This window comes from Parvimonas oralis (assembly GCF_047608425.1).
In the GTDB taxonomy this organism is placed as follows: domain Bacteria; phylum Bacillota; class Clostridia; order Tissierellales; family Peptoniphilaceae; genus Parvimonas.
Window position 1 is genome coordinate 1 of sequence record NZ_JBLKRS010000007.1, and the last position, 52,255, is coordinate 52,255.

Annotated in this window: 39 protein-coding genes, 1 rRNA gene and 1 riboswitch; of the genes, 28 read left to right on the forward strand and 12 right to left on the reverse strand. The window is 29.2% G+C overall.

Annotation, left to right across the window (positions count from 1 at the left end):
* Positions 1-630 precede the first annotated feature (630 nt).
* From rsmG to ACMX2D_RS06675, 3 genes are all read right to left on the reverse strand, one after another.
* Positions 631-1,344: a 16S rRNA (guanine(527)-N(7))-methyltransferase RsmG gene (gene rsmG / locus ACMX2D_RS06665; RefSeq protein WP_414973251.1), complete on the reverse strand. Its 714-nt coding sequence runs from the start codon at positions 1,342-1,344 to the stop codon at positions 631-633.
* The gene (mnmG, locus tag ACMX2D_RS06670) at positions 1,337-3,223 is read right to left on the reverse strand and encodes a tRNA uridine-5-carboxymethylaminomethyl(34) synthesis enzyme MnmG (protein ID WP_414973252.1); all 1,887 of its coding nucleotides are present in this window, start codon (positions 3,221-3,223) and stop codon (positions 1,337-1,339) included. Before mnmG ends, rsmG begins: the two co-directional genes overlap by 8 nt.
* 693 nt (positions 3,224-3,916) lie before the next feature.
* On the reverse strand, positions 3,917-4,471 hold the full coding sequence (locus ACMX2D_RS06675) for a sigma-70 family RNA polymerase sigma factor (protein WP_414973253.1): 555 nt from the start codon (positions 4,469-4,471) through the stop codon (positions 3,917-3,919).
* 224 nt (positions 4,472-4,695) lie between these two features.
* Between ACMX2D_RS06675 and rpiB the strand changes: the two genes are divergently transcribed.
* From rpiB to ACMX2D_RS06695, 4 genes are all read left to right on the forward strand, one after another.
* Positions 4,696-5,127 carry a ribose 5-phosphate isomerase B gene (gene rpiB / locus ACMX2D_RS06680; protein WP_414973254.1) on the forward strand — a complete coding sequence of 144 codons (432 nt, stop codon included), beginning with the start codon at positions 4,696-4,698 and terminating at the stop codon, positions 5,125-5,127.
* 8 nt (positions 5,128-5,135) lie between these two features.
* Positions 5,136-6,095 carry an NAD(P)H-dependent glycerol-3-phosphate dehydrogenase gene (locus ACMX2D_RS06685; protein ID WP_414973255.1) on the forward strand — a complete coding sequence of 320 codons (960 nt, stop codon included), beginning with the start codon at positions 5,136-5,138 and terminating at the stop codon, positions 6,093-6,095.
* A 9-nt stretch (positions 6,096-6,104) separates the two neighbouring features.
* On the forward strand, positions 6,105-6,530 hold the full coding sequence (locus ACMX2D_RS06690) for a hypothetical protein (RefSeq protein WP_414971618.1): 426 nt from the start codon (positions 6,105-6,107) through the stop codon (positions 6,528-6,530).
* A gap of 220 nt (positions 6,531-6,750) precedes the next feature.
* Positions 6,751-8,823 (forward strand): serum opacification factor, encoded by a 2,073-nt coding sequence (locus ACMX2D_RS06695; protein WP_414973256.1) that lies wholly within the window; start codon positions 6,751-6,753, stop codon positions 8,821-8,823.
* 49 nt (positions 8,824-8,872) lie between these two features.
* On the opposite strand, the gene ACMX2D_RS06700 is transcribed toward ACMX2D_RS06695, so the two are convergent.
* From ACMX2D_RS06700 to ACMX2D_RS06710, 3 genes are all read right to left on the reverse strand, one after another.
* A complete protein-coding gene (locus ACMX2D_RS06700; protein WP_414973257.1) occupies positions 8,873-11,197 on the reverse strand; it encodes a KAP family P-loop NTPase fold protein in 2,325 nt (774 codons plus the stop codon).
* 216 nt (positions 11,198-11,413) lie between these two features.
* Positions 11,414-12,574, reverse strand: coding sequence for a CD0519/CD1768 family membrane protein (locus ACMX2D_RS06705; RefSeq protein WP_414973259.1), 1,161 nt, complete (start codon positions 12,572-12,574; stop codon positions 11,414-11,416).
* Positions 12,575-13,674: 1,100 nt separating this feature from the next.
* The gene (locus ACMX2D_RS06710; RefSeq protein WP_414971613.1) at positions 13,675-14,358 is read right to left on the reverse strand and encodes a lysoplasmalogenase family protein; all 684 of its coding nucleotides are present in this window, start codon (positions 14,356-14,358) and stop codon (positions 13,675-13,677) included.
* Positions 14,359-14,513: 155 nt separating this feature from the next.
* Between ACMX2D_RS06710 and ACMX2D_RS06715 the strand changes: the two genes are divergently transcribed.
* The 8 genes from ACMX2D_RS06715 (at position 14,514) to ACMX2D_RS06750 (ending at position 23,917) form a co-directional block, all read left to right on the forward strand.
* The gene (locus ACMX2D_RS06715) at positions 14,514-14,699 is read left to right on the forward strand and encodes a hypothetical protein (protein WP_009447691.1); all 186 of its coding nucleotides are present in this window, start codon (positions 14,514-14,516) and stop codon (positions 14,697-14,699) included.
* A 10-nt stretch (positions 14,700-14,709) separates the two neighbouring features.
* Positions 14,710-14,925 carry a hypothetical protein gene (locus tag ACMX2D_RS06720; RefSeq protein WP_009447605.1) on the forward strand — a complete coding sequence of 72 codons (216 nt, stop codon included), beginning with the start codon at positions 14,710-14,712 and terminating at the stop codon, positions 14,923-14,925.
* Between the two features lie 48 nt (positions 14,926-14,973).
* Entirely contained in the window at positions 14,974-15,117 is a 144-nt protein-coding gene (locus ACMX2D_RS06725; protein WP_009447643.1) for a YvrJ family protein, read from the forward strand.
* 8 nt (positions 15,118-15,125) lie between these two features.
* Positions 15,126-15,914, forward strand: coding sequence for a peptidoglycan amidohydrolase family protein (locus ACMX2D_RS06730; RefSeq protein ID WP_414973260.1), 789 nt, complete (start codon positions 15,126-15,128; stop codon positions 15,912-15,914).
* Positions 15,915-16,927: 1,013 nt separating this feature from the next.
* On the forward strand, positions 16,928-18,469 hold the full coding sequence (locus ACMX2D_RS06735; RefSeq protein WP_414973261.1) for a C69 family dipeptidase: 1,542 nt from the start codon (positions 16,928-16,930) through the stop codon (positions 18,467-18,469).
* A gap of 144 nt (positions 18,470-18,613) precedes the next feature.
* On the forward strand, positions 18,614-20,161 hold the full coding sequence (locus ACMX2D_RS06740) for an ABC-F family ATP-binding cassette domain-containing protein (RefSeq protein ID WP_414973263.1): 1,548 nt from the start codon (positions 18,614-18,616) through the stop codon (positions 20,159-20,161).
* Positions 20,162-20,641: 480 nt separating this feature from the next.
* Positions 20,642-22,564: an SHIRT domain-containing protein gene (locus tag ACMX2D_RS06745; protein ID WP_414973265.1), complete on the forward strand. Its 1,923-nt coding sequence runs from the start codon at positions 20,642-20,644 to the stop codon at positions 22,562-22,564.
* A gap of 195 nt (positions 22,565-22,759) precedes the next feature.
* The gene (locus tag ACMX2D_RS06750; RefSeq protein ID WP_414973266.1) at positions 22,760-23,917 is read left to right on the forward strand and encodes an SHIRT domain-containing protein; all 1,158 of its coding nucleotides are present in this window, start codon (positions 22,760-22,762) and stop codon (positions 23,915-23,917) included.
* A gap of 76 nt (positions 23,918-23,993) precedes the next feature.
* On the opposite strand, the gene ACMX2D_RS06755 is transcribed toward ACMX2D_RS06750, so the two are convergent.
* Positions 23,994-24,641 carry an energy-coupled thiamine transporter ThiT gene (locus ACMX2D_RS06755; RefSeq protein WP_414973267.1) on the reverse strand — a complete coding sequence of 216 codons (648 nt, stop codon included), beginning with the start codon at positions 24,639-24,641 and terminating at the stop codon, positions 23,994-23,996.
* A gap of 38 nt (positions 24,642-24,679) precedes the next feature.
* Positions 24,680-24,768, reverse strand: a riboswitch (TPP riboswitch).
* A gap of 125 nt (positions 24,769-24,893) precedes the next feature.
* Here ACMX2D_RS06755 and ACMX2D_RS06760 point away from each other — a divergent pair.
* From ACMX2D_RS06760 to ACMX2D_RS06785, 6 genes are all read left to right on the forward strand, one after another.
* Entirely contained in the window at positions 24,894-25,637 is a 744-nt protein-coding gene (locus tag ACMX2D_RS06760) for a glycerophosphodiester phosphodiesterase (RefSeq protein ID WP_414973268.1), read from the forward strand.
* Between the two features lie 211 nt (positions 25,638-25,848).
* Positions 25,849-26,283: a 50S ribosomal protein L13 gene (gene rplM, locus ACMX2D_RS06765; protein WP_009447639.1), complete on the forward strand. Its 435-nt coding sequence runs from the start codon at positions 25,849-25,851 to the stop codon at positions 26,281-26,283.
* 23 nt (positions 26,284-26,306) lie between these two features.
* Positions 26,307-26,696: a 30S ribosomal protein S9 gene (gene rpsI, locus ACMX2D_RS06770; protein ID WP_009447569.1), complete on the forward strand. Its 390-nt coding sequence runs from the start codon at positions 26,307-26,309 to the stop codon at positions 26,694-26,696.
* Positions 26,697-27,751: 1,055 nt separating this feature from the next.
* A complete protein-coding gene (fumC, locus tag ACMX2D_RS06775) occupies positions 27,752-29,116 on the forward strand; it encodes a class II fumarate hydratase (protein ID WP_414973269.1) in 1,365 nt (454 codons plus the stop codon).
* A gap of 33 nt (positions 29,117-29,149) precedes the next feature.
* On the forward strand, positions 29,150-30,562 hold the full coding sequence (locus ACMX2D_RS06780) for an aspartate ammonia-lyase (RefSeq protein ID WP_009447669.1): 1,413 nt from the start codon (positions 29,150-29,152) through the stop codon (positions 30,560-30,562).
* A gap of 800 nt (positions 30,563-31,362) precedes the next feature.
* Complete coding sequence (locus ACMX2D_RS06785) at positions 31,363-31,899, forward strand: isoprenylcysteine carboxyl methyltransferase family protein (RefSeq protein ID WP_009447666.1); 537 nt, start codon at positions 31,363-31,365, stop codon at positions 31,897-31,899.
* Between the two features lie 376 nt (positions 31,900-32,275).
* On the opposite strand, the gene ACMX2D_RS06790 is transcribed toward ACMX2D_RS06785, so the two are convergent.
* The 5 genes from ACMX2D_RS06790 to ACMX2D_RS06810 all read right to left on the reverse strand — a co-directional run bounded on the left by ACMX2D_RS06790 (position 32,276) and on the right by ACMX2D_RS06810 (position 38,038).
* On the reverse strand, positions 32,276-33,541 hold the full coding sequence (locus tag ACMX2D_RS06790) for a hypothetical protein (protein WP_414973270.1): 1,266 nt from the start codon (positions 33,539-33,541) through the stop codon (positions 32,276-32,278).
* Between the two features lie 223 nt (positions 33,542-33,764).
* Positions 33,765-35,015 carry a hypothetical protein gene (locus tag ACMX2D_RS06795; RefSeq protein WP_414973272.1) on the reverse strand — a complete coding sequence of 417 codons (1,251 nt, stop codon included), beginning with the start codon at positions 35,013-35,015 and terminating at the stop codon, positions 33,765-33,767.
* Between the two features lie 8 nt (positions 35,016-35,023).
* On the reverse strand, positions 35,024-35,743 hold the full coding sequence (locus ACMX2D_RS06800; RefSeq protein ID WP_414973273.1) for a C39 family peptidase: 720 nt from the start codon (positions 35,741-35,743) through the stop codon (positions 35,024-35,026).
* 182 nt (positions 35,744-35,925) lie between these two features.
* On the reverse strand, positions 35,926-37,662 hold the full coding sequence (locus tag ACMX2D_RS06805; protein WP_414973275.1) for a M3 family oligoendopeptidase: 1,737 nt from the start codon (positions 37,660-37,662) through the stop codon (positions 35,926-35,928).
* Between the two features lie 19 nt (positions 37,663-37,681).
* Entirely contained in the window at positions 37,682-38,038 is a 357-nt protein-coding gene (locus ACMX2D_RS06810) for a Spx/MgsR family RNA polymerase-binding regulatory protein (protein WP_414971552.1), read from the reverse strand.
* A 501-nt stretch (positions 38,039-38,539) separates the two neighbouring features.
* Between ACMX2D_RS06810 and ACMX2D_RS06815 the strand changes: the two genes are divergently transcribed.
* The 10 genes from ACMX2D_RS06815 to ACMX2D_RS06860 all read left to right on the forward strand — a co-directional run bounded on the left by ACMX2D_RS06815 (position 38,540) and on the right by ACMX2D_RS06860 (position 52,204).
* A complete protein-coding gene (locus ACMX2D_RS06815) occupies positions 38,540-38,866 on the forward strand; it encodes a PadR family transcriptional regulator (RefSeq protein WP_009447608.1) in 327 nt (108 codons plus the stop codon).
* Positions 38,856-39,836 carry an HAAS signaling domain-containing protein gene (locus ACMX2D_RS06820; RefSeq protein WP_414973276.1) on the forward strand — a complete coding sequence of 327 codons (981 nt, stop codon included), beginning with the start codon at positions 38,856-38,858 and terminating at the stop codon, positions 39,834-39,836. The genes ACMX2D_RS06815 and ACMX2D_RS06820 overlap by 11 nt, the downstream gene beginning before the upstream one ends.
* A 1-nt stretch (position 39,837) precedes the next feature.
* A complete protein-coding gene (locus tag ACMX2D_RS06825) occupies positions 39,838-40,899 on the forward strand; it encodes a hypothetical protein (RefSeq protein WP_414973277.1) in 1,062 nt (353 codons plus the stop codon).
* A 668-nt stretch (positions 40,900-41,567) separates the two neighbouring features.
* Complete coding sequence (locus tag ACMX2D_RS06830) at positions 41,568-43,337, forward strand: oligopeptide ABC transporter substrate-binding protein (protein WP_414973278.1); 1,770 nt, start codon at positions 41,568-41,570, stop codon at positions 43,335-43,337.
* Positions 43,338-43,842: 505 nt separating this feature from the next.
* Positions 43,843-45,642: an oligopeptide ABC transporter substrate-binding protein gene (locus ACMX2D_RS06835; RefSeq protein WP_009447668.1), complete on the forward strand. Its 1,800-nt coding sequence runs from the start codon at positions 43,843-43,845 to the stop codon at positions 45,640-45,642.
* A 961-nt stretch (positions 45,643-46,603) separates the two neighbouring features.
* Positions 46,604-47,293: a 5'-methylthioadenosine/adenosylhomocysteine nucleosidase gene (locus ACMX2D_RS06840; RefSeq protein WP_414973280.1), complete on the forward strand. Its 690-nt coding sequence runs from the start codon at positions 46,604-46,606 to the stop codon at positions 47,291-47,293.
* A 1-nt stretch (position 47,294) separates the two neighbouring features.
* Complete coding sequence (locus tag ACMX2D_RS06845; protein WP_009447591.1) at positions 47,295-48,146, forward strand: ATP-binding cassette domain-containing protein; 852 nt, start codon at positions 47,295-47,297, stop codon at positions 48,144-48,146.
* A gap of 1 nt (position 48,147) precedes the next feature.
* The gene (locus ACMX2D_RS06850) at positions 48,148-48,807 is read left to right on the forward strand and encodes a hypothetical protein (protein ID WP_009447602.1); all 660 of its coding nucleotides are present in this window, start codon (positions 48,148-48,150) and stop codon (positions 48,805-48,807) included.
* 8 nt (positions 48,808-48,815) lie between these two features.
* On the forward strand, positions 48,816-50,318 hold the full coding sequence (gene glpK, locus ACMX2D_RS06855; protein ID WP_414973281.1) for a glycerol kinase GlpK: 1,503 nt from the start codon (positions 48,816-48,818) through the stop codon (positions 50,316-50,318).
* Positions 50,319-50,678: 360 nt separating this feature from the next.
* Positions 50,679-52,204: ribosomal RNA gene (locus ACMX2D_RS06860) — 16S ribosomal RNA — on the forward strand.
* Positions 52,205-52,255: the final 51 nt, after the last annotated feature.

The window sequence follows — 52,255 nt, forward strand, 5'->3', positions numbered from 1 at the left end:
TTGTTTAGTGGCTAGGCGTTAGTAGTAAAAAACTTCAAAATATCTTTATAAATATGGTAGAAAAAATAAAAATCTACATCATAGTATTTTTAAATTATATAAAAAATAAAATAACTCACGTTATGGAACTTTGCAAAGAGAAGCTCCCAACACGTCATCTCGACCGAAGTGTAACGGAGCGGAGAGATCTCACACTATTATTTGCTTGCAAATAATAGTAAGTCCTGCAAAGGACTTAAAAAAATAAAAATGTTAATTATAATTACTATGTAAATTTTCTAGAGTTTCATTTAGTATGAAAATTTCATATCGATGTATCTACGATACATTTACTTTTGCTAAAGCAAAAGTATGAGATTTTCGCAGTCGATTGTACTCAAATCAAAGATTTGAACAATCTTTGCGTCAGACCTACTATTGATTGTTTACAAGTAAACAATCAAAGTTAGGGCTAGATTCTTTTCGCTTACGCTACAGTCGAAATGACGTATAAGGGAATATACTTTGTCCAATAGCTAGACGTTAACAGTAAATAAACTTTATATATTATTAAAAATTATATAAAAAGTAAATTGTTTCACTTCGTAATAAACACAGAAAAAGAAGGTATTTAAACCTTCTTTTACTCTTTTATAACGGTTTTTTCTTTATTTGTCCCATATTTCTAGGAAAATTATCCGGTGTTTTTCCAATCTTTTTTATAATCAAAATATTTCTTTCTGAAATCTCTCCGTTTTGCTCGATTTTAAAATTCAAAACCTTCTCCAATTTGCAATTTAATTTTTTAAATGCATTTTTTGAAATTTCAACTTCTTCAAGATATGAAGGTCCTTTCATTGCAAGAAAAAGTCCATTTACTTTTAAAAATGGAATCGTAAATTCCAAAAGTAAAGATAGGGAAGCGACAGCTCTTGAACTAACTATATCAAAACTTTCTCTAAAACCCTCTTTTCTCCCGACTTCTTCAGCACGTCCGTGAATAGCTTTTATGTTTTTTAAATTCAAATCTTCGATTACGATATTTAAAAACTTAATCCTTTTATTTAAGCTATCCAACATTGTTATTTTTAAATTTTCATTATATAGTTTAAGTGGAATTGCAGGGAAACCTGCACCAGTTCCCACATCTAAAACAGATTTATCATCATCAAAAAGTCCTGTTTTTGTAAGTAATAGACAATCTAAAAAATGTTTTGTATTCATAGCTTCTTCATCTGTAATAGCTGTTAAATTAATTTTTTCATTCCATTCGAGAATTAATTTTCTGTAAATTTCAAATTTTTCTAAAGCTATATCACTTAAAATAATATTTTCTTTTTGAGTTAAACTTTTTAAATTATCCATTTTTTCTCCTTTGAGTTTCAAGATGAATAAGCAAGACATTTATATCTGCAGGGCTTACTCCTGAAATTCTACTCGCTTGTCCTACTGTTTCAGGTCTGAATTTTGCAAGTTTTTGAACTGCTTCAATTCTAAGACCTGATAGGGAATTGTAGTCGATATTTTCAAGTTTTTTGTTTTCAAGTTTTTTAAATGCCTCTATTTGTTGGCTTTGTTTTTCGATATAACCCTCATATTTAATCATAGTTTGAACTTGCATTTTTATTTCTCTATCCAAAGGTTCACGAGTTGTATCTAAATCCTTAAGTATCTCATAGTCTAATTCAGGTCTTTTTATTAAATCATAAAGGCTTACTGCAGTTTTAAGTTTCATACTTCCCAAATCTTCTAAGGCTTTATTAGTATTTTCCTTTGGTGTTAAGATAGATGACTTTAATCTATTTATTTCATTTTCTATTAAAGTCTTTTTATTCAGGCATTTTTCATAACGTTCTTTAGTTGCCAAACCTATATTATAACTCATTTCCGTAAGTCTTAAATCTGCATTATCCTGTCTTAAAGAAAGTCTATATTCAGTTCTTGAAGTCATCATTCTGTAAGGCTCGTCAGTTCCTTTTGTAATTAAATCGTCAATTAAAACTCCTATATAGGCATCACTTCTGGTTAAAACAAAAGGTTCTTTTCCTAAAATATTCATTGCTGAATTTATCCCTGCGATAATACCTTGACTTGCAGCTTCTTCATAACCGGAGCTTCCATTAATTTGACCTGCAAAGAAAAGATTTTTAATATCCTTATGCTCTAAAGTTGCCCTTAAAATAGTCGGATCAATACAATCATATTCAATTCCATAAGCAGGACGCATTATCTTAACATTTTCAAGTCCCAAAATACTTTTATACATTTGTTTTTGAACGTCAAGGGGAAGTGTACTGCTGACACCTTGAACATACATTTCCAAAGTATCCAAACCCTCAGGCTCAATAAAAACTTGATGTTCGTCTTTTTCGTTAAAACGTACTATTTTATCCTCAATCGATGGGCAATATCTAGGTCCTACACCATTTACAATTCCCGCATACATCGGACTTCTATGAAGATTATCTTGAATGATTTTTTTAGTTTCTAAAGTTGTATAAGTTAAGTAACAATCTTCTTTATGGTTTCCAATATCTTTTCCCTCATTCATAAAGGAAAATGGAATTATATTGTCATCTCCCTTTTGAATATCCATTTTTGAATAGTCAATTGAGTCTCTATGAACTCTTGCAGGAGTTCCGGTTTTAAAACGTCTAAGCGGAATTCCTAAATTTTTTAAACTATCACTTAATAAAGTGGAGCATTTCCAGTTATTAGGACCACTTTCATAACAATTTTCTCCAATTAAAATCATAGATTTAAGATAAGTTCCTGTGCAGATGATAACTGCCTTTGCAGGAAAGATTTCATTTGAAGTTGTTAAAACTCCTGTTATTTCATTGTTTTCAGTTAGAATTTCCTTAACTTCTGCTTGAATTAAATCTATATTTTTTTCTTTTTCCAAAACTTTTTTCATTTCAGTATGGTACATCTTTTTATCCGCTTGAACACGTAAACTGTGAACAGCAGGACCTTTTGAAGTATTTAACATTCTGGATTGAATAAAAGTTTTATCTATATTTATCGCCATTTCTCCACCTAGAGCGTCAATTTCACGAACTAAATGGCCTTTTCCAGTACCACCTATATTTGGATTGCAGGGCATATCTGCGACTGAATCCATACTTATTGTAAGAATTGCTGTTTTAAGTCCAAGCCTTGCACTTGCTAGACCTGCTTCACAACCGGCGTGACCTGCACCGATTACAACAACATCATATTTTTCATCTATAAAATTTGTCATTTTTTCTCCTTATAAAAATCTACATAAATATACATATTATATTTTACCACAAAATTGTAAAAATTTCATAAAAATATACAAAAAAAGAACTCAAAGAGTCCTTTTTGAAATAATAGGGGGATAGAAATATAATTGTAAAGTGGATTTAGGAAATATCTAGTACAGTTATATATTGTTTTTTATACAAGTCCTTTGCAGGACTTACAATTATTTGTAACAAATAATTGTAGTGAGATCTCTATTTTAATGACTAAAATTTTTGTATTTGATGTATCTTCGATACATTTACTTTTGCTAAAGCAAAAGTATGAGATTTCCGCAGTCGATTGTACTCAAATCAAAGATTTGAACAATCTTTGCGTCAGACCTACTATTGCTTGTAAACAAGCAAAGTTAGGGCTAGATTCATTTCACTACGTTCTGTTTCGGTCGAAATGACGTATAAGGTTTAATACTTTGTTTTATAGCTTAACGTTAAAAGTAGATAGACTTCAATAATTAATAAAAAAGTATTTTCAAAAAAATACTTCACGTCATAGCACCAAGAAGAGTAAAGCCCCCAAATACGTCATCTTGAGCGAAACGTAGTGTAGTCGAAAGATCTCAACTATTGCTTGTTTACAAGCAATAGTATTTCTGAAAGAAATCTAAACTTATTATGTATCTACGATACATCCCATTGGTAGCAAAATACTACAACTCCCTAATATCTATCTCATTTTCAATAAATTTATCTTTAAGTTTTTTCTTTGCTATTTTATAATACTCCTTAACTGTATCTTCTTTTATTTTCATTCTATCTGCAATTTCTCTGTTTTTTAAATTTTCATAAAATTTATATTCTATAACCTCTCTTTGCTTTTGGGGGAGAGTGGACACAATTTCTCTTACTTTTTTATTTAACTCACTTGTTTCAATCTCTTTTTGTGTATCTGCATTTTCATCAACAATAAGCTCCAAAACTTCAATTGTTTCATCATCCTTTGTCTGATATATTTTTGTATATGTCTTTTCGTTTTCTTTTTTTCTTTTAAAAAATTTTTGCATATAAAAAAATTTTAATTGATATTTTAAATAACATTCAAGTGAAACTTTTCCACCGCCTTTATAGCTCTCCAAAAGCTCCAAAATTTTTACAACTCCGTCTTGATATGCATCTTCATAGCTTATGTAATTGGCAAAATACTTTTTTATACTCGCTTTTATCAAAGGGCTAAAGTCTTTTATGATTTTTTCTCTGTCGTACATCTTTCCTCCTGATATGACTAGATATGACGGTATTTTCAGTTGTTGGGTTAAGTTTACTAATTCTTGATATAATTATACTACTAATTTAACTTTAAGTCAATTGTAAAGTTACTAAAATTTATATTATTTAGTATAAAGTATCTTTATAAGTTACTAAAGTGCTTGACTATAATTCATAAATATATTATTATTAGTTATATTAAATATCATATAAGGAGAGTTTTATGAAGATAATAATAGGTAATGATCACTCAGCAGTTGAGATGAAAAACGAACTTGTAAAATTTTTAGAAGAATTGGGACATGAAGTTATAAATGTAGGAACAGATGAAACTAAAAGCGTGGATTATCCGCTTTTTGGAAAAGCTGTTTGTAAAAAAGTTTTAGAAAATGAAAATTCTTTAGGAATTGCAATTTGTGGAACAGGCATCGGAATTTCAATAGCTTGTAATAAGGTTAAAGGAATTCGTGCAGGTCTTTGTAGTGAAAGTTTTTCAGCTAGAATGACAAGAAAACATAATAATGCAAATGTTCTTTGCTTGGGAGCAAGAGTTACCGGAATTGAACTAGCAAAAGATATTGTAAAAACTTTTATTGAAGAGGGCTTCGAGGGTGGTCGTCATCAAAAGAGAATAGATATGTTAGAAGAAAATTAGGAGATTTTATGAAGATTGCTGTTATAGGTTGTGGAAGATGGGGAAGTTTCATAGCTTGGTATTTAGATAAAATAGGAAATGAAGTTACTTTGTATGGAAGAGAAACTTCTGAAAAGATGAAAAACTTTTTAGAGAATAGGAAAAATAATTTTCTTGAATTACCAAAGTCCATTTCTTTGACAACTGATATAAATGATGTTTTTAATAAAGATTTAATCATTATTTCAGTTGGAACACAGGGCTTAAGGGATTTGTTAAATAAAAATAAAGCTAATTTTAAAGAGAAAAATATTCCTATTATCCTTTGTATGAAAGGAATTGAAATAAAGACAGGTTTTACACCTACAAAAATTGTAAAGGATATTCTAGGAGAAAATTATTCTTGTGGTGCTTGGATTGGACCCGGACATGTTCAGGACTTTACAAATGGAATTCCGAATTGTATGGTAATTGACTCAGATGATAGGGAATTGGTTAAGAAATTAGTTGACGCTTTTTCAAGCAATTTAATCAGATTTTACTATGGAACAAATCTTTTGGGAAATGAAATCGGAGCTGCTTCAAAAAATGTTATAGGTATTGCTGCAGGAATGCTTGACGGAATGAATTTAAGCTCATTAAAGGGAGCTTTGATGTCAAGAGGAACGAGAGAAATTGCAAGGCTTATAGAAAAAATGGGTGGAGATAAAAGCTGTGCATACGGACTTTGTCATCTTGGAGACTATGAAGCTACTGTTTTTTCCGAATTTAGTAATAATAGAAAATTTGGCGAAAAATTTGTAAAGGGCGAGAGTTTTGAAAAACTTGCAGAGGGATATTTCACAACAAAGGCATTAATGGATTTATCCGAAAAATACGATGTTGAATTGCCTATAACAAATGCAGTTTATGAAATAATATATAATAAGAAGAATCCGAAAGAAATTTTGGATAATCTTTTTAAAAGAAGTATAAAAATGGAATTTTAAGGAGAATTTATGTTACCGTTGATATTAATTCCTTTGCTTTTGTGTGTCTTCAATATTTATAGAAGATTAACATGTTTCATAAAAGTAAAGTTTACAAAATATACATTCATATCTCTTGTATTCGCACTAGCTCTTTTACTATTTGCAGGATATAGATTGAAAAATGACTTAGTTGGATATCTAATAGCATTATCCTGGTGGCTTGCATTTTTTACAAGTATGATGAGTGCAGGGATAAGTGAAAGAGGAATTATTCACCCTTGGCAATTAGTTGCAAAGCTATACAGATGGGATAGAATAAGAAGTTTTTCAATTGAAAACAAGGGAAAGACCATAATGGTAAATTTTAAAATTTTTAGAGACTTGAGACAAGAATATGATAAAAGCGACTTGGATAAAATCAAAAAAATCGCTAAAAAGAATAAATTAATATAAAAAATGTCAAAAAGTTGAAAATATTTATATAAATATCTATAAATTAGAAAATAATAAGACAAATATCACTTGAGTTTAATAAGAAAATATTTTATTATTTTACTTGAAGTATGGGGATTGAGCTTATACTAATAATTAATTATTTATTCGTGGATAAACCTTTAATTATTTTAAGCTCATTTTTTATATAAAAAATTTTTAAGGAGTAGAGTTACAATTTATGAAAAAATCAAAATTATTAGTCTTTATTTTACTGTTTAGTTTTGTAATCAATTTTTTACCTAAACAATCTTTGGCAGATGAAGGAAATTTGTCAAAGAATAAAGTTGTAGAAGAAAAAAAGGAACTTGTGGTAAAAAAAGAAGGAACTGATAAAGAAATATCTGATAAGGACAAAAATGTAAAGAGAAGAGATGTTGAAGAGACAAAATTGTTCGATATTGAAAAATCAGCGGTTGTTGAAAAAGATAAGTCTGTAACAGTTACAACAAAAATTACACCTAAACAAATTCATAACGGTTCAGATGTTATTATCCTTTTAGACGTTTCTAAAAAGATGACTGAAGAAACAAAGAAAAGCGCAAAAGAGAAAATAAAAAAAATAGTTAAAACTCTTTTAGAAGATGATAAATACAGCAATCTTAATTCAGTACGTTTAATCAGTTTTTATCGTCAAGTTAAAGATTCAGTTGAATTAAAACCTTCAAATGTAGATGAAAAAATTGAGAATGCATTTAATGAAGCCAAAAATAATTATAATTATGGTGTAAGTATGCAAGAGGCTATATACAAAGCTGAAAAGATTTTTGACAATGAGAAAAAATCAGGGAAACGTCAACATATTGTACTTTTATCTCAAGGAGAAGCAACTTTCAGTTATGATATAAAAGACAAGGAAAATGCAAAAACTACAACAATCAAAGAGGATACTGTTGTGGGTGAAAGTCCATTTTTCCCATGGCCTTTTTACATGGAAAAAACATTTAAAAAATCCAATATGATTAAAGATTTTAATGCTTTTATAAAATTGTTGAATAGACTTGGAATTCATAATTTTGATAATATAAAAGATAAACTTGGATTAGCTGATTATTTAAAATTTTTTGGATTGGATTCCGTTTTTGACTATATAAAACTAAAAGAATTTGAAAGCAATAAATTTAATTCTTCAGATTTTAATTACTCCAAAATTGTTGGAGAAGGATATCATCATCACAGTTATCAAAGAATAAAAGTTGTGAGTAAGGAATTTCCATTTAAAAAGACTATTATGGCTGCTATAAAGAAAAAAATCGAAAAAGAAAATGCGGGAGAAGTAGAAAAATTGCTTAATAAAGCAACTATAAAAGCTATCGAAACCGCAATGGATACTATTTTTTATCCAAGAGAATATATCTTCTACAATCACAATTTATCAGCACAGGGCGAAGCAAAAATTGCTAAAAATAAAAATATAAATTTCTATTCTGTAGATGTTATAGATAAAAGCCATAAAGAAAAAGACAAATTAGAAAAATATTTAAAAGATATGTCTGAAAATAGAAACTTTTTAAATACTGATGATAGCAAATTAGCTGAAAAATTTAAGGACGTATTAAAAGAAATAAGTATAGAAGATAAACTTCATAAAAATTTCGAAGCAGAAATCCTTGAAAAAGAAGGTAATGCTACTTTTAACAAAGGTGGAGGTTTATTCTTTTCAAGCAATCCTAAAGTAAATTGGACTTTAAATGCAGAAGATATAAAAAATGCTTTTGAACAAAATAAAACTTTAAAATTGGTTTACAAGTTAAAAGCTAAACAAGATGTCGGCACAGCTGATATCACATTAGCGGAATCCACTGCAAAATATAAGATAAATGAAAATAGACAAAAGACTGAAGATGCAGGAAAATTATTGTTAAAACTTCAAGATGTTGTTGTAGAATCAAATGTAGTTGATACAGATGAAAATTCAGCAAACGGAACAAATGGATCTTATCCAAACGGAACTGATTTATCAACTGTTGAGGACACTAAGCCGGAAGACAATAACAAACCGGACGACAAAGAAAACAACAAACCGGATAATAACAAACCGGACGATAAAGAAAACAACAAACCGGATAACAATGAAGACAACAAAGAAGATGATAAACAAAAACCTGAAAATGCAGATAAAAATAAAAAACCTGAAATTAATAAAGAAAAGGGAACAAAAATACCAAAAACTGCAATCGCAGGGTCTTCTACATTACTATTAGCAGTTGGAATTTTGGGAATGTATATTTCTAAAAGAAAAAATGCTAAATAGGGAAAACTAAATAAATATAGAAACAAATAAAGGAGTGAAATTTACTCCTTTATTTTATATTGTTTTGAAATAATACTTCTAATTCCTGTTGTAATTTATCAATTTGTTCTTTTTGTGTTAGATGATTATTAGAAGCTATTTCTATACAGTTCTTTATAATTTTATTATTATTTTCATTATTACTTTCTATATTACTAATAAAAGTTTTAAAATTCGTATTGTTTTTAAAAATTTTTGAATATTTATTTATATCATAAAATGCTTTAGAATTCAAAATAGAATCAAAAAGATCTTGTATTGATTCAAAAAGTTGGTCATAAATACTTTTTTGGATCTTGATGATTTCCGTTTTATTTTTATAATTTTTATCAAAATTTTCTAGAAAATCTTTCTCATATTCTTTTTTTAATTCATTATTTTTTATTTTGTCTATAAAAAATACAAGTGTATATATTTTTAAACAAGATAAGTCATAGTTTAAATTATCTACTCCCCAAAGATTTGAGCTAAGCCAAAAAATAAAAAAAGAATCTAAATAAATTTTATTTTTATTGAAAATACCAATTATTGTATTATAAGTAAAAGGCATTTTTGAAAAAAGTTCTTTTATTTCTATTTCTACAAAGTTATAAGATGTAGTTGAAAATAAATTATCAAAATAAATACTATTACAAAAATTTAACCAATTATCTAAAAACTCTTCGACATTTTTATCTAAACAAGTTTCTGACACATTTAAATTATTATAAGTTGAATTTTTGAATGGAATTAGTTCTAACAAGTCAAATAAATTACTTCTTTTTAATTCTTGATAAATTTTGTGTTTTTCTTCATTTAAATTTTGATTTGATTCATGAGTAATCAACTTTTTGATTTTAAATAATTGTATATAAAGCTTATTATCTAGAAATTGTATTGTCTTTAATATTAAAAAGGTATTTTCATATTCGAAACTAAAAATTGTATTCATGTCATAATTTAGAAAGTTTAAAAATCTTATAAAATCTCTAATATTATCAAATTTTGATGTAATTTTTCTTAAAATATAATTATCAAATTCTTCTAGTGTTTTTTTATCTCTTATAGATAAAAATTCAATATTTGTTTTTATGCAATTTTTTAAACAAGTGTAAAATATATATTGTTTATTTGAAGGGTGTATTTTAGGAATGAGGATTTCCTGGTTTATTATTTTTTCAATATATTTTGAATCTATTTTATCTGTTCTAAATATTGTTTTTAATCTATATTTATCATAAGTTACAATATAAGTTATATTTGGTAATTTGAATAAAGTTTCTATAAGAGTAAGTAAAAATATAACATTATCTGATTTCATTCTATCTAAATTATCTATAATAAAAACTAAACGCTTATCTGATTTTTTTAACTTTTCTTCTAAATCACTTTTTATTTCCTTATATTCTGTATAATCATCAATTCTATTTTCAAAATAATTTCCTATTCCTTTACCAATATATGGAATATTCGTTGTTATATTAATAAGAGCATTTTGTACTTTTTTTCTTTTAAAATAGTCAATATTTTCTCCTAAATTCTCCATTATTGTATTATACATAGCTAAAATTAATGCGTCTTGAGATTTAATTGCCCAAGGGTCAAAATCTTCAATAATAATAAATTTATCTTTAAATTTATCATTTAAAATTCTATTTTTTGCCAATTCTATTATAGTACTTTTTCCACTTCCCCATTCTCCAACAACTCCAATAGTGAAACAATCTAAATGTTCTTTAAAATTAGTTATTGAATCATATAGATTATCAACAATAGGAGTTCTTCCAAATAAATCATGTTCGATTTTATCACTATCTTCAATTTTTAAGTTTTTTAAATCTTTATCATTGAAATTTCCAGTATAAATATCCCATAAAGTACATACTTTTTTATAATTTTCTTTTGGAGTATTTGATTTTTTATATAAATAATTTCTTATTGACATTAAAATAAAAGACAATACTGTTAAGACTATTATTACGGAAGTTATTATTACTGTAAATGATATAGTAATATTTCTTTTAGTTAAATTATATATTAAAAGTAAATCTCTATTTTTAATAGATTTAACTATAATAATCATAAAGAACGAAGTTATTAAAAAAATATTAGAAATATATATAGATTTATCAAGTTCATTAATATTTTTTGATTTAAAATTTTTAATGACACTAAAAATATAAACAATAAAGCTAATAGTAAGTATTGCCATAAGTACATATATATTCTCTTGATTTAAAATTTTTCTTTCATAAAGCATATAAATTGATAATGATGATAGCATAGAAATTATAATTACAAAATATATATCTACTTTTTTCTTAAGTTCTCTAAAATACTTTTTTTCCTTTTTCATAACTCTCTCCCTTAAAAAATTTTTTATATAAACATAAGATTATTATATCATAATTCCATTTTGATAATTATATTTAGGTTATTATGATGAAATAATTATAGCTTTATCATAAGGCATAAACCCATAATTATTATATCATAAAGGATAGTTTTGTTAAACTTAAATTTAGGCATAAAAAAGGTAGCATTTAAAATGCTACCAATATTTTTTTATTTATTAAAACATATGGAATAACATATATAGAATATGTGCTGCAAAACCTGCAACTAATCCACCAATTGTATGGCTGATTAATGCTTTTCCTGTTGCTTCTTTTGTTCCAAGTGCATCCATCATTGCGATGTGAGTTGAGATATATCCACTCCAGCACATACAGATTGCAGTGAATACTGCTATGTCGTTTCCTGAAACTTTTCCTACTGCTGCCATTTTTGCAACTGTTCCAATTGCTGCTCCTGTTGAGCCTAATGCAGTTATAGGAACTGCAATTGCTTCCGGAGAACTGAAACCGAATAATGGGTTAAGGATGAAAGATAATTTTCCTCCAATCCATGGAAGAATTCCAACTCCTTCATTTGCTGATCCTGTATAAACACCTTCAGCTCCGGGTCCGTTTGTAAGTATAATAACTAATGTACAGATGATTACAACACCGGGAATGATTGAAAGTCCCATATCAACACCAACTTTTCCACCGTCAAGGATAGCTTGGATAAATCTTGAACCTGCACTTCCTTCTCTAACTACTCTTGAGTTTTCCGGAATTTTAACAGTTGATTTTACTTCAACATATTCAGTAGTTCCATACATTTTTTTAGTAGCATGCATCATAAGTCTAACAGATACAACACTACCTATAACAGCTCCCAAGTTTCCGATTAAGGCACTTGTTACAGCACCTTCAACGTTAAGTCCCATCATTGTAGTTGTAGTGATAAGTCCCATACCAAAAGCTGTTCCAAGGTTTGTAAGAGCCGGCATTTGGTATTTTTTGAAATAACGTCTAAAGTTATCATCATGTGCTAATGTTAAGATAGCAGGGTTATCTGAAAGATAACAGTTTAACATACCTAGAGAAGAAGCTCCGGGTAAGTCATAAATTGGTTTCATAACTTTTGACAGAAGTTTATTTACAAGAGCTATTACTCCAAATTCAGAGAATAGACCTGAAATTGCTCCAGCCAATACGGCAATCGCCATCAAATAAAGACATACATTCATAAGTAAATCAAAACCGGTATTCATCATAGTTTTGATCATATTTATTCCGCCCATTGTTCTACCAATTAAGATAAAAAATGCTAGGAATAAACCAAGACAAAGGAAGTTTTCGAGTCCAATATCTTTTTTGAATCTTCCAATATTTTTTTCTTCCAATTCAATATACCTCCAAAAAATAAATACTATGGTTATTCTATCATAAAAGATATAAAAAAACAATGGAAAAAATGCATTTTTATTAAAGATTTTAAATAAATATTTTTTATTTGAAAAGTACCTATAAATCCGATTTTTTCAACGATAATTCACTTTGGTATCGTATGATATTTTTATGTTTGAATGAGTTTCGTTCTTTGTTTAAGATGTGCTTTTCAAAGTGATGTGAATTGAACTGTTTTATTGTAAAAATATTGAAGTTTATTTACAAGCAATAGTATTTCCGAAAGAAATCTTAACTAAATTTATATAGAATTTAAAAATTAAATTAATACACAAATGTATTTATTATATTTCCGTAGTTGATGTATCTACGATACATTTACATTTGCTTGAATACAAGCAAATGTATGAGATCTCTCCGCTACACTCAGCTTTGCTTCGTTTCGGTCGAGATGACGTGTTGGGAGCATTACTTTACAAAGTGTTATGACGTGAATTTTTATTGTGAAAGAATAAGATTATTAATTTTTCAATCAATAAAGTATTATAAAATGTAGAGTGTTTTTTAATAATAAACAATTTTTGAAGTCTATTTACCATTAACGTCTAGCCACTAGACGAAGTATTATTCCTTATACGTCATCTTGAGCGAAGTGTAACGAAGTCGAAAGATCTCATACTTTTGCATTAGCAAAAGTAAATGTATCGTAGATACATCTACTATGTGAATCTCATACTAAAATGAGTTTTAGAGATTTTATAATTATTGTATCTAAATATTTCCTTTTTTAATATTTTCAAGACTTACTATTATTTACATATAAATAATAGTAATGAGATCTCTCCGCTACACTCAGCTTTGCTTCGTTTCGGTCGAGATGACGTGTTGGGAGCATTACTTTACAAAGTGTTATGACGTGAATTTTTATTGTGAAAGAATAAGATTATTAATTTTTCAATCAATAAAGTATTATAAAATGTAGAGTGTTTTTTAATAATAAACAATTTTTGAAGTCTATTTACCATTAACGTCTAGCCACTAGACGAAGTATTATTCCTTAATATGTCCTTAACAAAAAAACGACTGAAATCAGTCGTTATATTAATAGCCCAAAGCCTATTATCAAAAGCAGTTTTGCAATTGCATAAGTCAATGTTAGGCATAGATTAAAAAATCTATTATTTTTTATAAATACTACAAATAAGAAGAGTGAGCTTGAAAGTAAGAATAGATTACTTCCGAAGATTAAATACCATACTCCACTTCTATAATTTGAAAATGCATTTAAAATCGCTATAATACAAAGTGTTGCATTTACAAAAGCAAAAATATAAAGGTAAATTATATCACCTTTAAAGTATTCAATTGCATATTCATAGGATATTATAGTTTCAAAGAAAACAAGTCCGAAATACAATAGCATTATCACTATTGTAAGTAGGTAGTTCAATTCTGAAATTTTAATAAATGTTGCAAGTTTTACTATATATAAGGCTATACCGATGATAAAAAGCGGTAAGCCTATGATTATATTTTTTTTATTTCTTTTTGTACATAATATATCACCAATCCAAAAGGAAAAAATTGAAAGATATATTAAAATATTATGGTTTTTAAATTTTAAAAAGTAGAATAACGCCAATAGGGGCATTAATAAGACATTGAAAAAACTTCTTTCTGTATCTTTTTTTTGTAAAATCATATATAAATTACCAATGGTAAATAATGTATAAATTAATAATATTATGTACGAAAAAATTCCGAGTACTTCTTTATTCATATTGCCTCCAAATCTCTTAGTATCAATTATTTTAACATAAATTAGTGCTTCTAACAAGTTAAAGGAATAAGAGATAAACCTTATCCCCCCTTTTTTTGAAAAATTTTTATTATATAAGTGTAAGGCTTACAAAATAAATTAAAAGGAGAAAAGATATGGCTAAAAAGTATTTAAAGGTTAGTTTTAATCTTGCTAATTCTAAAAAGAGAAGTGTAACTGTAAAGAATGTTCAAAGTGATTGTTCCGATGAAAATTTAAAGAAACTCGGAGAATTCGTTGAAAAATTTATTGACGGTACAAAAAAAGAAGCAATTAAAGTCGTAGAAACAACTTTAGAGTAGGAGGTAAAAAATGAAGAAGACATTGAGTATGACTCTAACATTAGAGGACGGAAAAAATATGGCATTTACAATTTCAAATATTAAAAATATGTCAGCTGATGAAGCGGGTGATATAATAAAAACTTTTGATTACAAGTCAGTTTTGGCTAAAGATGATTTAAAAGTTACAGGAGTTAAAAAGGCTAATATTATTTCAACAAGCTATGAAGAAATTACATTAATCTAGTAGAAAAAGACCTTTTGGTCTTTTTTTGCTATAAGATTGGAGGAAAAAATGGAAAATATTGAAAATATAATTACAAGTATTTCAAATGTAGGCTTTCCTGTTGTCCTTTCCATTTTCTTATTATTAAGATTTGAAAAGAAGATAGACGAACTTACAAAGGCTATAAACGAATTGGTTGTTAAACTTAAATAGGAGTTTTTATGATAGATATTGAAAAGGCAATAAAGTGGTTTGAAAACAGAAAAGGTAAGGTTTCGTATTCTATGCAAAATAGAAATGGAACTTCCAGTTATGACTGTTCCTCTTCCTTATATTATGCACTTAGAAGTGCGGGGGCTAATAGTAATGGTTGGACTATTGACACTAAACACGAACATTTTTGGCTTGAAAAGAACGGTTTTGAAAAGATAACTGACAATGTTCCTTGGAAAGCAAAAAGAGGAGACATTTTTATATGGGGTAAAAGGGAAAATAACAGTTCAAGTTATGGACATACAGGAATTTTTATTGATGAAAACAGAATTATTCATTGTAACTATTCTGCAAATGGAATTTCTGTGGATAATCACGATAGATTGTGGGTTTATGCGGGAAGACCACATTATTTTGTATATAGATTAAAAGAATTTCAAGATAAGGGAGAATATATGGAGCTTTTGAATATAAAGAGCAAAATTAAAGGCTATTATTCAATCGACAGTTTGCCTTGGTTTTGTGAAGATAAAAGTATGATTGGAACGACACAAAATCATCAAGGAGAAGAAGTGACTTTAACTAGAAAATGGGGAAGTTATTACTATGTAAAGGAATTAAAGGGTTGGGTTGATTACAGAGCTTTTATAAATGAAAAGGCAATAAGAGAAGTAGCCAAAGAAGTCATTCAAGGAAACTGGGGTAACGGAGAATTAAGACGTGCAAGGCTCGAAAATGCAGGTTACAATTATGAGGAAGTACAAAAGGAAGTCAACAGATTATTAAAAAGCAAATAGTATTTACATTATAAAAGACAATTAATGGATAGTTACCGTTAATTGTTTTTTTGTGAAATATATTGAGTTAATTATTTTTAAGTCCTTTACAGGACTTACTATTATTTGCAAGCAAATAATAGTGTGAGATCTCTCGACTACGCTCGAGATGACGTGTTAGGGGTATTTAATTTCAAAGTTCTATGACGTGAGTTATTTCTTTATAATATACAATTTTTAAAATTTATTGAAGTTTATTTACTGTTAACGTTTAGCCACTAAACGAAGTATTAATCCTTATACGTCATCTCGACCGGAGTTGAGCAAAGCGAAACAAAGCGGAGAGATCTCATACTTTTGATTTAGCAAAAGTAATGTATCGTAGATACATATAAAAAATTTACTAATGTTTACAGTTAATCAATAGTTGAGATTTCCAGAGCAATTGTATCTAACGATACAATTACCCCGTCAGACCTACTTTTGTTTACAAGTAAACAAAGTTAGAGCTAGATCCACTTCACTTCACTTCACTACGTTCCGTTTCAGTCGAAATGACGTGTTAGGGGTATTTAATTTCAAAGTTCTATGACGTGAGTTATTTCTTTATAATATACAATTTTTACATTTTATTGAAGTTTATTTACTATTAACGTCCGGCTATTGGACAAAGATATTCTCTTTATACGTCATCTTGAGCGAAGTGTAACGAAGTCGAAAGATCTCATACTTTTGCTTGTAAACAAGTAAAAGTAAATGTATCGCAGATACATAATAAATCTTGTTTAGATTTCTTTCGGGAATACTATTGATTGTAAACAAACAAATAGTCGAGATGACGTGTTGAGGGCATTTCTCTACAAAGTACTATGACGTGAAGCATTTTGTTTTTCATTATATCCATAATTTCAAATACAAAAGTAGATTAAGTTTTTTGTGAAACAATAAAAAATATTTTTACTTTTTTGTGAATTTGAGTTATAATATTATTGTAGTTAATAATAATTATTATTTAAAGACTGAGGAGGTTTGTTATGTGTACTACAATTCTTATAGGTAAAAAAGCAAGTTATGACGGTTCAACTTTGGTTGCTCGTATTGAAGATTCTTCAGCTGGAATGTTTAAATCAAAAAAATTCATTGTTGTTGAGCCTAAAGATCAACCAATTCATTATAAATCCGTTCGTACAGATTGTGAAATAGAATTGCCTAAAAATCCTATGCGTTATACTTGTCTGCCAAATGTAAAAAAATGGCGTGGAGTTTGGGGAGCTTGTGGTGTTAATGAAAAAAATGTTTCAATGACTGCAACAGAAACTATTACTACAAATGAAAGAGTTTTGGGAGCGGATCCTTTAGTAGAATTTGAACCTGATATTATAAAAAAGGGTGGAATAGGAGAGGAAGATTTTGTTGTAATTACTCTTCCTTATATAAATAGTGCTAAAGAGGGTGTTGAAAGACTTGGTGCATTAATAGAGAAATATGGGACTTATGAAAGTAACGGAATTGCTTTTCAAGATGTTGATTCTATTTGGTGGTTTGAAACAATTGGCGGTCATCACTGGATAGCAAGAAGAGTTCCTGATGAGGTTTATGTTGTAATGCCAAATCAATTCGGACTTGATCATTTTGATTTTGAAGATGCTTACGGAGCAAAGGAAGAATTTATGTGTTCATCAGATTTGAAAGAATTTGTTGAAGAAAATTTCCTTGATTTATCTACTGATATCTCTCTTGAAAAAATTCTTGAAGATTTTGAAGAAGGTTTTGATTATGATGAAGATGAAGACTATAAAGAGCCTTTCAATCCAAGAGTTGCTTTTGGAAGTCATTCAGATGCTGATCATACTTACAATACACCTCGTGCTTGGGTAATGTTAAGATATTTTAATCCAAACACTTTCGATTGGGATGGTGAAGATGCTGAATTTAAACCACATAGTGATAATCTTCCTTGGTGCATGATTCCTGAAAAGAAGATTACAATAGAAGATGTTAAGTATATTATGTCTAATCACTATCAAGGAACTCCTTATGACCCATATCTAAAGAATGGAGATTTATCACAAAAGGGTAAATTTAGACCTATAGGCATAAATCGTAATGATGTTTTGGCTCTAGTTCAAATAAGACCTTATATGCCTGAAGAAATCAGAAGTATTGAGTGGCTATCTTTCGGTTCAAATGTATTTAATGCAATAATCCCATATTATGCAAATATTACAAAAACACCTGAATATTTAGAAAATACGACTCTAACTCCTTCAACAGATAATTTCTATTGGGTAAATCGTATCATCGGAGCACTTTGCGATGCGCATTTTCCATCAACTGCTTCTCATGTTGAAAGATATCAAAATGCAGTTCAATCAAAATGTCGTACATTCTTGAATAAATATGATAAAGAATTTTTGAAAAACAAATCAAAGATAAAGAATGTTCACGAATTTTTAGAAAAAGCAAATGATGAGATAACAGATTTTGTAAAAGACCAAACAAATGATTTACTTGATAAGACACTTTTCACAGCAAGTTGTGAAATGAAAAACGGATTTTCAAGATCAGATGCTTAAAAGACTTTAAAAAAGATTAAATTGCCGTCAGAAATGACGGCTTTTTTGTGTTGAAATATATGTCCTTTTAAATCAGTCTTTAAAATTTTTACTTAAATTGAAAAATATGGTAAAATATGTAGAGCTATACTAAAAGGAGAAGAAATGAGTATTTTAACTGTAAAAAATTTGAGCCACAGCTTTGGTGGTCGTCAAATACTTAAAGATGTAAATTTTAGACTTTTAAAAGGGGAACATATAGGACTTGTTGGACCAAATGGAGAGGGTAAGAGTACCTTTTTAAATTTGGTTACTGGAAAACTTGAAGCTGAAGAGGGAAATATCGAATGGGCAAAGAGAGTAAGAATTGGCTACCTTGACCAACATTCCATAATCGGTGCTGATATGACTGTTCGAGATGTTTTAAAATCAGCCTTTTCATATCTTTTTGAAGTTGAAAGTGAATTAAATGATATTTATATGAAAATGGGTGAATTATCAGGTCAAGAACTTGATAATATAATGCTGGATGCAGCGGAGCTTCAAGAATTACTTGAAACGAATGACTTTTATATGATTGATTCCAAGATTGATGAAATTTCTCATAATATGGGAATTAAAGATTGGCTTGATAGACCTGCTTTTGACCTTTCAGGTGGACAACGTTCAAAGATTTTACTTGCAAAATTGCTTTTAGAAAAGCCTGATATTTTACTTCTTGACGAGCCTACTAACTATTTGGACGAGGAGCATATAAATTGGCTTAGAAGATATTTACAAAATTATGAAAATGCCTTTATTTTAATTTCTCATGATATTTCATTTTTAAATTCTGTAATAAATTTGATTTACCATGTTGAAAATTGTGAAGTAAATAGATATGTTGGAGATTATGACGAATTTTTAAGACTGAAAGAGTTGAAACAAAGACAAATTGAAGCTGCTTATAAAAAACAACAACAGGAAATTCAAGAACTTGAAGATTTTGTGCAAAGAAATAAGGCTAGAGTTGCTACTAGAAATATGGCTATGTCAAGACAGAAAAAACTTGATAAAATGGAAAAGATTGAGCTTGTAAGGGAAAAACCAAAGCCTGAATTCTATTTTGAAACAGCTCCTTCTACAAGTAGATTAATTTTTGAAACAGAAGATTTGGTAATAGGTTATGATAAGCCGATTAGTAAGCCTTTAAATCTTCGTATGGAAAGAGGAGATAGAATTGCTATCGTAGGAGCGAACGGGCTTGGTAAGACAACTCTTGTAAATACAATTCTTGGAAATATTAAAGCTATTTCAGGTTCTGTTTCTTTCGGTCAAAACTTGGCAATAGGATATTTTAAACAAGAAGAACATTATGACAACAATAATACACCAATTGATGAGATGTGGGAGAAATTTCCAAGTTGGGAGCAATTTAAAATTCGTGCTGCTCTTGCAAAATGTTCACTTACAAATGTGCATATCGAATCACAGATGAAAGTTTTAAGTGGTGGAGAACAGGCAAAGGTAAGGCTTTGTAAGATTTTAAATGAAAAGACAAACATCCTAATGCTTGATGAACCTACAAACCATCTTGATCCTGAGTCAAAGGAGGAATTGAAAAGAGCCTTAAGGGAATATAAGGGAGGAATTTTTTTAATCTCTCACGAAAAGGACTTTTATACAGATATAGCGACAGAAATTTGGAATATGGAAGATTTTTCGCTATTATAAAAACTATTTTATAGATTGGAGCGATCCAATCTTTTTTTTTGTAATTTTTCAAATTTTAATTATGGAAATTATAAAAAAATAAGTGAAAAACATTCGAAAAAGAATAACAATATTTTTAAGCTGTTTTAAATAAAGGTTGAAAATTCTGATGTGAACCCCCAAATCCTTTGTCCGGATTTAGAGGTTCACATCAAATCCTAGTCTTTTTTATATATAAAAAAATTTTATTTAAAAAAAATTAAGTGATATTATTTGATAAAAATTTATATTTTTATATGTAAATATATATTTTTTTAACAATCATTTTCACTTTATTAATTTATATAAGAAAATCATATTTTTATTTAAATTTTCACAATTTCTATTGAATATATATTCATACTATGCTATAATATAGCTATACTAGAATACGATACAAAAATAATATCTATATATCGTAATATAGTATAAGCTTAAAATTTATTTTAGGGGGGATTGAATATGAAAAAATTTATTTCTAAAGTTTTAATCTGTGCGATGTTAATATCGGTTCTACCGAAAACTAATTTTGCACACGAAGAAAAAGTAAATTCTACAACAGTAACCGAAAAAGGAAAAGTTAAAGCTAAAGAAAAAGTAGAGAAAAAAGAAGAAGCTAAAGCTGAAAAAAAAGTAGAGAAAAAAGAAGAAGCTAAAGCTGAAAAAAAAGTAGAGAAAAAAGAAAAAGCTAAAGCTGAAGAAAAAGTAGAGAAAAAAGAAAAAGCTAAAGCTGAAGAAAAAGTGGAACAACCTGTTACTGCTAGCTTAACAAAAGCAAGAGCAACCGAAGAGAGATATACAATAAAATTTCGTTTTGATGCAATACCTGATAGTCTAGAATTACCACAGGCTGTCTTAGATAAATTACCGAAAGATATAATAAATGTTGCAAACGGTACTGACATATACCTTCCAAAATTTGATGATGTAGAAGTTGAAGGTGGAAAGTGGAAATTTTTACATTGGGAAGCTTATCCTATTATTAGAGGTGCAAGAGGTATAATTGAAGGAGATGGATTTATAGTTAACGGCTCAGATTTGGTTGTAATAGGAAAATGGACATTTGAAAAAACACCTGAACCTGACAAATACAGTGTAATATTTATCTTTGTTTCAGGAACTGAGGGAATGGATTTACCTGATGAAGTATTAAACAAAACACCTCAAATCTTAACAGATATTACAAGTGGAACAGAAATAAATTTACCAACTTTTGAAGATGTAAAAGTTGAAGGTGGAACTTGGAAATTTACAGGTTGGAGTTTATTTCCTGAAGCTAGAGGTACAAAAGCCGGAAATCTCGGAAATACTATTATGGTTGACGGAAATTTAGAATTGCAAGGAGAATGGGTATTTGAAAAAGCGACTCCAACTTATTTTATAGAATTTGAATTTAAATCAATAACTGATGGTAAAGATCTACCTCAAGAAGTATTGAATAAATTACCTGAAAAACAAACAGATATTCCAAGTAACTCAACTGTAACTCTTCCTGAAATGACTGATGTAAAAGTTGATGGTGGAACTTGGAAATTTGTAAGATGGACTTGGGCTGCATATTATAGAGGAACAAGAGATGCAGGTCAAGATAATTTTGTTTATGTTGATCAAGATTTACTTGTAACCGGAGAATGGAAATATATAGAAGACCCTGAACCTAAAAAGTATGATGTAACATTTAGTTTTGAATCAGAAACTCCAGGAAAAGAATTACCTGATGAAATAAAAGCAAAAATACCTGCGGATCAATTAGGTGTTCCTGATGGGACATTAATACATCTTCCAAAGTATGACAGTGTAAAAGTTGAAGGTGGAACTTGGGAATTTGTGCATTGGCGTATAGAAATTGAAGGTAAAGATGATGATTTTTCTTTAGGAATTGACAAGTTTGTTAATGGTGCAGATATGAAAATGGTCGGCATATGGAAATTTGAAGAAGATCCTAAACCTGAAAAGTATAATGTAGAATTTCAATTCTATTCAGTAACTAAGGGTAAGGAATTACCTGATGAAATAAAAGCAAAAAAACCTGCAGATAAATCAGATGTTGAAAATGGCACAAAGATAAATCTTGAAAATTATGAAGATGTAAAAGTAGAAGGTGGAACTTGGAAATTTGTAGGCTGGTATTCAATTAAAGGTGCTGATTTTGAAAAGGTAGAAAATGAAGTGGTAGTAAATAATGGCAATTTATTTTTAGCAGGTCCATGGAGATTTGAAGCTGATAAAAAATCACAACCACCAAAACCATTAAAACCACAAAAACCTAAAGTACAAAAAGGTAGAATGCTTCCAAAGACAAATGTAGAAAGTGCATTTAGTTATGTAATACTTGCATTAGCAGGAATATGTGGAGCATATATTACAAAGAAAAAAGATAAATAATATTAAAAAAATTATTGAAAGACTGGGCTGAGCCTAGTCTTTTTTGTGTAAAATTTGTACAAAAAAGTAATTTATGTTATAATATAAACTGCTATTATTACAATTTCTTATATTAGATGGGTTTTATTCTATTTATCTAAAAATAAGGTAATTAATTTTCAATAGCAAAAATAATTTTAACAAAAAGGGGGAAAAATGAAGAAGATTATTTCAAAAATTCTTATTCTTGCAATGTTAGTTGCAATATTGCCTAAAGTTAGTTTTGCAGAGAGAGAAAAGGTTGAAAAAAACCATAATGTTGCTCCAATGGCTACTCAAGGATATTCCGTAAATCCTGATTTTGTATCAGGAACTAAAGGTAAAAATTTACCGGATGGAGTATTAAATCAATTACCACAATCAGCTATTGATGTTCCAAAAGGTTTTAAATATCCACTTAAGACTGATTTCAAAGAAGTAAAGGCTGATGGTGGAATTTGGAAGTTCAAAAGATGGGAAAAAGTTAATGCAGATGGAACTACAACAGTAGTAATTAATGAAGTTCAAGTTATAAATGATGATATTAAATTAAATGGAGTTTGGGAATTTGAAAAAGACACTCATTCAAATAAATTTAAGATATTATATAGATTTGTTGCAGTACCTGATGATAGAGAATTACCGGAAGCAGTTAAAAATAAAAAACCTGCAGATCAATATGATGTTCCAAATGGTACAAAAGTAAATCTTCCAAAATTTGATGATGTGAAAGTAGAAGATGGAACTTGGAAGTTTATAACTTGGAAGGTTCCTAAAAATAATCAAGTTGAGCCTATAGAAAATGAAGCAATAGTTGAAAATGAAGATTTAAGATTACAAGGTGAATGGAAATTTGAAAAAGATAAAAAACCCGAACCACAACCTAAAAAGTATAATGTAACTTTCGAATTTAAATCAATAACAGACGGTAAAGAATTACCTGATGAAATAAAAGCTAAAGTACCTGCAAACAAATCTGATGTTGAAAGTGGTACAAAAATAAATCTTCCAAAATTTGATGATATAAAAGTAGAAGGGGGAACTTGGAAGTTTATAACTTGGAAGGCTCCTAAAAATAATCAAGTTGAACCTATAGAAAATGAAGCAATAGTTGAAAATGAAGATTTAAGATTACAAGGCGAGTGGAAATTTGAAGAAGATAAAAAAACGGGAACACCAAAACCGGAAATATCAAAACCTGAATCACAAAAGCCTAAAGTACAAAAAGGTAGAATGCTTCCAAAGACAAATATAGAAAGTGCATTTAGTTATGTAATACTTGCATTAGCTGGAATAGGTGGAGCATATATAGCAAAGAAAAAAGATGAAGAATAAAAAATTATAAAAAATAGAGAGTTTTTACACTCTCTATTTTTATGTTAAAATAATATTTTTGTTTTTTAGTAATTTTTTAATTTGTTTTAAAATTGCTTGATTTTAATTTTTCCAATGTGTTTCTTACAACCGGAATTAAAAGTAATAATACAGTTATAATTCCTTCTGTTCCGATATATGAAAAATTATACCAGATTGAGTAAAACAATGGATTCCAACCTTTTGGAGCATAGGTTCCGAAGAATACATATCCGGAGAATACTGCAAAGATAAATCTTCCTGTAATTGCAAGAATATAAGCGAAAATTAATTTATCTTTCTTTTTTGCAAATAGTCCACCGAGTCCAAGAGAGCCAAAAGCTAAAATATAGTCAATAATCGCTTGAACAGGTGTATATACTTCAGGCTTAATCAATAAATTTAAAAGTCCGAAAGTTATTCCTGCTATAAGTCCTACTCTAAGTCCGAACATATAACCTATAAAAACTACAAAAATCATTGAAAATAAAGTTATGCTTCCACCTTGTGGCAGACTAAAAAACTTTATTTGATTTGCACTAATTCCAAGTGCCAATAAGATGGCAGAGTAAGTTAGCGCTTTTGTAGAAAATATTTTTTCATCTCTTCTAAAATAAAAGACAAAAAATAAAAACGCAAAGGAAATCAACAATATAATAGTTGTTTTTCCTGCCGTACTTGAGAAAAATTTTCCAAAATTTTCCATAAAAAAAACCTCCTATGATATTCACTAGAAAGTCCACAAAAAAGACTATTCAGCTTCCCTACGTCAGTATTAACTGAATCAGGTACAAAGGGTATTTCTCAGCTTAGTAGCACCCCTAGCGAATAAAAAATATTTGTATTTACATACTTTAATTTTTTACCCCCTTACAAATTTATTAAACATTGACTTATTGAGTAAATATTATAAAAGTGATATACTTTAAATATATTTTAAATTAGATAAGGAGATATTATGAAAAAGATATTGAATTTAGCGCATAGAGGCTTTTCAGGAAAATATCCTGAAAATACTAAAATTGCTTTTTTAAAGGCAATAGAATATGGAAATTGTGACGGTTTTGAAACTGATGTCCATATGACAAAGGATAAAAAACTTGTAATAATTCACGATGATAATGTTGATAGAACTTGCTCAAACGGAAGCGGTTTTATAAAGGACTTGACTTCAAAAGAGCTTTTACAAATGGAATTCGGCTCACATAAGGGAAGTGAATTTTTAGGAGAAAAGATTATTTTTTTGGATGAACTTTTACAAATAGTAAAGGATAATAAACTTTTTGTAAATTTAGAACTTAAGAATAATTATGTCTTTTACTGTGGTCTTGAAGAGGCTGTTATCAATATGGTAAAGGAATTTGGATTAAAAGATGATGTTATTTTATCATCTTTTAATCACGAGTCAATGGAGCTTTGTAAACAAATTGACCCTACTTTTAAGACAGGATTACTATTTGAAAGTCCAATGATGAATACAGTTGAGTATATGAGAGGAATTAAGCATGAAGCTGTCCATCCGGGATATTATATGCTTTTACAAAAGCCATCTTGGGCTGTGGAATTCAAAAAAATGGGACTTGAAATAAATACATGGACAGTTAATGACGAAAAAGCTATGAAGTATTTAATTGAAATGGGAGTAGATGCTCTTATTGGAAATTATCCGGATTTAACAGCAAAAATTTTAAATAATCTATAAAAAAATCTTTAAAAGTATTGCAATTAGTATATATATATGATATAATACCAAGGTATCACTTTTGGATACATGATATTTAAAAAGCCTTGTCTTTTTACAATATCAATCGCATAGCAGTCGAGGTTGCGATTAATAAGTCCTCGCCTACAAAATCGCTGGGTAGCGATGTCTAAATAACCCAATATTGTAAAAAGAATTAAGGAGGAATGAAATGAAAAGTTACGTAGCAAAACCTTGCGATGTTAATCGTAAGTGGTATGTAGTTGATGCAAAAGACGTTGTTTTAGGTAGACTTGCAACTGAAGTTGCTTCAATTTTAAGAGGAAAGAAAAATGTTAGATTCCAACCATCATTTGATATGGGAGATTATGTTATTGTTGTTAATGCTGAAAAAGTTAAATTAACTGGAAACAAATTACAACAAAAAGAACATAGATACTATACTGGATACTCAAATGGTTTAAAGGCTATTTCTTATGAAAAAATGTTACAAACTAAACCTGAAAAAGTTATTGAATTAGCTGTTAAGGGAATGCTTCCAAAGAATGTTTTAGGAAGACAAATGTTCAAGAAATTAAAGGTTTATGCTGGTCCGGAACATAATCACGAAGCACAACAACCGGAAGTTTTAACATTAAATAAATAGGAATAGAAAGGAGATTAACATATATGGCAACTCAATTTGTAGGAACAGGAAGAAGAAAAACTTCTGTAGCTAGAGTTTTCTTAACACCTGGAAACGGAAAATTTGTTATTAACAAACAAGATATAGATGAATATTTTGATTATGATACTTTAAAGGTTACTGCAAAATCACCTTTAGAAGTAACTGAAAGTCTTGGTAAATTCGACGTTTATGTAAATGTAAAAGGTGGCGGATTTACAGGACAAGCTGGAGCAATCAGACATGGTGTTGCAAGAGCTTTATTAGAAGTTTCTGCTGAATTAAGACCTGTATTAAAAAGAGCCGGTTTCTTAACAAGAGACCCTCGTAAGAAAGAAAGAAAGAAATATGGTCTTAAAAAGGCAAGAAGAAGCCCACAATTTTCAAAGAGATAGTAAAAATGAATTTAAAACGTTGGAAATTTTTTCCAACGTTTTTTTATTGTTTTAAGTTTATTTACCTTTAACGTCTATCTCTTAAACAAAGTGAATTACTTTATACGTCATCTTGAGCGGAGTGTAACGGAGTCGAAAGATCTCATAAAGCTCATAGAATATAAAAGCACTTTGTATTTAGTAATTTTTTTAAGAATGAGATTTTTAGTTTTTCATGTATCTACGATACATTTACTTTTGCTAAAGCAAAAGTATGAGATCTCCAGAGTCATTGTATCAAAAGATACAACGACCCCGTCAGACCTACTATAGATTATTTACAAGTAAATAATCTAAGTTAGGGCTAGATTCACTACATTCGTTTCACTCGTTTCGGTCGAGATGACGTGTTTGGAGAATTTCTTTGCAAAATTGTAAGATGTGAATTTTTATTGTGAAATAATAAGGTTATTAATTTTTCAATCAATAAAAGTATTATAAAATGTAGAATTTTATTAAATTATAAATGGAAAATATATTTTAAATTTATTTACCTTTAACGTCTATCTCTTAAACAAGGGGATTTTCCTTATTCGTCATCTTGAGCGGAGTGTAACGGAGTCGAAAGATCTCCTAAAGCTCATAGAATGTAAAAGAACTTTGTATTTAGTAATTCTTTTTAAGAATGAGATTTTTAGTTTTTAATGTATCGTAGATACATTAACAAAAAAAATCTCAACTATTGCTTGTTCACAAGCAATAGTATTTCTGAAAGAAATAAGTTTTAATAATTGTAAATTAATTTGAGTATATGAATATGAAGCAGTTGTAAACTATAACAAAAAATTGTTATTTAATAAATAACTAATAAAAAATGAACAAAATGTTAAACATTTTGTTTTTTTTGTGTTATAATTAATGTAGTTTTATGCCCAATGGTAAAAGTATATTAATTTCACCATAATTACCATAAATAATAATCAAAAAGGAATTATGGTATAATAGTATAGGATGAGTAATTTTATATTTTTAATGAATTTTAATATAAAAAATGTTTAAATATAGGAGGGTTCTTGATGAGTTATAAGGTTTATAAAGACTCTATCGGAGAAATTAAGGTAGAAAGTGATAAACTTTGGGGTGCAACTACACAGAGAAGTTTTGAAAATTTCAAAATTGGAAATTACAAGATGCCATCTGAAGTTATAAGAGCAATGGCTACTGTTAAGTATGCTTGTGCAATGGCTAATTACGAGCTTGGCGACTTGAACAAGGAAAAATTTTCTGCAATAGAAAATGCTGTTGAGGAAATTTTTAGTGGAAAACTTGATGAACATTTTCCACTTGTTGTTTATCAAACTGGTAGCGGTACACAAACAAATATGAATTTGAATGAGGTTATTGCAAATTTTTCAAATCAAAAGGCCGGTAAGACTTTAATCCACCCAAATGATGATGTAAATAAATCTCAAAGTTCAAATGATACTTTTCCAACAGCTTTGCATATAGCTTGTTTAGATGTTATTGACAGAAAACTTATTCCGTCAATGAAAACATTGATTTCAGCTTTTAAGGCTTTTGAAGAAGCGAATAGCGATGTTATAAAGATTGGTAGAACACATTTACAAGATGCTGTGCCTATTAAGATTTCTCAAGAGTTCAGCGGTTATAGACATTCTATAGAAAAATGTTTGGAATATATTGAATATACAAGAAAGGGACTTTTAGAAATTTCACTTGGAGCAACTGCAGTTGGTACAGGTATTAATACTAAAGAAAATTTTAAGAATATTGTTGCAAAATATATTTCAAAGATTACAGGAAAAGAATTTAAACCTGCAGAAAATTTCTTCCATTCATTGACAATGAAAGATGCAGTTGTCGTTTCTCACGGAGCTATTAAAGCATTAGCAATGGATTTATTAAAGATTGGAAATGATATAAGATTTTTAGCTTGTGGACCTCGTTGTGGTTTTTCAGAAATTGAAATTCCTGCAAATGAACCTGGAAGTTCAATTATGCCAGGAAAGGTAAATCCTACTCAAATAGAAGCCTTGACAATGGTTTGTGCAAGAGTTTTAGGAAATGATACTACGATAAGTTTTTCTGCATCTCAAGGAAATTTTGAGCTTAATGTTTATATGCCGGTTATTATATACAGTTTTGTAGAATCTGTAAATTTACTTTCAGATGCTATGGAATCTTTTGTTAAAAACTGTGTAAGAGGAATAAAAGTAAATAGAGAAGTTGTAGAAAAATATTTGAATGAGTCTTTAATGCTTGTAACTTCACTTAATCCATATATTGGTTATGATAAGGCAAGTCAATGTGCAAAGTATGCCTTTAAGGAAAATACAACATTAAAAGAAGCAGTTTTGCATTTTGGTTATTTAACAGAGTCAGAATTTGATCAAATTGTTGACCCTAAAAAAATGGTTTAGATTATATTTTATAAAGGAGATAGAAAAAATATTATGGAAACAAAACAAGGATACAGAGTTGAACATGATTGTATTGGAGAAAGTTTAATTCCGGAAAATGCTTATTATGGAATTCATACTCAAAGAGCAACAGAAAACTTCAAGATTACAAGAAGAAAAACAAATCCTGAAATGATTAAATCAGTTGCTGAAATCAAAAAAGCTTGTGCTATCACAAACTTTGAGGCTGGAGTTTTAAGCGAAAAGAAAAAAGATGCAATAGTTTATGCTTGTGATGAAATTATCTGGGGAAGATATTTAGATCAATTCATTGTTGACCCAATTCAAGGGGGAGCAGGAACAAGCCATAATATGAATGCAAATGAAGTAATTGCAAATATTGCTATTGAACATTTAGGCGGAAAACTTGGAGATTATTCAATCATCCACCCAAATGATGATGTAAATATGGGACAATCTACAAATGACGTTTATCCTACAAGCGGTAAAATCGCTCTTATAAGACTTTTAGGCGAAACAATTGAAAGTTTAAATGAATTAGAAAAAGCATTACTTGTAAAAGCTGAAGAGTTTGATGATGTTATTAAAATGGGAAGAACTCAAATGCAAGATGCTATTCCTATCAGACTTGGACAAGAATTCAGAGCTTATGCAACAGGAATTTCCAGAAATATTAAATTATTCAAAACTGCATGTACAGTTTTAAAAACTGTAAATATGGGTGCAACTGCAATTGGTACAGGACTTAATGCCGATGTAAGCTATATGGATAAGATTGTAAAAAATCTTGCACAAGTTACAGATTTAGAATTAGTACAAGCTGAAGACTTAATTGACGGAACACAAAATATCGACGTTTTTGTTCATGTTTCAGGTCTTGTAAAGAGTTGTGCAATCAGTATGTCTAAAATCGCTAATGACTTAAGACTTATGTCTTCAGGTCCAACTTGTGGTTTTGCAGAAATCAACTTACCTGCAAGACAAGCGGGAAGTTCAATTATGCCGGGAAAAGTAAATCCTGTAATTCCAGAAGTTGTTTCACAAGTTGCTTTTAACTGTGCAGGAAATGACTTTGCAGTTACAATGGCTGCAGAAGCAGGACAATTAGAACTAAATGCTTTTGAACCGGTTATTTTCTACAACTTATTTGAATCAGTTGAAACAATCGGTAAAGCGGCAAATACATTTGTTCATAACTGTATTTTAGGAATTACTGCAAATGCAGAAAGAACTAAGAATATGGTTCACAATAGCTACGGAATCGTAACAGCTTTCGCTCCACATATCGGATATGAAAAATCAGTTGAAGTAATTCATAAAGCTATTGAAAAGAATTTACCTGTAAAGGCAGTTTTAATCTCAGAAAAGATTATGACTGAAGAAGAAATTGACAATATCTTAGATGTATTCTCAATGACTACACCGGGAATTGCAAAAAGAAACTAAAAAATAAAGTTCAGTAACTAAGGTTGGGGAGTAAAAATCCTCAACCTTTTAATTTGTATGTTTTTATTAAATTATTTGACTATAGTCTAATTATTATATTACTTATTCTCTTTTTCTCCGTTAAAAAAGTGTCAACAATTGCTCGTTGATACTTTGTCATCAGTCTGGGATGTATTTACGATACATTTACTTTTGCTAAAGCAAAAGTAGGAGATTTCCACAGTCGATTGTACTCAAATCAAAGATTTGAACAATCTTTGCGTCAGACCTACTTTTTGTTGTTTATGAATAAACAACAAAAGTTAGGTCTAGATTCACTTCATTCACTTTATTCATTCCGCTCGAGATGACGTGTTAAGAGATATTTTTTTGCATAGCTCTATGACGTGAATTATTTCATTTTTTATATAATTTTAATTTATTTCGTAAGTTTATCTTCAATTAACGTTTAGCTCTTAAACGAAAAATTTTCCTTTTTACGTCATCTCGAGCGTAGTCGAGAGATCTCATAAAGCTCTATGATAATGAATTTACTACTCATGGTTGATATGTTTAAGATAAAAACTTGAATAGTATAGATTAGAACTTCTTTTATTTGTGTATAAAATCGCGAGATTAATATAACTTATATCTATGATATATAAGTTATGTAAGATTTATTTTTGTTTGCCTATAAACAAAAGTAAACCTTACGAAGTAATTGTATTACTATCGAATAACACAGGTGGCAAAAAGTTTAAATTTATGTTAAAATGTTTTTGATTGCATTGAATATTATATAACAATTATTTGGGGGTAATATGAGTTATATGATTTATGCTATTGTTATAGCTGTTTTTATAATTAGATTATTTTTTCTCAAGATTTCAATTAAAAACGAGAAAAAAATACTAAAAGACGGCGGGAGAGAATATGGAGTAGAAAATTCTAAAAGAATTACTATCTTACATATATTATTTTATTTATTTTGTCTTATCGAGGCGATTATTAGAAAACCAAAATTTGATAAAATCAGTTTTATTGGTTTGCTTCTGATAATCTTTTCAATCTTTATGCTTTACACAGTTACAAGATTGTTAAAAGATATTTGGACAGTTAAACTTATGATTTTAAATGACCATAAGTTTGTCAATCACTGGTTGTTTGTAAATGTAAAACATCCTAATTATTTTTTAAATATTTTACCCGAATTGACAGGGCTTGCATTGCTTTGTCACGCTTTATATACGGCTTTAGTAATTTCTCCTCTATACATTTTTGTGATGTATGTTAGAATAAAAGAAGAGGAAAAATTACTAAAAGAAATTATAATTCCGAACGGGTTAAGAGAAAATTAAAAAAATATAATATTCAGTGCAATTTAAAGGGCATTTCGTTTGAAATGCCCTTTGTTTTTTCTATTGAGTAATATTTTTATATAATAAATTTTAATCGTTTTTAAAAAATACTTTACTTTTTCTTGGATACTTCATAATATAAAATTAATATCGTAATTAACATTGAAAGATATATTAGGAATGTATATCCAAAATCTAAATAATGACCATTAAACTGCATATACATCAAAATATTTGTTATATACGGTATTAATAATAACCAGATTAAAAGAAGTATCTTTATTGTTTTTTTATTCATAAGCCCTCCGATTGATATCACTGTGCAATTATAATAACATAATAAAGCTACAAAGTTAAATTCTACAAAAATCAAATTCTAATTTCGTTTAAGTTTAATTATATGAAGTTCTGCTTCTTTTGATTCTAAATTATCACTAAATAAATAAGAAATAATATCGTTCGTAACGGCCATTTTAGATATAATTTTTTCTTTGTATTGATAATTTATTTGAAGTAACAATTTTGCATCGCTATTATAAGCATATATACTCCTATTGTTGTTTAATATATATAAATCTTTTATTCTATAGATATCAGTAATATCATATGGACTTTCGATATTTGGAATTTCTGTACTTGACATAGTTTCTAAATTGAAAACTTTACCGGTATTGTAAGTAGATTCAACCATTAAAAATTCACTTATAAATAATAACTTATTATCTCCTGAAACGAAAGCAGCTTTTCTGTTTTTTACTTCTGTTGGAGCATTTATCTTATTCAATTCTAAAATTTTTTTAGATTCTTTTTCAGATATGTATTTGTATATATCTGAAGATCCTTCTGCAAGGCTATCTTCGTTATTGTAAGTTACCACTTGGTAATACAGATTGTTTTCAAAACTACCGGCAAACATAATATACTTACCATTATACTTATCATTTTTGATACTTAATTCTTCTTCTTTAAGTAAAGTTAACTGTCCATCGTCAATATTGAATTTTAGTAGATAGCTTTTTAGTATATCATTATTAATCATATTTTCACAAGTTAAAATTAAATTATGACCATCAACACTAACTGATGGACTTATTGTATATGCTTGATTATCGCCTGACATTAAATCTTCATCTTCATTAAAATATTTTTGAATATTTTTGTTTTTATCTACAACGATAAAATTGTATTCAAAAAGTGTCTCTTCAATATCTTTCTCTTTATTTTCAATATTTTTGTGATTGACCTTTACTATGAATAATTTTTCATCAATAACACCATCTATTGCAATACCGAACATTCTTTCTTTTTCTTTACCTTTAATTTCATAAAGTATATCGGTAGTTCCATCTTTTAAATTTTTAGATGCATAAACTAAATTATTATCAATTGTATAATTAAAATATAATTTATTATTTTCCGGATTATAATTTAAAAAACGCAAATCAGAAATTTTTTGTGGAAGTTCAACTTTTTTAATCTCTTTTTCAAAAGATATTTTATCTACAGTTTCCTTTTCAGCTTCTTCTTTGTTTTTAACTTCTTCCTTATTTTCAACATTGGATTTATCCTTTGGTGTAGGTGAGCAGGAAGTTAGAAAAAGGGAAAAAGAAAATAAACAAATAAATAATTTTCTAAATTTCATAAAGCAACTCCTTTATTTATTTAAAACATTTTTTAACTAAACTCTTCTATTGTCTATAGCTTATCACAATAAAACAATGAAGTCAATACTTTATTTAAAAAAGGATATAGTTATAATAAAAAATTAAACAAAAAATGGCGATTAAAAAATCGCCATTAACTATTTACTTGTCAATTCATTTTAGATAAATATAAAAGGATACCATTTTTGTTAAATGTTAATTCTATTTTCCTTTAAGTTTGAGCATATGAAGTTCTCCTTTTTCAGAATTTTCATTTTCTCTAACCAGGTAAGAAATATAGTCCTTAGTAACTGATATTTTAGAAACGACTTTTTCTTTATCTTCGTATTTCTTTTGAAGTAGTAATTTTCCTTCACTATTATAAACATAGATATTGTCATTGTTATCTAACAAGTATAAATTATTTATTTTATAAGCATCTGTAAGGTCATGTGCACTTTCAACATTAGGAATTTCTGAGTTTTCCATAGTTTTTAAATTAAAAACTCTTCCTGTATTGTAGTTTGATGCTTCTATTACATAGTCACTTGTAAATAATAATTTATCATCTCCTGAAATAAATAATACTTTCCTGTTTTTTACATTCTCAGGAGTTTTTACTTTACCCAACTCTAAAACTTTTTTAGATTCATTTTCAGATATAAGTTTAAAAATATCAGCAGAACCTTTCTCCATTTTATCATCATTTTGATAGTTTATAACTTGGTAATATATTTCATTTTCAAGACCGCCTGCAAACATAATATAGTTACCATTTAGCTTATCGTTTTCTGTGCTTAACTCCTCTTCTTTAAGTAATCTCAAACTTGCATCGTCAATATTAAACTTTAAAAGATAGGATTTAAGAGTATCTTTTCCGACATTATTTTCACAAGTTAAAATTAAATTACGTCCGTTAATGGTAACGGAAGGAATTTTGTTATACCATTGATTATCACCTGACATTGAGACTTCATCTTCATTAAAGTATTTTTGAATTTTTTTATCTTTATCTACAACGATAAAATTATATTCAAAAACTTCTTTTTCGTTTTTGCTATTTCTTTTGTTGTTTGCTACATTTTTGTTATTGACCTTTACTATAAATAATGTTTCATCTATAATTCCGTCTTTTGCGATGGCAAACACATTTTCTTTTTCATTGCCTTTAATTTCGTAAATTATATCTGTGGTATTATCTTTTAAATTTTTAGAAACATAAACTGTATTACCTTCACTTGTATAGGTATAATAAAGTTTGTCATTATCCGGATTGTAATTTAAAAAACGAAATTCGGTGGCATTCTTTGGAATTTCCACATTTTTTATTTCTTCATCAAAAGTAACGTTTTCTATAGTTTTCTCTTCTTCCTTAGCAGTTTCAACATTTGAATCATCCTTTGTCTTAGAGGAGCAGGAAGTTAAAAATAGAGAAAATACAAATAAACAGATAAATAGTTTTTTAGCTTTCATAAAAATTCCTACCATATCATAGCACGTCTAAAATGGTCGTAATTAACTTTATATAAACTGTTATAATCATACCATCTGTTTCCTAAACCTGGACCATAAGGATCAGTAATTCTAACTTTTCTATTACAATCATTATATCCACTTGTATTTATAAAATGACCAGAAGTTCTATAAGGCCAATATTTAATTTTCTTAGTGTTTATATCTAAAACTACAGGCATATTATAATTTATTCCGTGTTTTATTCTATATATCCAAGTAGAAAAACTACCAATATCAGAATAATCATATTTAAACTTAACATTTCTATCCAAATACCTTGCTATGACAGTCATATCACTTCCATCAGTTGTTGTACCCAAAGCTCTTGCATAATAACTTTGAGAATATGAATAACCATTTGCAAAATTCAATACTTGTTTTACAGTTGCAGGACCACACCAATAAGATCTTTCTTGTTTGAAACAAGTTATAGGTAATGTTGCTATTTTTCCACCGTCAATACAAGAAGTTGGTTTAATCTTATTACCTTTTAATTTTCTCTTATCAGACTCAATTGCTTTTTCTATCATAGCATTTTTTCTTTTTAAAGATTTTAAATCTTCTTCAGTATATTTATATTGCTTAGCTCCTTCTTCATACGTTAAATCCCCTTTCATTGCATTTGTTTTGCCAGTTGTTAGTACTAAAATAGATAGCACAAGTAATGATAGTTTTTTTGCTTTCATGTATAGAATCCTCCTTAATATTTTTTAACAGGAACAAACTTTTTTTGTATTAATGTCCGACTGTTTAACATATTGTAGCATAGGGAGTTCTCATTGTCAACACTTTAAATAAAAAAAGAGTATATTAATAATGTTTTTAGACGTAAAAAATGGCAATTAAAAAATCGCCATTAATATTTTAACTATTTACTTGTCAATTCTATAAATTCGTCTATTTCTTCTTTTATGCTTTCTAATGATTTTAACCAGAAATCTTTTTTAGTTAAATCGATATTCATAACTTTTGCAACATCTTCACAATTATTAATTGTAGTCGCTTTTAAAAGCTCTTGATATTTTTCTACAAAGCCATTTGGATTTTCTTTATAGATTGCATAAAGTCCTCTTGAGAAAAGTCCACCAAATGAGTAAGGATAATTGTAGAATGAGAAACCTGCTGAATAGTAATGAGGTTTACAAGCCCACATAAATGGATGGTAAGTTTCAGGATCAAGTCCATCTCCATAAGTTTGTTTTTGAGCATTTCTCATAATTTCTTCAAGTTCTTCAGTCATCATAAAGTGGTCGAGTTTTCTTTCAAAAACTTCTTTTTCAAATAAAAATCTTGAATAGATGTCAACAGTTATTTGAGCACAGTCAGAAATTTGAGATTCCATTAAAGTAATTTTGTCCTTTTCTGACGCTTCGTTTAAGGCTGCAGACATAATTAAGTTTTCATTGAAAATTGATGCTGTTTCAGCAACAGGCATTGGATAATCCCAATTTAAAGGTAGGTGATTTTCAACATGAAGTCCATGATAAGCATGACCTAACTCATGAGCAAGAGTTAAAACAGAAGAAAGACTTCCGTCAAAATTCATCATTACTCTTGATTGTTTTATAAATGGAAGATTACTACAGAAAGCTCCGCCAACTTTTCCTTTTTTAGGGAAGTAGTCAACATAATTGTTTTCAAAAGCATCTTTAACCATTTTTACCATATCATCTGAGAAAGTCGCAAAATGCTTTAATAAAAATTCTTGAGCTTCTTCAACTGTGAAAGTTCTATCACTTTCTCCAATACTTGCAAAAAGGTCATAGAATTTCAAACCGCCTTCATATCCTAGAAGTTTAGCTTTATGTTTAAAGTATTTTCTAAAATGAGGTAGGTAATCGTCAATACTTGACCAAAGAGCATTTAAAGTTTCTCTCTTTAATCTTGCATTTTCTAAAGATTCATCAAGTGCAGTTTCAAAACCTCTCATCTTTGAAGTTGTATTAACTTCTTGTTTGATATTATTTAATGAAAAAGCGATAGAATCCTTTATGCTGTCATAAAGTTTCAATTCACTATAAAATGCTTCTTTTCTTGTTTCTGCATCGGAAGAATAAGCTAAGTTTCTAATTTCACTTAAAGTTTTTTCTTCTCCTCTAAATTCGATTGATGCCTTTGATGTTAAGAAATTAAACATAAATTCCCAAGCATTTGAGCTTGAAAGTTTCATCTTTGCGATAACTTCTTCAATATCTTCAGGTAATACATGTTTTAAAGCTTGTTTTTTATTCTTAAAGAAGAATTCATATTCTTTTAAATATTCATCTTTTGTAATATCAACAGTGATTGAACCAAGGAATTTATCAACTTTTGTAAAAGTCTTTGCGTAATTTGAAAGTTTTGCATTCAAATTATTGCTATAATAAGTTGATTTTTCATCAGTTGTATTTATAGCTTGATTAAGTTCAATAAATGAAAAAACTCTATAAATTGTAGTATTAACTTCTTCCAAAATTTTTATAACTGCTTTAACACTTTCTAAATTATCTTCTAAATTAAGTTTTCCTAAATCAGTTAGCAAAGTGTCTATTTTTTTGAAATCATTTTGAAATTCATCACTATCATAAGATGGATAAATTTCAACTAATGAATATTGTTGCTCCATTTTCTTACTCCTTCATATCTTATTTTTCAATTAAAACATTCCAGTCATTTTCCTTAAAACCTATAAGGAAAATTTTGTTTTCTTCGTCAATTAAGACAGGTCTTTTTACAAGAGAACCATCTTTTACTAATAACTTAATAGCTTCATCAGCAGAAAGATCTTCAAAATTTTCTTTTAAATTCAAATCTCTATAAGTCTTACCGCTTGTATTAAAAAGTCTTTTTAGTCCCATCCGACCTTGAACAGCTTTAATTTGAGCTTTAGTTGGAGTTTTATCTTTAAGGCTTACTTCTTCAAACTCAATTCCGTTTTCTTTTAGGAATTTCTTTGCCCTTTTACAAGTTGTACAATTGGGATATTCGAAAAAAAGTTTCATTATAACACCTCCCATACAGAATTATTATATAATCAAATTTATTAATTCATACTACTTATCCGTTTAAGATAAGTTTTTTTGTAAAAATAAATAAAATGAAATTTATATGCTTTATTAACATACCCATTTTATTACAATAACCTTAAATAAAGTTTAAAAGAAATTATATTAAAATGTATTTTCAAATTTTTAAGTCAAAACATTAAAGTAAAATCTCTATATATAATTATTTTATTAATTTAATTCTATCACTTATTGCCGAGAAAATCAACAAAGGTTTAGTTTCTCTAAATAAAACACGAAAAAAACATAAAAATTTTTTAAAAATATAAAAAATATTAAAAAATGTAAAAAATATAATAAAAGGTATTGTGTAATATATAGTAGTGTGATAGAATATATATAAGGAATAGGAAAATATAAATTTTCTATTTATAAACTAAAATTATAAAAATTTGATAGTCAAAAATTTTAACATAAAATTTAATAAAGGAGGTAAAAATGGATACTCAAATAAAAAAAGGACTTTTGGATCTTTGTGTCTTGAGCTTTTTAATGGAGAAAGATATGTATGGATATGAAATTGTTCAAAGCATTTCGAAATCTGTTGAAGTAAGTGAAGGAACTATATATCCAATACTCAGGCGACTAAGCAAAGAAGGTTTTTTTGAAACCTATATTGTTGAGTCAAATGAGGGACCCGCAAGAAAGTATTACAGAATTACAGTTTCCGGAATGGAACATTATAAAAATCAGTTGGAATTATGGGAAAAATTGAAAAATGGAATGGATAGTATTTTGAAGAGAGGTGAAAATAATGATAAATAAAGTAGAATATTTGGATGTCTTAAAGGATTACCTTTTAGAAATTTATTCAGAAGAGGAGAGCTTGGATATTTTAAGAGATTATGAAGAATACTTTTTAAATGGGAAACTGGATGGAAAAACTGAACAAGAAATAATTTTAGAACTTGGTTCTCCCAAAAAAATCGTTCAAGATCTTAGAGCTGAAGAGAGAAATGTTTTAAAGAAAGAAGGATTTTTTACAAATATAAGCAAAAAGTTTGACGGATGGTTTGAAAAAGGACTTTCAGACAGGTATTTAAGTGGTGAAATTGAAATAATGGAAAATAAATGTGATAAAATAATTGAAAAATATGGAATATTTGCATTTATGTTCCTTGCCATATTTTCCGTTATAGAGATGGTTTTGGGCTTAAGATTTTTAGTGGGTTTTACAGAAATGCTAGGAATATATATAATTTCAATGTCATTTTTAGTTAGGACAAATAAAGGAGTACAAACAAAGTCAGGAAAATTTTTAAGCTTAGTTAATATTTTGATTATACTATTCTACTTTGCTTTGGCTTTTAGAGGAGTTAGTGATATTTTAGAAATTGGATTTGATTTAGCTTTCTTTATGGCTGTTATCAATCTGATTTTAGTATTCTTCTTTTCAAAGGGAATGTTTTTCCTTATATTAATTTCTCTATTATTCGCTATAATTTTCATAATTCTAGGTGGAATTTGGTTTTTCTTTGTAGGAATAACTATATTTGGAGTTGGACTTGCATTTTTCTTAACTCCAATCACTTTAACGGCACTATCAACACTATCACTTAGTTTTTTGTGGATAGTATTTCCGATAATGCTTGCGATTGGGCTTTTTATAGCTATGAGTATATTAATTAAATACTACTCCCTAGCCATTTATAGATTGGTATTGAAATATAATGACTGGATTAAAATAAAATTTATGTACTCAAGAGTTTATGGACAAAAAACAAAGGAGGACTAATATGAGAGGAAAATATTTTAAACTTAAAGTTTTGACAATTACTTCTTTTTCCTTAATTGCAATTGGTTTTACAGGTTCTTATAAAATGGTCTGTGAAGTTCAAAAAAAGGTTGATGAAGAAGTCGATAAAAAGTTGACTTATAGCTATAAAGAAATTTTGAAAACTGAAAGGGAAATAAAATATATAGATTTAAGTAAGTATGAGGGTTATAATGTAGAAATTAAGAACAGTAAAGACAATTTTAATCGTATAACTGTAACATATAAAGATAAATATTTTGAAAATGAAGCTAATTTTGATGAAAAAAATGAAAATAAGATTGATATTATTACAAGAAGAATAGACAATGAAAAAAATTCAAGATTTGATTATATAAGTAAATTTATTGATAATTCAGTAATGTATAGTAAATTTATAGGTTCACCTAAAAAAGAAGATAAGACTAAAATTGTTTTAGAAGTTAAAAATCCAATTGAAATTATGGGAACGGCAAAGGGAAACGAAGATAATAAATTATTGAAAAAAGAATTGACTTACAATGTATATAATAAAAATTTATTTTCAGGAAGTTTTTTTAAAAGCATACTTAATCAATTTGCTGAATTTACTATCAAAGATGTAAATGACGAAATAATTGAAATTCCAAAGATGAATTTAAAAACATTGAATTATACTACTACAGATATTGAAAAATTACTAATAGCAGGTCGTAGGGGTTCCGGTAATGGAGATTGTGATGATGTTTTGCCAATGGTTAATGTAGATACTAAAAATGTTAAGGATTTTGTTGAAGTTGATTTGAACACTTTAAAGACTAACTTAAATATTACAGGAGCAAAGAAAGTTATCCTTGAAGGAATGCCAAGTGCTGGAGAGATAGTAGTAAAATATAAAGTTAATGGAGAAGAAAAGAGCTTTATAATAAATGAATACAGCAAAAATGAAAATACCACAAGAAAGATTATAAATGTTGAAAGTGAAAAAATATTCAGAACAGCGATGGATAGCTCAACTATTAAAAGTAAATTAAATAAAATTGCCGATTTAAAAGAGATTAAATAGAAAAAGAAGAACGCCCTCCCTTCCACGATGGGAAGCATCGAGGAAGGGTGTGGTTTTTATAGCGAAGCAACAAGGTTCCCGGGTACCCACCCGATGGGAAGCATCGAGGAAGGGTGGGGTTTTTATAGCGAAGCAACAGGGTTCCCGGGTACCCACCCGATGCGAAGCATCGAGGAAGGGTGGGGTTTTTATAGCGAAGCAACAAGGTTCCCGGGCACCCACCCGATGTGAAGCATCGTGGAAGGGTGGGGTTCTTATTATTTGATTAAGTGAAATTAACTAAAAAAATCAAGTAAAAAAAATACTTGCTGTGCTGATGGCTGTTATTTTAAAAATATACATACGTTTTCTTATAATGAAAATATTTTCTTAATAAATTTTATTAAAATTTTAGTAATAATAAATTCGCTAGGATTTTACAGCTTTTTAATTAATAATTAAAAATAAAATTGAAAAAAAATACAATTTTTAACAAAAAGGTATTGCAAAAAGGTTTTTTATATAGTATAATATGATAAAGTTAAGTAGAAAAACGAGAAAGGAAGTGGAAGGGACACTTCTTAATTTTGTATTTTTTATCTAACACAATGAAGTGAACGGCTAGTAACGTAACTAATCTTTCACGATACGATTATGCTTCGTGCAAATACATAAAGGGGGATTTAAATATGAAGAAATCATCAAAAATCGTTGCTTTATTATTAGCAACAACATTTTTATTCTCCGCTTGTAGCGGCGGTAATAGTGGAAAGAAAGACAACACAAAGAAAGAATCCGGAGTTCAAGATAATTTAGTTATCGAAAACGAAGGAAAAGCGGTTGATAATGCTACACTTAAAATTGCTTATATCAGCGACTCTCCATTTACAGGTATTTTCCACCAAGCTTTTGCAAGCGGTAATCCTGATATGGAAATTTTGGGATATTCCACAAATGGAACATTCAAAGTTGATTCCAGCTATAAGTTGGTAAAAGGCGGTGCGGCAGATATTGAATTTAAACCGGAAGAAAAGAAAGCTATCGTAACTATTCATGAAAAATATACTTGGAATGACGGTACTCCTGTTACTTCTGCTGACTTTTTAGAATATTATAAAATTGTAGCTCATAAAGACTATACAGGTGTACGTTATGATGACGATATTGCAAATGTTGTTGGTATAGAAGAATATCACAAAGGTGAAACTAAAGAAATTTCAGGTTTCAAAACTATAAGTGATAAAAAATTTGAAATTAACTTCAAAGAATTCAATCCTGGTATCCTTTGGGGTGGTGGAATTCCTTTTGAACCGGTTCCAAGTCATAAATTAAAAGACATTCCTATTAAGGAACAAGAAGCTCATGACGTAACTAGAAAGAATCCATTATCACCTGGACCATACTATATTAAAGAAATAGTTCCTGGACAACAAGTTGTATTTGAAGCTAACCCACATTACTACAAGGGTGCTCCAAAAGTTAAAACTGTTATTTGGAAGATTGTTCCATCAGCTCAAATCGTTGCAGCTTTACAATCTGGTGAATACGACTTAACTGTTGGTTTAAACTCAGACCTTTATAGTAAAGTTAAAGCATTAAAGAATGTTAAAATAGGTATTAAAGATGAGTTATCTTATACTTATATAGGATTTAAACTTGGTAAATGGGATAAAGAAAAAGGCGAAGCTGTAATGGATCCAAATGCTAAAATGGCAGATGTTAAATTACGTCAAGCTATGGCTTATGCTATAGACAATAACCAAGTTGGTGAAAAGTTCTATGAAGGTTTAAGAAGAAATGCAACACAACTTATGATTCCTGCATTTAAAGATTTTTATGATAAAGATTTAAAAGGATATACTTATGATTTAGAAAAAGCTAAGAAACTTCTTGATGAAGCAGGATACAAAGATACTAATGGTGATGGAATAAGAGAAGATAAAAATGGTAAACCATTTAAGATTAAATTTGCTTCAATGTCAGGTGGAGCTATTGCTGAACCTATAGCTCAATACTATATCCAACAATGGAAACAAATTGGTTTAGATGTTGAACTTACAACAGGAAGACTTATAGAATTTAACTCATTCTATGACAAAGTACAAGCTGACGATCCTGAAATTGATGTTTATCAAGCAGCTTGGGGAACTGGATCTAACCCTAACCCAACAGGCCTTTACGGAAGAAAAGCTCAATTTAACTTCTCAAGATTTGCAACTCCTGAACTAGATGCTATATTAAATAAGATTAATTCTATTAAAGCAGTAGATGAAGAATACAGATCAAAAGCATACAAAGAATTTGCAAACTATATGTTTGAAAATGTTCCGGTTGTACCAACTCTATTTAGAAAAGGTATAGTTGCTGTAAATAACAGAGTTAAGAAATGGGATATAACTCCTGGTTCTGATTTCGGTCTATTTGATGTTGAATTAACAGCTACTGAACCTATTAAATAATAATTAAATTAGTATTTAAGAAACCACGAAAGTGGTTTCTTTTTTTGGTTATGTATCTAAATCTTGATTCAAATAACAAAATGTATAAATTATTAAAAAATTGTAACTTTTTTTAAAAAATGAAAAAGCAATATTTTTTTTGTTATAAATTATATAAAATTATTTATAAAACCGTATGTAAATGTTTTTAAAGTTGAAAACAAGCCATTATTACTCAAAGAATTTTTTTTGCTTAAAACAAAAACTTAAATAATTAATTTAAGTGATAACACTTTAGTTAATATCGAAACAATGATTATTTTTTAATTTATCTAAAAAAATATTTTATTTTAATATCTCTTATGCTATAATCTTTAATGTAAAGATAAGATATGTTTCTTTGAAAATGGGTTTTACTCAGATGAAATTGCATTTTCTCGGATTTTAAAGGGATTTTTGGGGATATGCTTATTAGAAAACGATTTATCTTGAAAAATATTAATTTTTTTCTCAAGGAGGACTTAAGATGAAAAAAGCGTCAAAGTTAACAGCATTAGCTTTAGCGAGTTTGATGATACTTTCAGGCTGTGGTGCTAAGGGTAATAAAGGCGGACAAGACAGCGGAAAGAAAGAAGATGCAGGATTTAAACCAAATCCAGTAGTTGAAAATGAAGGAAAGGCTATTGAAAATGGAACTTTAAAAGTTGGTATAATTGGGGAATCACCTTTTAAAGGGGTATTTCACGAAGCATTCGCTCAAGACAGTTTTGATATGGGTATTATGAACTGGGTTGGAATGGGTGGCTTCTTTGATGGAGACCCTGATCAAAAATTAGGAAATACAGGTTTAGGTAAAGTTGAATTTAAACCGGAAGAAAAGAAAGCAATCATTACAATTCATGAAAAAGCTACTTGGAGTGATGGAGTTCCTGTTACTGCAAAAGACTTTTTAAGATATTATTTAATAATTGGACATAAAGATTATGAAGGTGTTCGTTTTGGTGGGGATTACCTTAATGTTGTAGGTATGAAAGAATACCACGAAGGAAAATCTGATACAGTTTCAGGTGTTAAAGTTCTAACTGATAAGACTTTAGAAATTAACTTTAAAGAATTTGACCATTCAATTTACTGGGGTAAGGGAATTCCTTACAATCCTGTACCGGATCATGTTTATAAAGACATTCCTGTTAAAGAACAAGAATCACATGATGCTACAAGAAAACATCCATTATCATGTGGTGCTTATGTAATTAAAGAAATTGTTCCTGGACAACAAGTTATAGCAGAAGCTAACCCACACTATGCATTTGGTAAGCCAAAGACTCCAAGAATGGAAATTAAATTAGTTCCATCTGCACAAGTTGTTGCTGCAGCTAAATCCGGAGAATATGATATCATTGATACATTCGGTTCAGATTTATATGAAAAATTCAAAGCTTTAAAGAATGGTAAAATCGCTAGTAACTATACTGGTGGATATAGCTATATCTCATTCAAATTAGGTAAGTACGATAAAGAAAAAGGTGAAGTTGTAACTGATCCTAATGCAAAAATGGCTGATAAGAATTTAAGAAAAGCAATGGCTATGGCTGTTGATAGAGATACTGTAAACAAAAAATTACAACAAGGTTTAAGTGTTCCTCTATATCAAATAATTCCACCAATGTTCTCAACAATTTATGATAAAGACTTTGAAGGAATTAAATACAATTTAGAAGAAGCTAAAAAACTTCTTGATGAAGCTGGATACAAAGATACTAATGGTGACGGAATAAGAGAAGATAAAAATGGTAAACCATTAAAGATTAACTTTGCTGCAATGCAAGGTGGAGCTACTCAAGAACCTACTGTTTCATTCTATATACAACAATGGAAAGCAATAGGACTTGATGTTCAACTTGTAACTGGAAGATTAATTGAATTTAACAATTTCTACGAAAAACTTGGTGCTGATGACCCTGAAATAGATGTTTACCAAGGTGGTTGGAACACAGGTTCAAACCCTGACCCAAGTGGTTTCTACGGAAAACATGAACAATTCAACTTCCAAAGATTTACTTCTCCGGAATTAGATAAATTATTAGCTGACATCGTAACTCTTGACAATACTGATCCTAAAGTTAGATTAAAACATTACACTGACTTAAGTAAGTATTTAGTTACTGAACAAGCTATAGTAATTCCTACATTCTCAAGTACAACTAAATCATTTGTAAACAACAGAGTTAAGAAATATGATATTTCATTACCTAAAGAAGGAGTAGCTCCTTTCAGAAACTCTGATATAGAATTAACTAAAGAATCACCGGAAGTAGATAAATAGAAATAATTAAAAATATAAAAAGTGTGGAAGATTTCCACACTTTTTTTGTGAAACAACAAGGTTCCCGGGAACCCACCCGATGCGAAGCATCGTGGAAGGGTGGGGTTCTTATAAAAATTTTTAGAAAACTTTGAAAAACGGGGAAAACTCCCTTTTTTATAATGTTAGGGTGTGATATAATAAAGGTGTCTTTATGAATTATGATAAAGACACCTTTATTTCACCATAATTACCATAAAAAATAATCAAAAAGGAATTATGGTATAATAAAAAAGATTTAAACACAGTTTAAAATATATATTAATTTCATCACAATCAACAACAAAAAAATGTTGTAAAGAGGATTATGATATAATAAAGGTAAAAAAACAAAGTTTTAATCTATAAATATTTCATCGCAACCATCCTTAAAAAATAATTAGAAATAAGATTGGGATTCTAGTGTTTTGTTAAAAATAAAAAAATTATGTCTCAATAAATACATCTTTAAGTATTATTAAAGATATTTTTATTAAGTCATAATTTCGTAAGGAATTATAAAAAATATTTTAAGTAAATCACGATTATAATTAGACTTACATTTTAATATAGTAAATCTAATTATAATCAATTATATTACTTTTAGTTTAGTATCTTTACTTTTGAAGCAAAGATTTTTTTACACTTAATTATTAAAAAGGGATTTGTGTAATGGGTTTTATGCCCGCATACTTTTACATTTTTTGGGGAATTATGTTAAGTATGAATTAATTAGCTTATAAAAATAATAAGACTAATTTCAAAAATATTTTTTCTCTTGGTTAAGATATATATATTTTGCCATAGAAACCTTAAATAAAATTAAAAAAATTTTAAGTTTAAAAAATTTTTTTGTTTTTTTATAAATTTTAAAAGTAAAATATATTTAAATTGGATTTCTTCTTTGAAATCTTTTATAAATAAAAAATATAGGGGTGGTTGTATGATAGGTATTATAAGTGCTCTTGATGAAGAGCTAATGGAAATTATAGATAAAATTGAAACAAAAAAAGTAACAAGGGGTTGTTTTACTTTTTATCTTGCAAATATTTCTAACAAGGAAGTTGTACTTGGTATTTGTGGAGTTGGCAAGGTTAATTCTGCGATTTATACTCAAAGTATGATAGACAACTTTTCTCCTGAGATTATTATCAATATAGGAGTTGCCGGTTCTACTGATGATAATGTAAAGATTGGTGACTTAGTTATAGGAACAGAATATTTTTATCACGATTTTGATTGTACTGAAGCCGGCTATGTAATGGGACAAATTCCTGCTCTTCGTGATGTTAAATTTATTGCTGATAAAAAACTGGTAGATATTTCTTATGAAAAGGCTAAAAAGGTCTTATCTGAAAACAGGATTTTTAAAGGAATTATTGCGACAGGAGATATTTTTGTAGCTAAAAAGGAAATTAAAGATAGGATAAAAGAAAATTTTGATTCCCTTTGCTGTGAAATGGAAAGTTGTTCAATAGTACACACTTGTCACTTAAATAATGTTGGGTATTTAGCGCTACGTTCAATATCCGATAATGCAAATGAAGAAGCTGACTGTGACTTTGAGACTTTTGTTTTGGAGTCAGCAAAGGTTGTTAAGAGTATTATTTTAGATATTATTGAGGAAATATAAGATGATTGAAATTAAGAATTTAAAGAAAAATTATGGAAAATTTGTTGCGATTGAAGATTTTAATTTAGAGATTGAAGAGGGAAAAACATACGGGATTTTAGGTAGAATTAACTCGGGTGGAACTACAATTTTTAATATACTATGCAATTATACTTTTAAAGAAGATGGAATTGTTCTAATTGATGAAAAAGCTCCTGAAGATGCAAGAGATTTAATTTATATGTGTCCGAAGATGGAGTTTTATGAGGGATATACCTTAAGACAGGTTTTAAAAAATATAGCTGATTTTAATTCAGATTTCGATTTACCTTATGCATTAGAGCTTTGTGAGTCTTTTAAATTAGATTTGGATAAGAAGTTCAAAGCTGAAGAAAATGTTCAAAATTGCACAGTTTTTAAAACAATAGTTACTATTTGTATGAATAAAAAATATCTTCTTTTTAATAAGCCGGAAATTGGACTTTCAAGTTTGGATATTAGAAAATTAAGTGATATTCTGATGGGAAATTATAGAAGAAAGGGATATACTCCGATTATTCATAGTAAAAATGTAAATTATTTTTTTGATTATCTTGACTATATAATTATTATTAAGGACAAAAAGGTAGTACTTTTTGAAAGTAGGGAAAAACTGGAAAAAATGGTTTATTCCGTTTCCGGTTCGGTTGATTTAATTAGCGCGGTAGTTAAAGACAGAAATGTTTTGGCTATTAGAAATCTTAAAAATTTCTCCAAGCTAAAAATTGCCTATATTTTAGCGAAAGATGAGGACGAGATAAGAGCGCATGGAAGTAGAACTGTACCTTTAAAAGAAATTTATGAGGCAATAACTGCATCTGAAGGGGGTCATTAAAATGAGAAGTGGATTAAAATTTTCTTTAAAATCATTATTTGATACTTTCTTGATTGCGATTTTATTTTCGGTTTTGAGTGAATTTGTGTTTTTGGGAATCTCCAAGTTTTTAAATCTTGAAATATTTTTGACTACAGAAGTTTTTATGTCTATTTTGATTGCAAGTTTTTTGACTTTAATTTTTTCGAGAAAAAATATAGTTAATCAACTTTTTATAAATGGACTTAGTAGAAAGAAAATAGCAAAAATAATATATTTGAGTTGTATAATATATAGCTTAGTTTATTTTATATTATTTATTATATATGAATTTGTGTATGCAGAACTAATTATAAATATCTATGAATTAAATACAATTTTACATTTGATAGTAGTATATTTTTCAATCATTTTTATTATAGAACTTGCGACTTTTTTAGCTTTGCTATATAAAAATATTTCTATGAAGAAAGGAAAAGGTGTAAATAAAACTTTCTATAGATATGTTTACTCTTTTGTAATTATATTATTTACTTATGTTTATAGATTTTTTTATCCAAATATTTATGAATTATATACAGATTTGGTATTAGCACTTATAGCGGTATTGCTTTGTGTATTGCAATTTATACTTGCATTTATTAATAATAAATGGATATTAAATATAGATATAAGAGCTTAGGAGGTTTTATGGACGGATACATTTTAGCATTAGATCAAGGAACTACAAGCTCAAGAGCGATTTTATTTGACCATAATGGAAATATAAAGGGCGTATCTCAAAAAGAGTTCAAGCAAATTTTTCCAAAAGCTGGTTGGGTAGAACATGATGCTATGGATATCTGGGCAACTCAATCAGGGGTTTGTAGAGAGGTTTTAGAAAGAAATTTCGTAAGACCGACAGAAGTAAAAGCTATAGGAATTACAAATCAAAGAGAAACTACAATTGTCTGGGAAAAAGCCACAGGAAAGCCTGTATATAATGCAATTGTTTGGCAATGTAGAAGAACTGCTGAAATTTGTGAACAAATAAGAAAAGATGGATACGAAGATTTAATCTTTGAAAAAACAGGATTAAAACTTGATGCTTACTTTTCTGCTACAAAAATAAAATGGATACTTGATAATGTTGAGGGAGTAAGAGAAAAGGCTGAAAATGGTGAGTTATTATTTGGAACTGTAGATACTTGGATAGTTTGGAATTTGACTAGGGGAAAGGTGCATATAACCGACTATTCAAATGCCTCAAGGACAATGTTGTTTAATATAAATACTCTACAATGGGATGAAGAACTTTTGAAAATTTTGGATATTCCAAAATCTATATTACCTGAAGTTAGAGACTCAAGCGAAATTTACGGTTACACTGATGAATACACTTTTGGTGGAGCTAAAATTCCTATTGCTTCTGTAATTGGAGATCAACAATCCGCTCTTTTTGGACAGAATTGTTTTGAAAAGGCTGAAGCTAAAATTACTTATGGAACCGGAGCTTTCCTTTTAATGAACATAGGAAAAGAAGTTTTGAAATCTAAAAATGGACTTTTAACTACAATTGCGTGGGGCATTAATGGAAAAGTTACTTATGCTCTAGAGGGAAGTATATTTATAGCCGGAGCGGGAATACAATGGCTTAGAGATGAATTAAGGCTTCTTTATGATGCCAGTCTTTCAGAACAATATGCAAAATTAGTAGACGACACTGACGGAGTTTATATTGTTCCTGCTTTTACAGGACTGGGAGCACCGTACTGGGATATGAATGCCAAAGGAGCTATATTCGGACTAACCAGAGGAACTAAAAGGGAGCATATAATTCGGGCGATGCTTGAATCAATAGCTTATCAATGTGTAGATGTATTTAATTGTATTGAAGAAGATACAAATATAAAAATCCAAAACTTAAAAGTTGATGGCGGTGCAAGTGCAAATGGCTTTTTATTACAATTTCAATCTGATATGTTAAATACAGAAGTTACAAGGCCTAAAATCTTAGAAACAACAGCAATGGGCTGTGCATTTCTTGCAGGACTTGCAGTAGGTTTTTGGGAAAGCACAGACGAAATAAAGAATATTTGGAAAAAAGATAAAACTTTTTGCCCTGCATTAAGTGAAGAAAGTAGAAATAAAAAACTTAAAGGTTGGAAAAAAGCTGTAAAAAGAACTTTTGATTGGGATAAAGATGAAGAATAAAATATTACAAAAAATAGCTTAGATATAAAAACTAAGCTTTTTTTGTAAAAAGATTTTGTAATAAGAAAATTTATTATATAAAGATAAAAAATATGTCAAAAGAGTATTGACTATATAAAAAAATATTGGTATAATATTAAAACACTTATGCAAAAACTTAATAATATAACACAAAATAAATTTTGAAATATTTTTTGAAAAATTTTAAAAAAGTGTTGACAAATAAAAATAATAGTGATATAATATTAAGGTCGCAGATAGTGACACGAACCAAGAAAAGTAAACAGTGATAAAAACTTTGAGAGTACAAAGAAAAACAATAATTTGGTGTAACAAAAGTCAGCGAGAGCAGACGAACTTTTAATAGAGAGTTTGATCCTGGCTCAGGACGAACGCTGGCGGCGTGCTTAACACATGCAAGTCGAACGTGATTTTTGTAGAAATTCTTTCGGGAATGGAAGCAAAATGAAAGTGGCGAACGGGTGAGTAACACGTGAGCAACCTACCTTACACAGGGGGATAGCCGTTGGAAACGACGATTAATACCGCATGAGACCACAGTACCGCATGGTATAGGGGTCAAAGATTTATCGGTGTAAGATGGGCTCGCGTCTGATTAGCTAGTTGGAAGGGTAAAGGCCTACCAAGGCGACGATCAGTAGCCGGTCTGAGAGGATGAACGGCCACATTGGAACTGAGACACGGTCCAAACTCCTACGGGAGGCAGCAGTGGGGAATATTGCACAATGGGGGGAACCCTGATGCAGCGACGCCGCGTGAGCGAAGAAGGTTTTCGAATCGTAAAGCTCTGTCCTATGAGAAGATAATGACGGTATCATAGGAGGAAGCCCCGGCTAAATACGTGCCAGCAGCCGCGGTAATACGTATGGGGCGAGCGTTGTCCGGAATTATTGGGCGTAAAGGGTACGTAGGCGGCCTTTTAAGTCAGGTGTGAAAGCGTGAGGCTTAACCTCATTAAGCACTTGAAACTGGAAGGCTTGAGTGAAGGAGAGGAAAGTGGAATTCCTAGTGTAGCGGTGAAATGCGTAGATATTAGGAGGAATACCGGTGGCGAAGGCGACTTTCTGGACTTTTACTGACGCTCAGGTACGAAAGCGTGGGGAGCAAACAGGATTAGATACCCTGGTAGTCCACGCCGTAAACGATGAATGCTAGGTGTTGGGAGTCAAATCTCGGTGCCGAAGTTAACACATTAAGCATTCCGCCTGGGGAGTACGGTGGCAACACTGAAACTCAAAGGAATTGACGGGGACCCGCACAAGCAGCGGAGCATGTGGTTTAATTCGAAGCAACGCGAAGAACCTTACCAAGGCTTGACATATAGTTGAGTTATTGAGAAATTGATAAGTCCCTCGGGACAGCTATACAGGTGGTGCATGGTTGTCGTCAGCTCGTGTCGTGAGATGTTGGGTTAAGTCCCGCAACGAGCGCAACCCTTATCTTCAGTTACCAGCATGTAATGATGGGGACTCTGGAGAGACTGCCGATGACAAATCGGAGGAAGGTGGGGATGACGTCAAATCATCATGCCCTTTATGTCTTGGGCTACACACGTGCTACAATGGTTGGTACAACGAGAAGCGAGATAGTGATGTCAAGCAAAACTCTAAAAGCCAATCTCAGTTCGGATTGTAGGCTGCAACTCGCCTACATGAAGTCGGAGTTGCTAGTAATCGCAAATCAGAATGTTGCGGTGAATGCGTTCCCGGGTCTTGTACACACCGCCCGTCACACCATGGGAGTTGGCAATACCCGAAGCCGCCGATCTAACCGCAAGGAGGAAGGCGTCGAAGGTAGGGTTAATGACTGGGGTGAAGTCGTAACAAGGTAGCCGTATCGGAAGGTGCGGCTGGATCACCTCCTTTCTAAGGAGTACTAAGAACGACAGTTCAAAATAAATTCTTAGTTTTATCACT

Bases quoted from the DNA above. Each gene is read 5' to 3' on its own strand.
- rsmG (WP_414973251.1), bottom strand. From the start codon at position 1,344: ATGGATAATTTAAAAAGTTTAACTCAAAAAGAAAATATTATTTTAAGT.
- mnmG (WP_414973252.1), bottom strand. From the start codon at position 3,223: ATGACAAATTTTATAGATGAAAAATATGATGTTGTTGTAATCGGTGCA.
- ACMX2D_RS06675 (WP_414973253.1), bottom strand. From the start codon at position 4,471: ATGTACGACAGAGAAAAAATCATAAAAGACTTTAGCCCTTTGATAAAA.
- rpiB (WP_414973254.1), top strand. From the start codon at position 4,696: ATGAAGATAATAATAGGTAATGATCACTCAGCAGTTGAGATGAAAAAC.
- ACMX2D_RS06685 (WP_414973255.1), top strand. From the start codon at position 5,136: ATGAAGATTGCTGTTATAGGTTGTGGAAGATGGGGAAGTTTCATAGCT.
- ACMX2D_RS06690 (WP_414971618.1), top strand. From the start codon at position 6,105: ATGTTACCGTTGATATTAATTCCTTTGCTTTTGTGTGTCTTCAATATT.
- ACMX2D_RS06695 (WP_414973256.1), top strand. From the start codon at position 6,751: ATGAAAAAATCAAAATTATTAGTCTTTATTTTACTGTTTAGTTTTGTA.
- ACMX2D_RS06700 (WP_414973257.1), bottom strand. From the start codon at position 11,197: ATGAAAAAGGAAAAAAAGTATTTTAGAGAACTTAAGAAAAAAGTAGAT.
- ACMX2D_RS06710 (WP_414971613.1), bottom strand. From the start codon at position 14,358: ATGAATAAAGAAGTACTCGGAATTTTTTCGTACATAATATTATTAATT.
- ACMX2D_RS06715 (WP_009447691.1), top strand. From the start codon at position 14,514: ATGGCTAAAAAGTATTTAAAGGTTAGTTTTAATCTTGCTAATTCTAAA.
- ACMX2D_RS06720 (WP_009447605.1), top strand. From the start codon at position 14,710: ATGAAGAAGACATTGAGTATGACTCTAACATTAGAGGACGGAAAAAAT.
- ACMX2D_RS06725 (WP_009447643.1), top strand. From the start codon at position 14,974: ATGGAAAATATTGAAAATATAATTACAAGTATTTCAAATGTAGGCTTT.
- ACMX2D_RS06730 (WP_414973260.1), top strand. From the start codon at position 15,126: ATGATAGATATTGAAAAGGCAATAAAGTGGTTTGAAAACAGAAAAGGT.
- ACMX2D_RS06735 (WP_414973261.1), top strand. From the start codon at position 16,928: ATGTGTACTACAATTCTTATAGGTAAAAAAGCAAGTTATGACGGTTCA.
- ACMX2D_RS06740 (WP_414973263.1), top strand. From the start codon at position 18,614: ATGAGTATTTTAACTGTAAAAAATTTGAGCCACAGCTTTGGTGGTCGT.
- ACMX2D_RS06745 (WP_414973265.1), top strand. From the start codon at position 20,642: ATGAAAAAATTTATTTCTAAAGTTTTAATCTGTGCGATGTTAATATCG.
- ACMX2D_RS06750 (WP_414973266.1), top strand. From the start codon at position 22,760: ATGAAGAAGATTATTTCAAAAATTCTTATTCTTGCAATGTTAGTTGCA.
- ACMX2D_RS06755 (WP_414973267.1), bottom strand. From the start codon at position 24,641: ATGGAAAATTTTGGAAAATTTTTCTCAAGTACGGCAGGAAAAACAACT.
- ACMX2D_RS06760 (WP_414973268.1), top strand. From the start codon at position 24,894: ATGAAAAAGATATTGAATTTAGCGCATAGAGGCTTTTCAGGAAAATAT.
- rplM (WP_009447639.1), top strand. From the start codon at position 25,849: ATGAAAAGTTACGTAGCAAAACCTTGCGATGTTAATCGTAAGTGGTAT.
- rpsI (WP_009447569.1), top strand. From the start codon at position 26,307: ATGGCAACTCAATTTGTAGGAACAGGAAGAAGAAAAACTTCTGTAGCT.
- fumC (WP_414973269.1), top strand. From the start codon at position 27,752: ATGAGTTATAAGGTTTATAAAGACTCTATCGGAGAAATTAAGGTAGAA.
- ACMX2D_RS06780 (WP_009447669.1), top strand. From the start codon at position 29,150: ATGGAAACAAAACAAGGATACAGAGTTGAACATGATTGTATTGGAGAA.
- ACMX2D_RS06785 (WP_009447666.1), top strand. From the start codon at position 31,363: ATGAGTTATATGATTTATGCTATTGTTATAGCTGTTTTTATAATTAGA.
- ACMX2D_RS06790 (WP_414973270.1), bottom strand. From the start codon at position 33,541: ATGAAATTTAGAAAATTATTTATTTGTTTATTTTCTTTTTCCCTTTTT.
- ACMX2D_RS06795 (WP_414973272.1), bottom strand. From the start codon at position 35,015: ATGAAAGCTAAAAAACTATTTATCTGTTTATTTGTATTTTCTCTATTT.
- ACMX2D_RS06800 (WP_414973273.1), bottom strand. From the start codon at position 35,743: ATGAAAGCAAAAAAACTATCATTACTTGTGCTATCTATTTTAGTACTA.
- ACMX2D_RS06805 (WP_414973275.1), bottom strand. From the start codon at position 37,662: ATGGAGCAACAATATTCATTAGTTGAAATTTATCCATCTTATGATAGT.
- ACMX2D_RS06810 (WP_414971552.1), bottom strand. From the start codon at position 38,038: ATGAAACTTTTTTTCGAATATCCCAATTGTACAACTTGTAAAAGGGCA.
- ACMX2D_RS06815 (WP_009447608.1), top strand. From the start codon at position 38,540: ATGGATACTCAAATAAAAAAAGGACTTTTGGATCTTTGTGTCTTGAGC.
- ACMX2D_RS06820 (WP_414973276.1), top strand. From the start codon at position 38,856: ATGATAAATAAAGTAGAATATTTGGATGTCTTAAAGGATTACCTTTTA.
- ACMX2D_RS06825 (WP_414973277.1), top strand. From the start codon at position 39,838: ATGAGAGGAAAATATTTTAAACTTAAAGTTTTGACAATTACTTCTTTT.
- ACMX2D_RS06830 (WP_414973278.1), top strand. From the start codon at position 41,568: ATGAAGAAATCATCAAAAATCGTTGCTTTATTATTAGCAACAACATTT.
- ACMX2D_RS06835 (WP_009447668.1), top strand. From the start codon at position 43,843: ATGAAAAAAGCGTCAAAGTTAACAGCATTAGCTTTAGCGAGTTTGATG.
- ACMX2D_RS06840 (WP_414973280.1), top strand. From the start codon at position 46,604: ATGATAGGTATTATAAGTGCTCTTGATGAAGAGCTAATGGAAATTATA.
- ACMX2D_RS06845 (WP_009447591.1), top strand. From the start codon at position 47,295: ATGATTGAAATTAAGAATTTAAAGAAAAATTATGGAAAATTTGTTGCG.
- ACMX2D_RS06850 (WP_009447602.1), top strand. From the start codon at position 48,148: ATGAGAAGTGGATTAAAATTTTCTTTAAAATCATTATTTGATACTTTC.
- glpK (WP_414973281.1), top strand. From the start codon at position 48,816: ATGGACGGATACATTTTAGCATTAGATCAAGGAACTACAAGCTCAAGA.